Here is a 57,671-nt window from a genome sequence, read left to right on the forward strand (position 1 = left end):
TTTTCTCCTAATCTGCTTGGTAAATAGTATCGATAGCCACTTTGGCTGCTTCATAATTTCCTAGGTAATCCTCAGCTAGATAAACTAGTGGAATGGTGGTTAAATATCGCTCTCTCATCTGATCCAGATGCTGGGAAAAACTATGACGAATATGGTCTTCTGCCATGGTCATATCTCTAAACCCGTCATTGACATAGGATCCGACAGGTTGCACAAAGAGAATCAAGTCCCATTTTTCCTTAGCCAAGATTGAAACAAAGAGATTGTCAAAGGTTTCTCCTGATAAATCCCCTTGGTCCTCAGTCTCCATGTAATAGTCATAGTAGCCCTTGGTTACCAAGGAGTTGGTATCGGCTATCACTAGACCTCGATTGGCATTGCTATCGATTAACTTGGAGGTCTGGTCATACTGCCCTAAAAGGAGATAATAATAATCCTTTGGGGTCAATTCATCGTCGCGGACATTGTTTTTGATCTGGTACTCACGCGCGTATTCCAGACTAACGGGCGCATCGTAATACCTTGCCAAATCCTTGGCTAGAGTGGTCTTCCCATTACTAGCACTTCCCATAATCAACACTTTCTTGGTAAACTGACGACGGAAGGGTTGAGCGATGTATTTCCAATATTTGCTTGGATTTTCTCGAATCATAGTCGCTGAGATACCAAACTTTCTTTCTTGCAAAACGGTCTCAAAGCCATGATTAGATAATTCTTGCTGGTAGTCACGTTCTCCCACAAAAAAGATCAGTTCTTGCTGGGCTTCATCATAGGAAATCTCCGCTAACATCTGGTCCAACCACTCCTGCCAGCCCATAGGGTAACGAGGAAGCTTGGTTTCATCTAACTTGCAGACAGAGATCAACTCATCGTCACAAAAAGCCTCTCTGATATAGCGAAATCTTTTTTGAAGAGTTAAGCCTATCTGCTCACCTCTGTCTCCCTCATAGCCTGAAACGACTACCCAGACCTGGTCACACTGACGCTTCGCTCGCTGGATTAGATCAATATGACCCTGATGAAGAGGGGCAAAGGTTCCAAATACCACTGCTGTTTTCTTTTTCATAAATATTTTACCTTTTTATAGTTTTTGATATTTTTATTTTCTTTGTTTTTATTATATACTATATTTTTGTTTTGTCAATAGTTTTTTATCATTTTTTATAAAAAAGTAGCAAAAAAGAATCAGGATTTCTCCTGATTCTCCATTTTTAAGCAATATCAAATTTCAATTGTCCAGCTTTGACACCAATTTTGAGGGTCTTGCCTGCTACCAGTTCTCCCTTGAGAAGGAGTTCTGCTAGCTTGTCTTCCACTTCTGTTTGCAGGGTTCTGCGAAGTGGACGGGCTCCCATTTCTGGATTGTAACCTTGACTAGCTAGTAACTTCAGTGCCGAAGCTTGCAGTTTCAAGTCGATACCCTTCTCTGCCAGGCTAGCAATCAATGGTTTCACCATGATCTTGACAATTTCCTGCATGTGTTCACTATCCAAGCTATGGAAGACCACCTTTTCATCAATACGGTTGATAAACTCTGGTCGATAAGCTTTTTTCAACTCTTCGAAGATGCGTTTTTCCATATTTTCCTGGTCAAAACGAATGTCCTTGGCCCCAAAGCCGACTGTCTTGTCATCACGAAGGGCTGTCGCACCAAGGTTTGACGTCATGATGATGATGGTATTTGAAAAGTCCACCTTGCGCCCCTTGCTGTCTGTCAAGACACCGTCGTCCAGAACCTGCAAGAGAACATTAAAGATGTCTGGGTGGGCCTTCTCTACCTCGTCAAAGAGGAGAACAGAGTATGGTTTGTTGCGAACCTTCTCTGTCAACTCCCCACCTTCTTCGTAGCCTACATAGCCCGGAGGAGCTCCATTGAGACGGCTAGCTGCGAATTTCTCCATATACTCACTCATATCAAAGCGGATAAGGGCTGATTCGTCATCAAAGAAGACTTCTGCCAAAGCCTTTGCCAATTCGGTCTTTCCGACTCCTGTCGGCCCTAGGAACATAAAGGAACCAATCGGACGCTTGTGACTGCGAATCCCTGACTGATTGCGACGAATAGCACGGCTAATACTTGAAACAGCTTGATCTTGACCGATGACACGTTTGTGTAGTTCAGCTTCCAAGTTCAGATATTTCTTGGCATCCGTTTGCGTCAGTTTTTGGACTGGAATCCCTGACAAGCGACTCAAAGTAGTCAGGATTTCAGTCTCTGTCACCAAGTCTTTATAGACAGGGACTTCCTGCTCTTTTGCGATTAGCTGGCCTGCTTGTTTCCACTTGCCATCCATCAAGGCCTTGTCAGCTGGACTCAAGTCGGATTCGTCCATTCTCACATGCTTGGATTTGTTTTGCACAGTTGCTGCTGCCTCATCCAAGAGGTCGATAGCAGAGTCTGGCAAGTGACGACTGGTCAGGTAACGATGTGCCATCTTAACAGCTGTTTCGACAGCTTCATCTGTGATTTGCACACGGTGGTGTTTCTCATAGGTAGCCTTCAAACCTTGCAAAATGGTCATGCTGTCAGCTAAACTTGGCTCTTCAATCGTCACTTTGGCAAAACGACGAGAAAGGGCAGCATCTTTTTCGATGTGTTTTTGGTATTCTTCCTGAGTAGTTGCACCAACCGTTCTCAAAGTTCCACGTGCCAAGGCTGGCTTCAAGATATTGGCCGCATCTAGAGTCGAATCAATACCGCTACCAGAACCCATGATGGTGTGAAGTTCATCAATAAAGAGGATTACTTTACCATCTTCCTCGATATCCTTGATGATATTGTTCATGCGCTCTTCAAAATCTCCACGGAAACGTGTCCCCGCAACAACATTCATCAAATCAAGCTCCAAAACGCGCATCTTGGCCATTTCCGTAGGTACATCCCCACTAGCAATACGCTGGGCAAGGCCAAGGGCTAGAGCTGTTTTCCCGACACCAGCATCTCCAACCAAGACCGGATTGTTCTTGGTCTTCCGACTCAAAATCTGAATCATACGTGAGATTTCCTTGTCTCGACCTATAACTGGCTCTAACTTGCCAGAACGCGCTTGCTCCGTTAGGTCATGCGTGTAGTCCTCTAGACCACCACTTTGAGCTTGAGGCATGCCCATCATATTGGCCATGGAATTTTGCTTGTCAGTTACTGTGCGATGACGTTGACGCAAAGCCTTGAGATCTTCTCTTGTCCATCCTGCACGTTCTTCTAGATTGCGACGAAGAGCAGCAATTCTGACCTGATCTTTCTGGTCTTCATAAGAAAAGCCCGCTCTCTCCAAGATGCGAGTTGCCAAGGCATTGCCGTCATGCAAGATTGCATAGAGGACATGCTCTGTCCCTAGCACCTTTGCGTGGACCACTGAGGCTACATACTCTGCTTCCGCAAAGAGGACCTCCAAACGATGGGAAAAGGGTAATTCCGTAAAGGTTTCATCTTGGCTATAGTCGGTTTCAGTCAGTTCCAACGCAACCTCTTCTAAACGATCCATTTCATAAGGATAATCGTTTAAAGTCGCACCTGCCACACTGTAACTGTGATTGGACATGGCAATCAATAAATGCCAAGACTCTAGATATCGAGCTCCAAAATGGCTCGCAACCATGTAGGCACTTTCGATACATTCATTCAATGCTTTTGAATAGTTCATCTTACTTCTCTTTTCTATCTACCTCTTGTAATAGCTGTCGGAGCATATTGGCACGGACAACTGGGGATTCTTCCCCTAGGACACGATCCGTTGCTACAGAAGTCAGCAAGGTCATCTCCTGCTTGGTCATTAAGTCCTGCTCCACCAAAAGCTGGAGAATATCCTCATAAATCTCCTGACTAACTCGCTCACCAATCGAGTAAAGCAAATCGCGGAGCATCTCATGATGATTGGAAAACTCAATCCGTCCGATGCGAATGTAGCCTCCGCCACCACGCTTGCTCTCAACCAAGTAACCTCTGCTTTCAGTAAAACGGGTCTTGATGACATAGTTGATCTGACTTGGCACAACCTGAAAGGTATCTGCCAACTGACTCCGCTGCAATTCCACGATACCAGACTGGTCTAAAATCGCCTTGATATAGGCTTCGATATGATCTGATGTATTTTTAAATCTCATAGTAAATCAAACTCCTTCTTTGAACCTTGACTATCTTTGACTATACTATCATTTAACACTCTATAAGTCAAATTTTTAAGGTCAAAGCCTTGAAAATACTGACTTTCTTTAAAAATACTACAACATTAGGACGCCTTAGTTTTTCTTGAAAGTTCCTAAAAAAGTCCACAAAAAAGAGCCCTAAAAAGGGCGTAATATTGACGAGTTCAGCAGGCAAGAAACTAGCACGGTCAAACGTGCTTTTTTATTACCTGGTAATATTATAGCATATCTTCCTCAGCATTTCCATTTCGCACATTTGTGCCGACTGACGCACTGTTGAGGTGTAATTTTTTGTATTGATGTACTAAAAGTCGCTTCTACGTGGTGTTCAAAGCCTAGTCTAGTTTTCTTAATACTTGCAAATTTAATATTTAGAACTTTCGTTTCTTTCTCTACTATTCGCAAAAATAAAGGAGTAACTATCTTTGACAGTTACCCCTTTTTGCTCTAATTATTTTTATTGGATAATTAGGATTATATTTCTACTATATTTCTAACTGATGAAGTTACATAAGTGAAAGTATGTTGTGTACGTCTAATAACTACTTTTACACTTGTCTTAATTTGATATTCTTCATTTGTAGTTAAATGAAGTGATTTTATTTCTGGATCGTTGACCTTTACATTCACAATTCCTTCTTGAGTATCCAAAGTTATCTTTTGAGTAGATAAGTCAACCTTGATTAATTTCCCCTGAACTATGATATTTTCTTGTTTTTCTATATGAGTATCCTTAAATTTTTTGTTAATCTCTACGATCTGTTCTTTAGCAAATAGCTTATTCGAATTATTTAGTTTATCTTGAATCTCTATCCCAAGTTTTTCTTTATTCAATCTAGAGACTAATTGTTTCACAGAATTAAAAGTTCTTGAACTATATGTCTCCACAAATTCTGGAATATCAATTGTTCCTTCAAGCAAATCAGATACATCATTCATTACATTTATTGCTATATTATTTTCACGATCGAAGATTGAAAGTTGATTAGTTTTTAATCCCAAATCAATTATAAATGAACCTGCTCTGGTAGAAGTAATTATAAGCTCATTCCTATTTAGAATATCTTTTGGAATCTGTCCTCGCTTTCCTTCAAATCCAATACACGATGCTATCCCATTTTCTTGAATACTCTCGACTGATTTGAGAGTTTCTGACAGTTGTCTTAACCCAATTTGTCCAGAAGGAAGATTCTCTGAAAGCAATCTGATAGAAAGCATACTCTTAACATTACTTGAATTTATCGCTTCTTCAAATTCTCTCATTGATTCAAGTCCCATATGCAACATAGCTCTTAATTCATCATTAGAAACTTTATTCGCTCTATCTTCAAGTATTTTTAATTCTGTACTCATAAAACCACCTCCTTATCTAATTCGATAATTCCTTTAGGGTTATGATTTCTGTCAAAACCAAATTTCCCTAACCAATAGGTTTCCTGGTAATCTATTTCATACCATTCTTTAGAAAACTGAATAAAGAAATTTTTATCCCAACAAACATAAACATCTAAATATTTATCTAATAAATCACCATGTTTACTCCTTAATAATTGAAAATATTCACAATTATTGGGATCTGGCTCAATAAATACAACACAATCAATATCATTTGGATTCACCTTATTGGAACAAAAACTGCCATCAATCCAGACTCTAGTTACTTTATTTTTATCTAATTCATTCCAAAAACTACAAAATGATTCAAAATTTCTATAACGTGTAGTTGAAGTTCGAAAGCCATTCACCAAAAAATCTTCAATTTCTGATTTTTCTCGTACATCAATTACGCCACCCTCTAGATTCCCATGTACGTTAAATTGCATATTCCCCTCCATACTTTAATCAAACAATGATTTAATCATATCTGCAATTCCTGATTGTATAATGTAGTTTTTCAAGAGATAAATTAATACTTTGAACTAATTATATCCCTTTTTTACTTATTATTCAATATTGTTGATTAAGTATTACCAAAAAAATCAGTCGGTGTTGATTTATTTTTAATTAAGATTCAATTAGTTCATATACAACAAAGTAAGGACTTACTGAAGTTCAACTTGAATTTTAAACACTCAATGTAAATCCTGCATTTTACTCAAAATCGGCCAGTTTTTACCCCCTTTTTGTCTGAAGTGCTCCGACTTGGAAAAAGTTCCCTTCACCGGTACCCTACTGGCCAAAAAGATTTTTTAAAAGGTGGGGGGAGTCAATATCCTTTCAATTCCACAAATCTTTTAGCGATTACCTTTCTACGGCTATTTATATAACGAGTAGTTTTATTTAGTTTCTCTGCCACGTCTTCCCAAGTCGCACCAGCTTCTAAATATCTCATTTTAAAAATGACTAGATCACTTTCAATTAAGTTTTCCATCAAGGTATCTACAACTAGTTTGAAGCCTTCTAAATATCTTAGTGTTTGGTCTTCTTCAATTCTAATGATTGTCGCTTCAGTAGGACTAGATACTGTCTTGCCTTTCCCACCAGTATAATCTTCAGTGCTATGTTTCTTATTATGTATCAGTTCCTGTCTTCTCAAATAAATTCTATTAGCAAGCGTTCTATATCGTCCTAACTCAATATCTATCCCGTCCAGGTCTCTGTTACTCAACTCGTACATAGGCAAGTACCTCCACTTAAATTTAAAAATTTTTTTATCTTTCAATTTGTCAAATTGTAAATTCTGTCAAACTGACAAAAAGCGCTAAAAGCCTTCCAACACTCCACTTACCAGGTATCATTGTTTTAAGTTTGACAACTCTTCAATATGACAAGTTCAAGGGAAATTTCTTTAATTTATCCCCTCAGTTTCTCATATCTTACATTCTGTGAAACTCACTCCATTCTGTAAACCCCTGATATACCTTGCTTTCAAGCTATTACTTCTTTTCAGTTTATGCTTACTTTGTTATGTGAAACTTAGTAAAGCATAAAAGTAGGACTAGCGATATCTCTTCTGTTTCAGCCATATATCACTAGCCTTACTTAATTTGTTCCCTATTTTTCTAAATACTCTTTAATGTCCCGATATTCCTTATAAAAATTCATCCACCCGCTAATATCAGGGTTTAAGAATGGTAAGACAGTACGCGGACTTACTTCCGTTCGATATAGCAATAGAGAATGTTTCTGACTTATTTCCCTGACTACACCTGCATGGATTTCTTCTACATCCTTCTTTAGTTCTTGAATTTCATCATATGCGTCCAGAATTCGTCTAAGTTTCTTTCGGTATTGTTTATAGATCTTCTTAGTTTCCATCCGTTGCTTAGTTTCTTTAAAAATGTATTCAAAGATGACTGCTTTAGCTTCTGAAAAATCACTATTATATTTTTCCTGAAGAGAATTAATAGCTTTTTCCATCTTTTCCAGCTTTTCTAAAGATTCTAAGTTATTTGACAAAAAAGAATCTATATTCTCAAATGAAACTGTTTGATTGCCTAAAAGACTCTTCCTTTTTTCGCTTAACTGTTCTCGTGCTGAATTAATCTTACTTTTTTATTATCTAGATCATCCAGTGTTTCAAATACTTGATTAATATCCATTTCTTTCTCCTAGTTCCATTGAATAAAGTAACCACAATCTTCTTCAACTTTTTTTACATCAAAACGGGTATGTAAAATCAACCGTTTTCCAAAATAGTCATTCGCATTCACCCAGCTAAGTGTATCTTTCTTTCGGTCAAACAAAGTAACAAAATTTTCTAGATCTCCGATAAAGCCTTTTTTGTCACCTTTATTCCCTAAGGTTGTATCATCTACAATTAAAAAGTTATCTACAAAGAATGTTTCACTTGTTCCTGTCTCTTTATCAACTTTAAGAAGATAATTTCCTGAAGTGTCTTTCATTTTTTCTAAGACACTAAATAGTGATTGACTAACAACCATAGATACATTGCGCTCTGGATTGATTAAAGAAACAATAGATTTCAAGTCGTCCATACTTGTAGCAGTCTGCACTTTCGCAGTTTGGAGAATTTTGCCAATCTCTCTATTTCGTGTTCTACGTTTTAATTTAATAATCTTCTTACCAAGAAAATCCGTTAAATTATATTGGCCATCATCTAATTGTTCCTGTGAAAAATCAAGTTTTCCACTGAATAATTTAACTAAGTAATCAACGCTGATAGTTTTCTTTTTATCTGCTTCTGTTCTCTCAACCGAATTTTCGCTAACTTCTTGTAATGAATCAGATTCAAAGTCAGTTACTTCATACTTCCCACCACGGGTACGAGTCTCAATAACATTTACTAGATCAACCAGCTCTTTACGTTGATGTTCATCTTCATAACTATCAAGGATTGGTTTTTCAATGAGTACATGATTATTTTCTACGTTCATCCCTCTAGTGTTATAACCTGTACTTCGGATATAAGCTTCTAAATTTTCTTTTTGTTTAACTAAGTTAGTTGTCATTTTTTGCTCCTTTATCTTTTAATATCTGATTTTTGTTTATAATTTTTTCTAAAATTCTTTGCTCTTAGCTTTTCTTTTATGACTCTCCGAGCCTTTAGAATCATTTTTTCTAGATTTTGATTTGTCTTGTTTGTTAGCATATTTTTCTAGTATTTCTTGTTTCCGTTGTTCTAAGCTATCATCTTCTTTTTTACACTGAGAAAAGATTTTCTGTCTTTTATCTGGGTCCATAGAAAACTTATTGGCTACTACATACCCTAAAGAAGTATCTCCTGACATCTCCCTCACCCCCTTTCTATGCAAACAAAAAGGGACATACCACTAGCATTATATGCTTACGGTATGTCCCTGAGTTGTTCTCAATAGACTTATTTTTTAGTTTCTTTTTTGACTAGATGGGTAAACTTCCCATCTGAATAGAATAAAGTAACTTCTCCAAAACTTGGAACTTTTTCTATCTCTATTATACCACATTTTTCATAGACAACAAAGCCTTTTTCTGTTGCAAATCGCATTTTATCATCATTCATTGATATTCTCCCCTCACTGTGTTTATAGTGTATCTCTTATCTTTGATCGTAAAAGCCTTGAAAGTGTTCCCTTCTAAACCTTTCAAAATTCTACTTGAATTTCTAGCATTGTATACCGTTCGCAGTTCACTACTATCTAGGTTCGTGTTGAAAATCGTAGTTTCTCGATTATTGATAATATCAAACAAGAAATCCTGTTCCCAATCGCTCTTAGGTGTTACCGTCCCATTTTTTGCCCCCAGGTCATCGATGATTAGAAAATCAACATCAACAAGCTTTTTAACCGCCTCATACTCTGTTAAATTTGCATTTCTTCCATAAGCCCAGCCTTCTTTTATCTGCTTGATAATCTCGGTTAAGCTGACAAACAAGACACTCTTAGGCTCGTTCTTCTCTCTGAAGCTCTCATTGATTTCTTTGGCCAGGGCAAGAGATAAATGACTTTTCCCTATTCCTGTGCTACCGCTGATTAAAGTATTTCCTGTCATACCTGCAAGGTACTTCTGGACTTGCCCCTTTACAAACTCTAACATCTGATGCTCTTCTGTCGTCTTAACAAAGAAATTATCAAACGTTGCCCCCTTCAACTCGTTAGGAATCGTACTGTCACGCATTAAGACATCATAAGTTTTAAAGTAAGCCTGTCTATCCTCGAACTGCTGTAATAAGTCTTGCTCTTTTTGTTTAATCTCTCCCTTCACACACTCCGGGCAAAATGCTTGTACTTTCCTTTCTGAACTCCCTAACACTGGTACAGAAATTTCCCAATAATTTACCTGGTGAATATCGCAAACCTTATCCGATATTTTTCTGTTATTAAATTCTTTAAATTGTTCCTTCATCTTTGCAACTCCTAAAATGGTAGATCTGGAAAGTTGTCTTCGGACTTCCCTTTTATGGTTTTAGGCTTTTGATTCAAATAACCGTCAAACTTAGATCCGAAAAGTGTTTCTGGTCTCAGATATTTAGAAAATTCAGGACTATCCTTCCATTCTGCCGTTTTAATATCTATCACCTGTTTAAAATCTTCAAGTGTATAGCCTTCTTTGAATCGTGCTAGTAAAAGCCTTTTTGTCTTATCAACAAACTTATACCTCTTATTAGCTACTTGATTCAGATAAACAATAGGAATCCAAAGTTCTTTATGTTTTGTTTTCTCTAAATCTTTTATAGCTGTTTCTTCAAGCCAAGTAGGAAAAGTGAAAGATGAGCTTTGCTCATTAGGCGAGGTTCCCTCGACTATATATTCTTTATTTATATCTAACTTTAAATCTTGCTCTAACTCTTTCTCTTTATCTATCTCTTTCTCTGTCTTACATGTAGATAACGTTGTAAAATTATTAGATAACAATGTAAGATTATTTTCTTTCTCTTGTTGCTCTTTGCGGTAGCTTCTCATATATGCAGCGTGGTTTGTTTCTTGTTGTACCAAAGCTTTTGCTTGTGTTAACTCGGCATTTTTATCTTCATCAATCTGAATCAGGCCACATTGCGTAAAATAAGCTATAGTCATAGATATATCATCTTCAGAAACATCTAATTTCAAGGCCAGTTCTTCTTTTAAGGTTTCAAAGTACCCTTCGTAATACAGAATACAATCACTTTCAAGACTTTCTAACATCATGCGCATATAGATCACTGTCATGGTATAGCCACCAGGCATACTTTTTAGACGCTTAATAAATAGGTTGTCAAAAAATTTCTTATCAATTTTCAACCAAAAATATACTTTAGTCTTTGCCATCATCTACCCCCAAAAACTTTAAAACATCTGAGATTTTATAATACGCTTTTCTAGTATCTTCAATAGGCGGTATATACTGTGGTAGTCCCGCACCTTCCCATTTTATCAAGGTTTTATCTCCTATGCCCAGTTCTTCCTTTAGTTCCACCTTGCTGATCAAATCTAATCTTTTTTGAGGTACTTTCTCATGGCTTTTTAAATACCGTTCCACTGCCTCCAAAATCTTAGACTTTAAATCTTCAATCATTTTTTCAAACATCTTAGTACCCCCATGGCTTAACCGCTGCAAGCTGAATATATCGCCCATAATCAGGGCTTAAATCCTCGATAGTTGTTTCTATCGTCTGTGTACTTTCTCGCTCGATTTGGGCGCTTTTTTTGTGGTCTCGGTGGTTTAAATACATGAGAAAGCCAATCAATATCACGGTAAAAATAAGCGCCTGTGTATTGCTTAAATCTAGTTCATTCATGCTATGCCCTCGCTTTGTAATTCTTGATATAATTTACTTGATAGCTTCGCTTCATCTTCAGAAAGTCGTACACCTCTTCAGAAGTTACTTTATCATCTAAAAAGTCAATGATGAACTGAAAGAGGTTCGGATGTTTATCCTTGATTTTAGTCATTAGCTTGTCAAATTCTGATCGTGTCATGTTATCTAGATCTAGAGTCATATTTTTCTCCATTAGCCTTTCCTTGTCCTTTTTCTTGCCTGTTTTCTATATGGTATGCTTCACCACTCCAAACGCTGGGCAGTGGCCCCAAGTTGGCGAACGCTTGTAGCGGTGTTTCATGAGTAATTACCCATCTTTCAGCTAAACAAGGCCTTAGAATCACCCTGTCAGCGCTTGATTTCAAAACCTTTTCTAATTGCTTGCCTGCTCTTCGGTTTTTCTTTAGGTATTTGATAGAATAGATATTTTTTGCTATAATCAAAGCATAGAAAAAATTTCTATATCCTTAATCTTGTCGCTTGCTCGCCTCGTCTAAAATTTGAGCAAGTGATTTTTTTATTTTCTTTTTGCATGATTACTACCCGACTGTGGTTTATAAATCAAATCTTTACTATCGATAAGATCCAGAATCCAGCTGAATCCCTGCTTCACCATTTCAAGAAATGCGCCCAGGTCTTCACTTTCTAAGTCCTCATAGTTCATACAAAGATATTCGGCTAGTTGTCTGTCTTTCTCAACTAGCTTTTTAAAATCCTTGAAATACTTGGGAATTTCTAACCCTTTGGCATTTGTAACTGTCTTAAATTCATTTTCCATTTTCCATACTCCTATACTTTAAAAATTAATTCCTTAATTTCTGAATACCCCCTATTCAAGTTAATCATAGCTATTGCCATATCTTCCAAACGTTGGTAGTTTGTCAGCTCTACACTTGTCAAGCCATCAATACCGTTCTTACTTTCTCGCTCCTTCATTAGTTGCGCTTTATTCTTCCCTGTCACTCCCTTTAGCAGTAAGTTTGTCAGGGTGCTATAGGCATGCTTGGGGGCTTTCTCCCATGTTTGAATAGCTTCAGTTAAGCTTTTACGCTTTGGTTTTTCCAGTTCTCTTTGAAGGTAGCGTTTAGAAAGTTCATCACGCATTTCAAAGAAGGCTTTGACAAGATTAGTTTTGAAGTTGGCCACTTGCTCAGTATTTTTTAAGAATGTAACTAACAAGGTCGCTTGTTGCTCATTCAAAATATAATCCTTAGTATTCTGACCGCTTTCCATAGCTTGGATTTTAAATCCAACCTTTCCGAACCGTTCAAACCTTACTTGATGTTTGCGGATTGTCTTGGTTATTGTGTGATGTTGCAATCCAGTGCATTCTGCTACGACACTGCTCAGTGTATACGGCTCTTTCTTGCCGTCCATGTAAACCAGTTCCATTGGTTCGCTCCTTTCTTCTTTTGTCAGTGCTTGCCACCTAAAACAGTACCAAAGTAAATCATTGAGGTAGGGAAAATTTAGGAGAGAATAAACCCCTACAAACCCTTGATACTGCCATAGGTAGCAAGCAAAATATTTCTAGACTCTGTCTTATGCCCCTTTCTAGTAATCTTCAGCAAGCCACTGCATGGCTTTTTGGTAAATGCTAGGCTTTACTTCGCCTCCGTCTCGGATTTTCCTGTAAGTAATTGGATTCACTCCAATTTCCTCGCTGGCTCTTTTAGCAGTCAAATTCTTGTCCGCTTGCTTTCGGCGAATTGCTTTTGCTTGTGTTGAGGTGATAAGCAATACAGTTCCCTCCTTTCTTGTTTGTAAAGTTTATCTTTACTTAGACCAAGTATATAATGTTTTTCTTTACCTGTCAAGAGAAAATAAATAAAAACTTTACAAAAGTTTTTTTAGCGGTTATAATTTAACTGAGGTGATAAAATGTCAACAATAAAAAATAGGCTAAAGATTCTAAGAACCAAAGAGGGAATAACTCAAGATGAATTAGCTCAAATAATAAATAAAGAACTAAAAGAAAACGAAAAACCAATATCCAAAATGGTGATATCTAATTGGGAAAATAATAAACATACTATCAAACCAGATAAAGCCCAGCTACTCGCTAACCACTTTGGGGTAAGCGTTGGCCACTTATTGGGACATGAAGATGAACAAAATATTTTAAAAATAATCCAAAGTAACGAATTTAAAAAATTACTTAATGATATAGATATTGAAAAAATAAATGAACTTAGTTCAGCGTACAAAAACGTTGAAGAACATATAAATAATCCTGTAAAGTATAACAATTTTGGAAAAGGATTGCTTAATCATATCCCATCGTATATGTTTACAATTGAAGAACTAATAAATGCTGATAAAGAGAACAATACAAATTTTGCAGATATTTTAATCAACTATATTTCTTTAAATGACTATGATAAAAAAATAGCTTTTGATTTAGTTCAAAAACTATCTGAGAGAGACAAAGAAAAGGAGTAACCCCATGGGATTTTTTGACACTGTAAAACAAGAAGGTAGTTTTTCTACTGCATCTGGAGCAAATGGACTACACTACGTTGTCCTTCAGGTAACTTTGAAAGAAAAGTTTTTCGGAACTGGATCAGGAAACCTTACAGAGTTAGAAGATGTTATCAATAAGCAAGCATCAAAAGGTTATCGCCTACATACCATCACAACCGCCAATGGTGGAAGCAAAGGACTGGGTGGTGGAGACCGTATCCAGGCCACAATGGTTTTTGAGAAGATTCTATAAAAATCCCCCATATTCGCCAATAGTGCCCATATTTCTAAGGTCTATTGTGCAAAAACAAGGGAAAGTGAAAAATAGAAAGCCAATTTTACAGACTAAAGCGCAAAAAACGGCAAAATTGACAAATAGAGATGACTAATATCTTCTAAACCATCGGCGAAATCGTGGGCATATGTAGAGAGAATTAAAATGAACAAAGAAAATCCATATTTTGAACAAACCAAACAAAACTACATAGAAGTTGAAAAACTCTATAAACTTGGTAAAGCAAAGCATACATCTTCTAAATACAGATTTCTTGCACCAGCAGTTAAAAGACAATCTGAACAATTCTTATTTGAAGCCAAGACTCAAAAAAGAAAATATTGGAAATTCAGTCGTGGTTCTCTGGTATTTGTAGAGTTCGGTGTAAATATAGGCGGAGAATTATCAAATAATCATTGGGCTATTGTCTTAGACAAAGTAGATAGTCCCTATAAAAAAACACTTACAGTAATTCCTCTAACATCTAAAAATCAAATAGATACTGTACTCATAGACGAAGTCATTGCGGAATATCCTTCTATTTTGCTTGATGAATATATTGAAAAATTACACAAAGAATTATTTGCCTACCTAAAATATTTAGATTCCAATAATGCAATTACTGAAGCTGCCTTATCGGATGTCTACCAAGCTTATACAGAACAATTTTCAAACGAAATAATTCAACCTAAGATAATAGACGATGATAACCTTAAACGGACACAATCAGAAATAAATGACGTTATTGAATTAACTCAATACTACAAAAAATACATTAAGCGTTCTTATGCCAAGTGTAATAACCTTCAAACAATCAGCAAAGATAGAATTTTAAAGAAAAATAGATTAGATCCAATCGGAAAAATGAAAGTATCTGATAACACATTGGACAAAATTAACGAAAAGTTAAAAGAATTATACCTTTTCTAATCTCTTGACATTTTTTAATAATTATATTACAATACAGCTATTAGGAGTTTAGCTCCATAAAGTTTACATTTGGATTTTAGATCCATAACGTGATAGTAGCCGTATTTGATACGGCTACTTTTCTTTTTATATTCTAGTAAACATAACTTAAAATAAAAAACTCCCCATATTCGCCTTGTTTTCTATTCTGGTACAATTTACCGTCCGACTGCTTAAAATCGAAAATAGAGGGGTTCTCGTAGCTCCTCGCATGGTATAAATTCAAAACCTTTTCTAATTGCTTGCCTGCTGATGGAAAAGGAGTTAAAACCATGAAAATTACACAACACACGAAAAAAGACGGATCAGCAGTCTACCGCTCCAGTATCTATCTTGGCATTGATTCTATTACTGGTAAGAAGGTCAAGACTACCATATCAGCACGAACAAAGAAAGAACTCAAAAACAAGGTCACCCAGGCTAAGGTAGAATTTGAGAAAAACGGCTCTACACGGAAACAACGCTCGCATATAACAACCTATAGCGAACTTGTGGACTTATTTTGGCAAACCTACCAACATACCATAAAGACTAACACGCAGATAAAGATAAAAGGCTGCTTAAATAATTACCTCTTGCCCTCATTTGGTACTTACAAACTAGATAAACTTACTCCTGTTATTATCCAAACTCAGGTAAATAAATGGGCGGATGAGTACAATCAGGACGGAACGGGATATAAAGAATACAATCACCTTCACGCCTTAAATAAACGTATTCTACAGTATGGAGTTTCTATCCAGGCATTGGATAATAACCCTGCTCGTGATGTTGTCATTCCTAGAAAGATAACAAGAGATAAGCAAGAAATTAAATACTTTCAAGATCAGGAACTTAAAAACTTCCTCTCCTATCTCGATAACCTGGAGAATACCTTTATCAATTTCTATGATACTGTGCTTTATAAAACGCTCCTAGCTACTGGACTGCGCATCCGTGAATGTCTGGCCCTGGAATGGTCTGATATTGACCTGCAGAACGGAACAATCGATATTAACAAAACACTCAATATTTTAAACCAGGTAAACACTCCTAAGACAAAATCAAGCTATAGAGTCCTAGATATCGATCATAAAACAGTACTCATGCTTCGTCTCTACCGAGCAAGACAAGCAGAAAACGGTAGAAACATTGGCCTAACCTATGAGAAGGTATTCTCTGATAGCTTTGACAACTATGTCAATACTCGAAAGGTCGATTATCGCCTACATAAACACTTAAAAAACGCTAACTGTACTGATTTAGGCTTTCATGCTTTCCGACACACTCACGCTAGTATCTTGCTTAATGCCGGTCTACCCTACAAGGAAATACAGACACGACTTGGCCATGCAAAAATATCTGTAACTATGGACACTTACAGCCATTTATCAAAAGAGAACCAAAAAAGAGCAGTCTCATTCTTTGAAACTGCCCTCGAAAAAATAAAAAGTTCTTAAAAAAGTCCACAAAATAAAAAAAGCGACACATAATACCCTTATGTATCAACGATTATAGAATGATTTCGGTATAATTGACTATTATACCGAAATTTTTGATTTTTTTAAAGGAAAAGGGAACAAGTTGCGAAGATTATTATAAACTATCCAAAACAAAAAGATGGGACCGTAAAACGGTCACCATCATTTTGCTTTATTCAAAGTTAAGATTAGTCAAGTTTTTTAGCACGGTATACAAGTCCTGCCAAAGCTGCAAGAACTAGACCAAGAATAGTAGAGAATGCTGTAAAGTCTGCTCCACCAGTGTTCGGCAAATCTTTCTTAGGCTGTTCACCCTTAGGATCTTCCTTAGGTTCTTCTTTTTTCGGTTCAGTATACGTGTTAGTGATTGTTGGGTTGTTACCTGTAACTGTTGTTACAAGTTGACCCGCACCATTGTCAACGACTTCAACTGTCACTTTATGTTCAGTAAGATCGTATTTCACATTTGCTTCCTTACTATCTACTTCAGTAATAGTGTAAGTGTAGACACCTGCTTTGGCGAAATCTTTTGCTTTGAAAGTAACCGTACCGTCTGCAGCGTTTGTAGCTGTCGCAACGACTGTGTCACCTTCTCTAAGTTCAAACTCAAACTGACCTGCTGCAAGTTTATTACCATTCAAAACTTTCTTAGCTGTGAAAGTTACTTGTGTAGAAGATGCAACATAAGTGTTGGTGAAGGTTGGGTTGTTGTCAGTTACAGTCGCAACAAGTTGGCCTGCACCGTTATCAACAACTTTAACTGTTACATTGTGAGTAGATTTATCGTATGTCACACCTGCTTCGCTACCTGCTTTTTCAGAGATAGTGTAAGTGTGGTCGCCTGCTTCTTTGTACTCAATACCTGCGAAAGCAACTGTACCGTCGGCAGCGTTTGTCGCTGTTCCGATTACTTTGTCACCTTCTTTAAGTTCAAACTCATATTTACCTGCTTCAAGAGTTTTACCAGTCAAGACTTTCTTAGCCGTGATGTTAACAGTTGTTGAAGCTGCTTTATAAGTGTTGGTGAAGGTTGGGTTGTTGTCAGTTACAGTCGCAACAAGTTTGCCTTGCCCGTTATCTGTAACTGCTACCTTAACTTCGTGTTTAGCAGTATCGTATGTCACACCTGCTTCGCTACCTGCTTTTTCAGTGATAGTGTAAGTGTGGTTGCCTGCTGCTGCGTATTCGATAGCTTCAAAAGTCACAGTTCCGTCGGCAGCGTTTTTAGCTGTCGCAACGACTTTGTCACCTTCTTTAAGTTCAAACTCATATTTGTCTGCTTCAAGCGCTTTACCGTTCAAGACTTTAGTAGCTGTGATAGTAGCTTTTGTTGTAGCTGCTTTATAAGTGTTGGTAAAAGTTGGGTTGTTCTTAGTTGCAGTTGCAACAAGTTGGCCTGCACCGTTGTCTGTAACTTTTACTGTTACAGTGTGAATAGTTTTATCGTAATCTACACCTTTTTCGCTACCTACTTTTTCTGAGATAGTGTAAGTATAGTCACCTGCTTCATTGAACTCAATTTCTTTGAAAGTAACGGTGCCGTCTGCTGCATTTGTAGCTGTGTCAACGACTTCTTCACCTTTTTTAAGTTCAAACTCGTATTTACCAGCTTCAAGTTTTTTACCATCCAAGACCTTAGTAGCTTTGATAATTTCTTTTGCTGGAGTTGCTTTATAAGTGTTGGTGAAGGTTGGGTTGTTGTCTTGTACATCTGCAACAAGTTCACCTTGTCCATTATCTGTAACGTTTACTGTTACTTTATGAGTAGATTCATCGTATGTCACACCTTTTTCACTACCTGCTTTTTCAGTGATAGTGTAAGTGTGAGGGCCTGCAGCATCATAGCTGATTACTGGGAAAGTAACAGTACCGTCTGCTGCGTTTTTAGCTGTCGCAACGACTTTGTCACCTTCTTTAAGTTCGAATTCGTATTTGTCAGCTTCTAGAGCTTTACCTTCCAAGACTTTAGTAGCTGTGATAGTAGCTGTTGTTGTAGCTGCTTTATAAGTGTTGGTGAAGGTTGGGTTGTTGTCTTTTACATCTGCAACAAGTTGACCTTGGCCGTTATCTGTAACTTTTACCTTAACTTCGTGTTTAGCAGTGTCGTATGTCACACCTTTTTCACTACCTGCTTTTTCAGAGATAGTGTAAGTGTAGTCACCTGCTGTTTTGAACTCAATTTCTTTGAAAGTAACGGTACCGTCTGCAGCGTTTGTAGCTGTGTCAACGACTTCTTCACCTTTTTTAAGTTCGAATTCGTATTTACCAGCTTCAAGGGCTTTACCATTCAAGACTTTAGTAGCTTTGATAATTTTTTTAGCTGGTTCAGCTTTATAAACATTCGTGAAAGTAAGGTTGTCTGCATCTTTTGCTGTTGCAACAAGTTGACCTTGGCCGTTATCTTTAACGACTACTGTTACTTCATAAGCATTTGGATCGTATTCAACTCCGGCTACATCACCTGCTTTTTCAGAGATAGTGAATGTACGAGTTTCTTCTTTTGTGAACGTAAGTTTTGGGAATTGAATCTTACCGTTTGCATCGTTTGAAACAGTGTGGAGAACTGCTCCGTTTTCTTTCAACTCAAATTCAAATTGGCCAGCCTCAAGAGCTTTACCCTCTAAGACTTTCTTAGCTTTAAGTTCAAGTGGTGCTTCTTTAGCAGCGTATGTGTTTGTAAATTCTTTCTTAGAATCTTCAAATTTGACGCTCGCTAATTTTTCACCCAAAACATCTTCTACTGTTACAGTCGCTTTAAGGACGTTCGCATCATAAGTGTATCCAGGTTTGTTATCATTAACTTCTTTAATGGTATATTTAAAAGTTCCTGCTTCTTTGTATTTGATTGCCTCAAACTTCACTTTACCATTTTCATCATTTTTGACAGTTTGTAAAACATTACCCTGATCATCTAGAAGTTGGAAACTAAATGCATCTTTTTCAAGAGTTTTACCATTAAGTTTCTTAGTCACTTCTAGAGCAACCTTATCCGATTTGGCACCTACACCAATACCGTCAGTGGTTGTAATTGGTGCAAAACCTTCAAATTCTATTGGTTGGGCTTCCTCGTTTGTAGTGACAGTTACATTGTTCAATACACGTTTAGTAACTGGATTGACCGGTTTAGTCAAACGAGTACGATACATGATATAAAGCCCTTTATGATCTAAGGTTCCATTACCATTAGGTGTAATTGAAAAATGGTTCTTATCTGTTACTTGAACATGAGCCTTATCAAGTGATGATCGTCCGTAACCATTTTCCCAATCTGGGAAGTAATAACCAGTAATATCACTTGCAAGAACTTGCCCATCAGGAATAGTATCTTGGATATTTACACCAGTGTATGATTTTGCATAACGGTTAACACGGATACGCCAGTTTACATAGTTAGGATCATCTGAGTCTTGAACTCCCCATTTAGTAAATCCAGTTGGGTCAACGTCTGGAACGATACGAGTCAAATGATAAACTCCTGCACCAGGAATGTTGATTTCATATTCCTTATTCTTTTCAACATGGTCTGCCCACACTACAGTAAATGATGCAACAATTTGCTTGTTCTCATTAAACTTCTTAAAGTACTCTTCGTTTGTTACTGTAATCTTAGCAGTATTGGTTGCCTTCTCTGTTGTCAGCGTTGCAATCGTATCACCGTTCGGAGCTTTCAAATCTGTACTAGAATCTACTTCGATTTTGAACTCATTTGGAACGTGATAAACCATGAAATCACCGTTATTCAGAGTTACATTGTCTGGGAATGCGTAAGTTGTTTTAAGATAGAACTTACCTTCACCATATTTGGCATGATCGACTAATCGGTTCGTATTAATCGTCGGCTCTGTAGTCAAAGTGTACTCTGATTCAGTTTTTTCGGCAGCACTAACTACTCCATTAAGTCTTAGTGCAGGCAAAAAGACCGACACAACCAGTAGCAAGGCCATCAAGCCATGAAAGAGTTTGCTAGTTCTCTTTTTCACTACATTATCCTCCTTATTGTCTATAATGGTTCAATTATATTATACATATCTATAACAGTATGTCAACTATAATGTGCTAATTTTTATATTAACTTATCAGATAGATGGATAAGTCAGCCAATCCCGCGTCGCATAAGCTTTGAAACAATTAAATCCAAGCAGGGCTCTTGCTTGGATTTAATATATAATATTGTTCTAAGGATCTAAGTATTCAAGCCCAATTCTGCTAAGATTTGACGTTTGTAGGCAATTTTTTGGACTTCCTTGTCTTCGCTCTGGGACCAATCTAGTTTGACTTCAGAAACAATCTGCCCAGGCCGATTTTTTAGGATATAGATGCGGTCACTGAGATTGAGGGCTTCCTCAATACTATGTGTGATGATCAAGGTTGTCAGTTGCAACTGTTTGTGAATCTCCAGATACCAAGCATGGAGCTCCATCTTAGTCATTTCATCCAAGGCACTAAAGGCCTCATCCAAGAGAAAGAGCTTGTGTCCGAAAAGGTAGGTCCGAAGCAAGGCCACACGCTGACGCATCCCGCCACTGAGCTCATGAGGATACTTATCCCGTACGGCTGTCAGCTGGAAGGTCGCAAGGATATCATCCGCTCGGGCAATAGCTTCTGCCTTATCGACCTTTTGGATCAAGAGGGGCAGGATGATATTGCCAAGCACCGTCTTGTGCTCCAAGAGGAGATCCTTTTGCAACATATAACTCACGCGCCCCTTGGGATTCTCCTCTCCATCAAGGACAATTCTTCCCGACTGGACTTCTAAAATTCCTGCAATCAGGTTAAAGAGGGTAGTCTTGCCTACACCACTGGGACCTAGGATAGAAACCACTTCACCCGAAGTCACCTGTAGGTTAATGTCCTCTAAAATCTTTTCATCGTCGTAGGCATAGCTTACGTGTTCTAGTCTAATTTCTGTCATTATTTTACAAATTCATTAGTGAAGCCTTTGTCTGTCAAGTCTTCTTTAAGGATACCATTTTCTTTGTCCCATTTGTAGAAGGCATTCCAGCGAGCAGCATCAAATTGTCCCCATTTTTCCTTGTCGCTTGCGTATTCTTTCGACAAGTATTTTTGCGATTCGATGACAAAGTCACGTTTTTCCTTAAGTTCGGGAGCATTCTTGATGAGGATATCTGCAGCTTCTTCTGGGTGTTCCATAGCGTATTGGTAGCCTTTTTTGATAGCTTGGATAACTTTACGAGCTTCTTCTTTGTTGTCCTTCAGATAGTCGTTGTTGGCGATGATAACTGGTGAGTAGTAGTCAAACTCTTTAACATAGTCTTTCAAGTACATGAAGTTGGCGTCTACACCTTGAGATTTGGCAAGGATACCGTCCCAACCGTAGTAGATCCAAGCAGTGTCAAAGACACCATTGGCAATCGGTGTGATTGAATTTGAGTCGTTGTTTGGTACTTTTTCGACCTTCTCAAAGTCTCCACCTTGAGATTCCACCAAGGTTTTCAACATAGCAAGCTCCGTTGGGTCATTCCAGGTTCCGTATTTCTTGCCAACCAAGTCCTTTGGACTGCTGACATTGTCCGATTTACGTGAGATGATTCCTGATGTATTGTGCTCAACGATAGCTGCAACGGCAGTAATCCCTGCCCCTTTTTCCAATTTCTTAGCCATGTAGTCTTGGAAATAGATAGCAAATGGTGCCTTGCCATTGATCACCAAGTCAGATGAACTTTCTTCTGGTGGCAATTTCAAGTCAACATCCACTCCAGCTTCTTTGAAATATCCTTTTTCTTTGGCTACATAAAGCCCTGTGTGGTTGGTATTTGGCGTCCAGTCTAGGACAAAGTCAATCTTCTTGAGTTCCGCTTCCTTACTGTCCTTAGAAGCAGTTCCTTGGCCACAAGCCACCAGCACGACAGCTACAAAAGCTGTTACAAGCGTTAAAAACACTTTCCATGTTTTCTTCATTTTCATTTCCTCTTTTCTTTTTCTAAAACGCTCTATTTAAGTACGTTTCCATTTAATCACGTATTTTTCACTAATATCGACCAGCTTCATACCCAAAAGGCTGATAATCGACACCAGAATAATAATGGCAAACATGGTATCATACTGAAACAGTTTCTTGGACTGAATCATGTAGACACCTAGTCCTTCAAAGCCTCCCAACCACTCAGATACCACTGTTGTGATAAAGGCGTAGGAGACACTGACCCTCAGACCTGCATAAAAGTAAGGCAGACTGACCGGGATTTTAAAATGCCACAGGATTTGCCAAGGCTTGGCTCGCATCAGACTAAACAAGGTCAGCATATCCTTGTCACAATGTCTAAAACCGTCCAAGATACTAACAATGATAGGGAAGGTTGTCGTCAGGATAATCAAGACAATCTTGGGTAATATCCCATAGCCTAGCCACAAGACCAAGATAGGTGCTATGGCAATGGTCGGAATGGTCTGGATAACCACCATCATGGGATAAATCAGGTCATTGAGCCAAGAGAGACTATCCATGAGCACAGCCATGAGACAGGCAATCAATACACCTAGAATTAGCCCTAGTAAAGCCACTCTCAAGGTCGCCCAGCTATGGTGCCAGAGAAATTCTCTGTCACGAACAAAGGACTGGAGAATCTCAAGAGGAGTTGGCAGGATAAACTTGGGTAAAAGTTTGAATATTCCCGCTAACTGCCAGACCGACAAGACTCCGAGAAATCCCAAAAGACTAATCTGTCGTCTCATCATACTTTTCAAGTTTCTCATCGATGCTTAAAATCTCTCCTACATTTATTTTGACATTGGCAAAGACATTATCTGCCTCCTGTCCTGCCACTTCTAGCGCTTCTTTGAGAATGCGCATGAGCTCATCAAACTCCCCTTCCAAGACCGTTTCAAATGGTGTCACCACCATGGTCACGGACTGAGATTGCAGATAAGCAATAACCTGATCGATAATACCAATTCGATCAATCCCCTGTGATAGGGGAAAGACTTGCAAGGCAATGCTTGCTTTCATAAAATCCTCCTCTTCTCGGCTTTCCTTTTGAACAAAAAGAAAAACCTTTGCCATATATGGAAAAGGTGCAGAATTCGGCTAAGTATCGTTCCCTACGCTGGTATTACCCAGATCAGGTGCGGTCGAAGTTTAACACTTCCTCTCAGACTGTACACAGACTCCCATATCTTATATGGAAATATAGTAACGCAAATGCAAGGAAAAGTCAAGGAAACTACTTACAGAAAACTATGAAAAAGAGTTTGAAGATAAATGCTTCAAACTCTTTCATAACTTTCTTATTTAGCCTCGTACCAGGTTGCTCCTTCATTCTCATCAGCAATGATTGGAACACTGAGTTGGATGGCTTCTTCCATGGTTTGTTTCACTAGAGCTTTAACGGCTGCTAGTTCTGATTTCGGAACCTCAAGGACGATTTCATCATGCACTTGTAACAGCATCTTAGTTTGATAACCACCTGCTACCAAGGCTTTATCTAGCTGAATCATGGCGATTTTGAGAATATCTGCAGCCGATCCTTGAATAGGTGAGTTGATAGCTGTACGCTCTGCAAAACCACGAATGTTAAAGTTACGCGAATTGATATCTGGTAACTCACGACGACGTTTGAAGAGAGTCTCCACATAACCCTTATCACGCGCCTCACGAACGACTTCATCCATGTAATTTTTGATACCAGGGAAGCGTTCAAAGTAAGTATCGATGTATGCTTTAGCCTCTTTACGGCTGATACCTAGGTTATTGGATAAACCAAAGTCTGAAATTCCGTAAACCACTCCAAAGTTGACAGCCTTGGCATTGCGACGGTCGTTTGGAGTCACATCCTCAGGACGTTCAATTCCAAAGACCCGCATGGCTGTCGAGGTATGGATATCAGCTCCCTCTTGGAAGGCCTTGATTAAGTGCTCATCTTTAGAGATATGCGCCAAAACGCGCAATTCAATCTGTGAGTAGTCAGAGCTGAGAAGGACACTATCCTCCCACTCTGGCACGAAAGCCTTACGAATGAGGCGACCTTGTTCCAAGCGAACAGGAATATTTTGCAAGTTTGGATCCACACTAGACAGACGCCCTGTCTGAGTCAAATCCTGCACATAGCGCGTATGAATCTTGCCATCCGCTAAAATCCAATCCTGCAAGCCAATCACATAGGTTGATTGAATCTTAGCAATCTGACGATAATCTAAAATTTTCTTGACGATTGGGGCAATAGGAGCTAAGCGCTCTAACACATCCACTGCTGTTGAGTAACCTGTCTTGGTTTTCTTGGTGTATTCTATAGGGAGACCTAGCTTTTCAAAAAGTAGTTCCCCCAACTGCTTAGGCGAGTTGATATTAAACTCCTCACCAGCCAATTCATAAATCTCTTGAGTTAGCTTTTCAATGACAAGCTCATTTTCAGCTTGCATCTCGAGTAGAGTTTCTTTTTTAACCTTGATTCCAGCGATTTCCATCTTAGCAAGAACAAGGGCCAGAGGTTGCTCCATATCATAGAGAAGGTCTAATTGTCCGTTTTCACTTAACTTTTCAAGCAATACAGGCTCTGTCTCAACCAGCACAGCAACCTTACGAGCCAAGTACTCCAAGAATTTCTCTCTCTCAGGGATAGCTTTCTTGACCCCCTTACCGTAGAAGGTTTCATCATCGACTAGGTAAGTTTGGCCGTAGAGACTAGCAATAGTTGAAATTTCATTATTCTCTACTGTAGAGAGAAGGTATTTGGCCAAGCGACTGTCAAAAGCAGGAGCCTGCAAGTCCAAACCAAAGCGATTTAAGAGAACTTTAGCTTTCTTAAAGTCATATACTTTCAGAGGTGTTTTTTCTAGAAATTCCTTGAGAATCGGATCCTGCAGAAGTTCCAGCTTATCTGTAGCATAGAGCTTGTCTCCGCATGACCAGGCAAAACCAACCAAATCATCTGTATGGTAATTCTCACCAAAAAGCTCAAAGTGGAAGATAGATTCTGCGCTCAGCATGTCTTGACTGACGTGGTCAACAATAGTGAAATCCAAACTTTCAGGCGCATCTGTCGATGAAACATTTAGAGCTTGTTTGAGCTGTTTGAAGCCCATCTCATCATAGAATTTCCCGAGATTTTCCACATCTGGGCCATTATAGACCAAATCATCAAGGCCAATCTCAATCGGTGCCTGAGTCTCAATGGTCGCTAGTATTTTCGATAAAAAGGCCTGTTCCTTGTCTTTGATGAGATTTTCCTTCATCTTAGAAGCCTTCATCCCATCGATATGTTCATAAATACCCTCAAGCGAACCATGTTCCAGCAAGAGCTTGATACCCGTCTTTTCACCGATTTTCGTGACACCAGGGATATTATCAGACTTATCCCCCATGAGGCCCTTAAGATCAATGAACTGAGCTGGCGTGAGACCCATCTTTTCCATGAGATAGTCCGGCGTAAAGGCCTCAAACTCAGCCACACCTTTCTTGGAAATCTCAACCACCGTATGCTCATCCGTCAACTGGATCAAATCCTTATCTCCGCTGACGATTGTCACATCAAAAGAATCTTTCTCAGCCAAACGGCCTAGAGTCCCGATGATATCATCCGCTTCATACTGTGGCAACTCATAATGGCGAATTCCAAGATGGTCTAGCAACTCACGAATGAAGGGAAATTGCTCACGAAACTCATCTGGAGTTTTCGCGCGACCACCCTTGTAGTCTGCATACATCTCTGTTCGGAAAGTCGTCTTACCTGCATCAAAGGCTACCAAAACATGACTAGGCTCAACCCGCTCTAAGACATGATTCAACATGAGTTGAAAACCGTAAATTGCATTGGTATGAAGACCATTAGCATTTTTAAACCGATCTAGTTGCTGATAAAGCGCAAAAAAAGCTCGAAAGGCAACAGAAGATCCATCAATTAATAATAATTTTTTCTTGTCCATACACCCATTATAAAGGAAAGCGAGGAAAAATACCATCGGAAAGAGCTGAAAAACTTGGACTTGTCCCTATTTCTCCATAAAAAGAAAAGGATCCTACGAATCCTTTTCTTGTATCAATGTTAGGCAATTTATTTGTTCAATCTTCTCTTTGCAAATGGTAGCAAACCAAGAAGGAGACCGATAAATCCGAGCGATCCGACTGCTGAGGTGTCCTGGCTTCCAGTATTTGGAAGGAGCTGCTCATCCGTTGCTGCAGGGGCTTTGTAGGTACGATCTTGTTTCGTACCGAGAGTAGAATTTGTAGCCAAAGGAACCGCACTGCCAGTATATTCTGGAACTTCGTTTACTGCTGGTTCAATCTTTTCAGCATAGGCTGGAATATTGGCTACTGCTGGAGCACCGCTTTCTGCATAAACTGGGACATTCGCTACTGCTGGAGCACCACTTTCTGCATAAACTGGGACATTCGCTACTGCTGGAGCACCGCTTTCTGCATAAACTGGAACATTCGCTACTGCTGGAGCACCGCTTTCTGCATAGACTGGAACATTCGCTACTGCTGGAGCACCGCTTTCTGCATAAACTGGAACATTCGCTACTGCTGGAGCACCGCTTTCTGCATAGACTGGGAGTTCATTTACTGCAGCTTCTACCGCGTTTACACCTTGCTTGTATTCTGGCAATTCTGTAGTCGCAGCTTCAACTGCATTCACTCCACCTTTAAAGTCTTCAATTTCAAGAACAGCCGACATGACACTACTTAGAGTCTTAATGGCATCCTCATAGTCTGCCAATGCTTGTTGCAATTCATTTACTTGATTATTTTCAACACCATTCATTTTTGAAATAGAGATTTGTTCTTTAATTTTAATAACTTTTTTCTCTAATTTCAAAAGTTCTTGTTTCTTGGTATTTGTTTCTGGACGCTTAGCCTCCTCTGCCTTCCTAGCTTCCTCTGCCTTCTTAGCTTCTTCTGCTTTCTTAGCTTCTTCAGCCTTCCTAGCTTCCTCTGCCTTCTTAGCTTCTTCTGCTTTCTTAGCTTCTTCAGCCTTCCTAGCTTCCTCTGCCTTCTTAGCTTCTTCTGCTTTCTTAGCTTCTTCTGCTGCTTCCTTGTCCGCTGCAGCAAGTGTAGCTTGGTCTTGGCTAGAAAGTTGAGAATGAGTCTTCGCTTCAGCTGGGGTGACCTGATCGCTTTCCTCTGCCAAGAAGTCAGCTAACAAGTCTGACGCTTCGATATCGCCATCTTCGATAGCTTTCAAGATAGCGTCCTTGCCAATCAATTCTTTAGCTGCCTTAATCGCAGCTTCTTTGTCAGTAATAGAGGCGTCCTTGTTGATGTCTTCGATTGTTGATTGTTCGATACTCTCAAGGGTTGTCAACAATTCGCTGTGGGCTTTGGCTTCTGCCGCCTTCTTAGCTTCTTCCTCTTTCTTAGCTTCCTCGGCTGCTTCCTTGTCCGCTGCAGCAAGTGTAGCTTGGTCTTGGCTAGAAAGTTGAGAATGAGTCTTCGCTTCAGCTGGGGTGACCTGATCGCTTTCCTCTGCCAAGAAGTCAGCTAACAAGTCTGACGCTTCGATATCGCCATCTTCAATGGCTTTCAAGATAGCGTCCTTGCCAATCAATTCTTTAGCTGCCTTAATCGCAGCTTCTTTGTCAGTAATAGAGGCGTCCTTGTTGATGTCTTCGATTGTTGATTGTTCGATACTCTCAAGGGTTGTCAACAATTCGCTGTGGGCTTTGGCTTCTGCTGCCTTCTTAGCTTCTTCCTCTTTCTTGGTTTCCTCGGCTGCTTCCTTGTCCGCTGCAGCAAGTGTGGCTTGGTCTTGGCTAGAAAGTTGAGAATGAGTCTTCGCTTCAGCTGGGGTGACCTGATCGCTTTCCTCTGCCAAGAAGTCAGCTAACAAGTCTGACGCTTCGATATCGCCATCTTCAATGGCTTTCAAGATAGCGTCCTTGCCAATCAATTCTTTAGCTGCCTTAATCGCAGCTTCTTTGTCAGTAATAGAGGCGTCTTTGTTGATGTCTTCGATTGTTGATTGTTCGATACTCTCAAGGGTTGTCAACAATTCGCTGTGGGCTTTGGCTTCTGCCGCCTTCTTAGCTTCTTCCTCTTTCTTGGTTTTCTCGGCAGCTTCCTTGTCCGCTGCAGCGAGTGTAGCTTGGTCTTGGCTAGAAAGTTGAGAATGAGTCTTCGCTTCAGCTGGGGTGACCTGATCGCTCTCTTCTGCCAAGAAGTCAGCTAACAAGTCTGACGCTTCGATATCGCCATCTTCAATGGCTTTCAAGATAGCGTCCTTGCCAATTACTTCTTTAGCTGCCTTAATCGCAGCTTCTTTGTCAGTAATAGAGGCATCTTTGTTGATGTCTTCGATTGTTGATTGTTCGATACTCTCAAGGGTTGTCAACAATTCGCTGTGGGCTTTGGCTTCTGCCGCCTTCTTAGCTTCTTCCTCTTTCTTGGTTTTCTCGGCAGCTTCCTTGTCCGCTGCAGCGAGTGTAGCTTGGTCTTGGCTAGAAAGTTGAGAATGAGTCTTCGCTTCAGCTGGGGTGACCTGATCGCTCTCTTCTGCCAAGAAGTCAGCTAACAAGTCTGACGCTTCGATATCGCCATCTTCAATGGCTTTCAAGATAGCGTCCTTGCCAATTACTTCTTTAGCTGCCTTAATCGCAGCTTCTTTGTCAGTAATAGAGGCATCTTTGTTGATGTCTTCGATTGTTGATTGTTCGATACTCTCAAGGGTTGTCAACAATTCGCTGTGGGCTTTGGCTTCTGCCGCCTTCTTAGCTTCTTCCTCTTTCTTAGCTTCCTCGGCTGCTTCCTTGTCCGCTGCAGTGAGTTTAGCTTGGTCTTGGCTAGAAAGTTGAGAATGAGTCTTCGCTTCAGCTGGGGTGACCTGATCGCTTTCCTCTGCCAAGAAGTCAGCTAACAAGTCTGACGCTTCGATATCGCCATCTTCGATAGCTTTCAAGATAGCGTCCTTGCCAATCAATTCTTTAGCTGCCTTAATCGCAGCTTCTTTGTCAGTAATAGAGGCGTCTTTGTTGATGTCTTCGATTGTTGATTGTTCGATACTCTCAAGGGTTGTCAACAATTCGCTGTGGGCTTTGGCTTCTGCCGCCTTCTTAGCTTCTTCCTCTTTCTTGGTTTTCTCGGCAGCTTCCTTGTCCGCTGCAGCGAGTGTAGCTTGGTCTTGGCTAGAAAGTTGAGAATGAGTCTTCGCTTCAGCTGGGGTGACCTGATCGCTCTCTTCTGCCAAGAAGTCAGCTAACAAGTCTGACGCTTCGATATCGCCATCTTCAATGGCTTTCAAGATAGCGTCCTTGCCAATCAATTCTTTAGCTGCCTTAATCGCAGCTTCTTTGTCAGTAATAGAGGCGTCCTTGTTGATGTCTTCGATTGTTGATTGTTCGATACTCTCAAGGGTTGTCAACAATTCGCTATGGGCTTTTGTTTCCTCAGCAGCTTCCTTATCTGCTGCAGCGAGTTTGGCTTGAACTTGGTTAGAAAGTTGTGATTGAGTCTTCGCTTCGGCTGGTGTTACCTGATCGCTTTCCCCTGCCAAGAGGTCAGCTAACAAGTCTGACGCGTCAAGGTCACCTTCTTCGATAGCTTTCAAGACGGCGTCCTTACCAATTACTTCTTTAGCTGCCTTAATGGCCGCTTCTTTATCAGTGATAGAAGCATCCTTGTTCAGGTCATCAATTGTCTCTTGTTCAATTTTTTCTAAGGTAGCGAGTAAATCTGAACGAACTTTAGCGGCCTCAACCTGGGCCTCTTTATCAGCTTCATCTAACTTAGCTTGGTCTTCATCTGTGAATTCTGAGACAGGCTCAGCTTCCGTCTTATGCTCGCTCGTATCTGCTGGCCAATCTACAATAACATCACCAATCTCCAAATCCTCATCTGCAATAGCCTTCAGAAGATCTTCTTTACCAATCTCTTCCTTAGCTGCCTTAATTGCTGCTTCCTTGTCTATAATAGAGGTGTCTTTCTTAATCTCTTCAATTACAGAATTTTCAAGATCTTCTATAGCTTGCAATAAAGCTCCAATAGCTTGAGAAACTTGCTCTCTCGCATCTTTTTCTGCTTGATCTAGCAGTGCCACCTCCTCAGCAGACAACTGTTTATTTGTTTTCGCTTCAGGACCTGTTACCACTGGTTTATCTTCTGCACCTTCTGGTAATTCAGCGATAATATTGTCTAAACTGAGCTCTCCAGACTCAAGGGTATCTGAAATATACAGCTTACCGATATATTCCTTCACAGCCTTAACTGCAGCTTCTTTGTCCTCAATCGCTTCCTTATACTCGATATCACTGATAGCCTGCTCTTCTAACTCATCCAAAGCCTGCATCAATTCTTCTTTGGTCATCTTGGCTAGACTTGTTGCTTCAGGATTAGCTGGACTAGCGTTTTCTAATCCCTTTTCAGTTTGATCACCGCTCTCACCTTCTGGCGCAGTTTGTGGTTGTGTGGGAGTCGCTGCCTGCTCCTCTACTTTTCCTCCATCTGCCTTAACTACTGAAGGTTGTGAAACGAATACACCTGCTCCCAGAACAGCTGCACTTGCTAAACTCGTTAAAATAACTTTCTTCTTGCCCATTAGACAACGCCCCTCTTTTTACTTTTTGTAATTATTATATTATATTGTACATTCTTCGTCAACTCCTTTCCTAAACAACTCAAACTTCCATGATTAAATTGAGCAAATCAGATTCTCGCCCCATTACTATCGAGTTTGTAGCCATCAACTACTCTATTAACAGCTAAGGCTCCCGAAGAATCAACATAGTAATGTTTACCAGAGACTTGGAACCATTGACTGGCTTTCATCCGACCAGATTCCTCTAAATAATACCAAGTTCCCTTGTCTTTAAGCCATCCCGTCCGCATCTGACCCGTTGGCTTCAGATAATACCAATGAGAGCCGTCTTTAACCCAGCCACTTGACATGACACCATTTTCCTTAAAATGATACCAATCACCCTTGATTTTCTTCCATCCTGTCGCTTGCTTACCGTCCTCTTGGTAATACCAAATACTACCTTCTTTCTTCCAACCATTTTCTGAAGCACTTAACTCTTCATACTGAACGTATCGTCTAGAACCACTGTAAGATAGATAGCTGAGCCATTTATGCCCATCTTTTTCAAGGATCTGATCGTAATGCACACTTTCCCCAGAGTAGTAATAATCAATGACTTGTCCTTCGCTTGATGGTTGATTCCTAATTGGCATTTTTCTTGTGAAGACCATGGTCCCACTTGACGAAAATTCTAACCCGCGAGCCCCCTCGCTAACTCCACGACTTGAGGACAAATCCCTGAAATGAATAAACCCTGTCATAGTGCTAGCTTTAACTATTCGACGGTTATACCTTTCTCGAACTCCATAGTTATACTCTTCAATCTCAATTGTATCCCCTGATACATTAGATACCCAGGCCACATGCCCATAGTAGCCTTCCGTAGACCAGGCAATAGATCCAACTTCTGGCTTAGTATCCACACGGTAGCCTTCTCGCCTTGCCCGATGTCCCCATTCATTCGCATTTCCGTAGGCAGGAGGAATCTCAAAGCCATTTACACTACTCAAACGAAAGGCCGCAAAAGATGTACACTGGCGAGAATACATCCGCCACTGATCAATTTCAACACTACCATTTTTGTAGTGAAGCGGATAGTCATCTCCACGCGCTACACTATCAGCCTGAACCGATTCTCCACCAAACAAAAAGGTACTTGTAACAAACAAAGTAGCCAGTCCAACACTCAACTGAGTACATCTACTCTTCTTAACTCCTGATTTTAAAAACGTCATTCATTCTCCTTAATAATATAAATTTCCGAGGTTCCCCTCCTTTATACTATTCGGGAGAAAAAGAAAAAAGTGAGCTCAGCTCACTTCGTTTTATTCTTGGTCTAGGTAATGAATCAAATTCTTCTCTGTTAAGATATCTGAATAAGTGAAGGATTCAACATAGACATTGGCTTGTTTGTCTCCCTCAACATCCCCAAATTCAACGATAAATAAAGATGGATAAACCTCAATTAACTTACCCAGTCTGTTTTTTTGGCGCTTACGGCCATTTTCCAAAGTCATTTCAACGACTTGTCCCTCATGCGCCTTGATCTCTTCTTTGATTTTTTTCATCTTGGCTACATCTGTAAATGCATCTGACATCTTATGCCTCCCTCTTTGAGATACTTGAAAATTTATTGTATTCTTTTTGGAAAATCAATTCCACCGTTCCACGAGCTCCACTACGGTTTTTCTCGATGATAACCTCTACCTTGTTATTTGGAATTCCTTCCTCTTCTTCACCCGCACGATCATAGTAGTCTTCACGGTATAGAAAGGCTACGATATCCGCATCCTGCTCAATAGAACCCGATTCACGAATATCAGACAAGACTGGTCTCTTATCTTGACGCTGTTCCACACCACGAGATAACTGACTGAGAGCAATGACTGGAACCTTTAGCTCCTTGGCTAAGATTTTTAACTGACGAGAAATTTCAGAGACTTCTTGTTGGCGATTCTCACGACCAGTCCCTGTGATAAGCTGTAGGTAGTCGATCAAAATCAAGCCTAGATTGCCTGTTTCTTGAGCCAATTTACGTGAGCGCGAACGAATTTCCGTGATTCGAATCCCTGGCGTATCATCAATATAGATACTCGCGTTGGCTAGATTCCCTTGAGCAATGGTATATTTTTGCCACTCCTCATCGGTCAATTGACCAGTACGGATAGAATGAGACTCCACCAAACCTTCTGCCGCCAACATACGGTCTACTAGGCTTTCTGCACCCATTTCCAGCGAAAAGATAGCAACCGTCTTGTCCAACTTAGTCCCGATGTTCTGCGCAATGTTCAAAGCAAAGGCCGTCTTACCAACCGCTGGTCGCGCCGCTAGGATAATCAGCTCCTCCTCGTGGAGACCTGTCGTCATATGGTCCAAATCACGATAGCCTGTAGCAATACCTGTGATATCCGTAGTTTGTTGTGACCGAACTTCTAGGTTCCCAAAGTTGATATTCAGAATATCTCGAATATTCTTGAAACCACTACGATTGGCGTTTTCACTGACATCAATGAGTCCCTTTTCTGCTTGAGCGATGATTTCATCTGCAGGCTTAGAAGCTTCATAGGCTTGGTTGATAGACTCTGTCAACTTGGAAATCAAGCGACGTAGCATAGCCTTTTCTGCAACAATTTTAGCATAATACTCCGCATTAGCTGAAGTTGGTACAGAGTTGACAATTTCAACAAGATAGGACAAGCCACCAATGTTTTGCAAATCGCCTTGGCTATCCAAAATCGTCCGAACTGTTGTCGCATCTATCGCTTCTCCACGATCCGACAAGTCTACCATCGCTTGGAAAATCAACCGATGAGCATACTTAAAGAAGTCACGAGAATCAATGTATTCTCGGACAAAAACGAGCTTACTCTCATCTATAAAAATAGCCCCCAGAACAGATTGTTCTGCTAAAATATCCTGAGGTTGAACTCGCAGTTCCTCTACTTCTGCCATCCGACTTTCCTTCCTTTTACAATCTTGTCAAGAAGTTGTAAACTTAACCTTCTTTTACACGAAGATTGATGACACTTGTAACATCTTGATAGATCTTCACTGGTACATCAATCAAACCTACTGCTCGAATTGGTGCTTGCACTTGAATATTGCGTTTGTCAATCTTGATACCAAATTGCTTTTGCAATTCTTCTGCAATCTTCTTGTTGGTGATGGACCCAAATGTACGGCCATCTGGTCCAACCTTTTCAACAAACTCTACAACTGTTTCTTCTGCCTCAAGCTTAGCCTTGATGGCTTTTGCTTCAGCAATCATTTCAGCATGAGCCTTTTCTTCTGATTTTTGTTTTCCACGCAACTCACCCACTGCTTGAGCAGTTGCTTCCTTGGCCAAATTCTTTTTAATCAGGAAGTTTTGAGCGTAGCCAGTTGGTACTTCCTTAATTTCGCCTTTCTTCCCTTTTCCTTTAACATCTGCTAAAAAGATTACTTTCATTCTTCTTTCTCCTTTTCCTTTAGTTCTTCCAAGATTAGTTGAGTCAATTTTTCTCCTGCTTCCGACAAACTCATATCCTCGATTTGCGCGGCAGCTAGATTAAAGTGACCTCCACCACCCAACTCTTCCATAATGCGTTGCACATTGATTTTACTACGACTTCGAGCCGAGATAGAGATAAATCCTTGTGTATTTTTTGCTAGAACGAAGCTGGCTTCAATACCAGACATAGCCAACATAGCATCGGCAGCTTTACTGATAACAACTGTGTCATAAGACATTGAGTCCTTAGCTTGGGCAATCAAGATATCTGAACCTAACTTACGACCTTGTAAAATGAGTTCATTTACCTCACGGTACTCTTCAAAATCTGTCGCAGCAATCTCCTGGATAGCAATACTGTCACTTCCCCGTGTTCTCAGATAGCTAGCCACATCAAAGGTTCGGCTCGTCACGCGAGATGTGAAATTCTTGGTATCCAGCATCATACCAGCCATCAAAACACTGGCCTGCATACGACTCAAACGATTTTTCTTAGAATTTTGGAACTGAATCAATTCTGTGACCAACTCACTGGCACTACTTGCCCCACTTTCAATATAGGTGATGACTGCATTCTCAGGGAAATCCTGATCACGTCGATGATGGTCAATGACAATGGTTTGCGTGAATAGATCATAAAAACCTTTGGACAAGGTCAAAGCTGTCTTCGAATGATCTACTAGAATCAACAAAGAGCGCTTTGTAACTAGCCTCATCGCATCAGACAGAGGCAAGAGCTTGGTGACACCCTCTTTTTCCAAGAAGTTGATAGCCCGCTCGATATCTGGCGACATTTGATCTGCATCGTAGACTGCATAACTGTCTTCTGTAATATTGCTCGCAAACAATTGCATACCAACCGCTGAGCCCAAAGCATCCATATCTAGATTCTTGTGACCAACTACAAAGACTTGATCTACACTTCGAATTTTATCTGAAATAGCTGTCATCATGGCTCTAGTACGTGTTCTTGTTCTCTTAACAGAGGCTGCGGAACCACCACCAAAATAGACTGGGTTCTTGGTTTCATCATTTTCCTTGACAACTACCTGGTCACCACCACGAACCTCGGCTAGGTTCAAGTTTAGGAGAGCAACTTTTCCTATCTCATCATGATTTCCATCACCATAAGAAAATCCCATACTTAAAGTCAAGGGCAATTGTCTCTGTTTCGACTCTTCGCGGAAAACATCAATGACAGAGAACTTATCATTCATCAATTCCTCAAGCACGGTATAATCAGTAAATAGATAAAACCGATCCATCCCCACTCGCCGAGAAAACATGGCATACTTCTCCGCAAACTCCGATACAAAGTTGGCCACAAAACTATTGATATGACTGATATCCGAATCCGAAGTTGCATCTTCTAGATCATCGTAGTTATCGACCGAGATGACCCCAATCACTGGTCGACTCGTTACCAATTCAACAGTTGCTTCATATTCCCCTGAAACGTCAAAGAAATACAGGACACCCGAAGCCTTGTCCATATGAACGGCATAGCGTGTTTCCCCCAAGGTAGCGTAAGAACCTGGGTTCCCCACCGAAGCTTTGATGATGGTTTGAATCAATTCAACATCAATTTCGCCTTCTTCAGTAGTCAAAATCAACTCAGCATAAGGATTAAACCATTCCACTTCGCCAGTAGATAGGTCTAATTTCAGAACACCAACCGGCATTTGTTCGAGCAGCGTGTTTAAACTATCTTCGGCTTGGTGATTTACATATTGGATTTGTTCAATTTCGCTCTTTTCATACTGTTTTTTTTGCCAGACAAATAAAAGCAGATAAAGAAGTACAAATAAAAACAAGACACTGATTGTTACAACATTATTTTGTGAAAAAATAATCAGCATTGTTAAGGTTCCGAAAGTTGCAAGCCCTAGTAGAATCGCAGAATTCGGAGTTAAATTATTTTTTTTCATTCTAAACCTCTTGCGCATTATTATATCACAAATGCCCTTAAAAAGCGACCTTTAAAGAGAAAGCACTGCTTTTATTATAGTAAGATGCTCTTAAAGAAACCATACATAAAAAAGGAGAGCAAATGCCTCGCTCTCCTTTTTCCACATCAGTGCAGAATCTTCCGCCTAGATTACATTATTCACCTAATTCTAGTCGAATATCTTGTAGGCGCTCTTGCGCCTGTTTCACAATTGATTCTAAAATAGCCTTACATGGTTTGATGTCTTTCACCAAACCCGCAATTTGTCCGCTCATCATTGAACCATGAACTGTATCACCTTCATAGACAGCCTTAGATAGAGAACCGATCGTAATTTCTTCCAGTTCCTCTCGATTTGTACCTTTCTGCTCTAATTCAATGTAATGATCCGTCATCTCATTGCGAATACAACGAACTGGCGCTCCCGCGATGCGACCTGTAACCGCAGTCGCTGTATCACTTGCCGCCAAAATAGCTTCTTTATAGGCAGGAGAAATTGGACATTCTTCTGAAGCAAGAAAAACTGTTCCCATTTGAACTCCTTGTGCACCTAGGGCAATCGCAGCAGCAAGTCCACGACCATCTGCCACACCTCCTGCAGCAATGACTGGAATCGTTACCGCATCAACGATTTGTGGGATAAGAGCCATTGTATTGGTCTCTCCAATATGGCCACCAGCTTCTGAACCTTCAGCGATTACAGCATCAACTCCCAATTCTTGCATCTTTTGAGCATGCTTGACACTGGCAATAACTGGAATAACCTTGATTCCTGCTTCTTTCAAGTAAGGCATAATATGCTTAGGAGTTCCTGCACCTGTAGTTACCACTGGAACCTTTTCTTCGATGATAACAGTCACAATATCCTTGATATTTTTCATCATCAACATGATGTTGACACCAAAAGGCTTATCTGTCAACTTTCTCAGTTCACGAATTTCTTCACGCAACTGTTCTCCGGTCATACCACCCGAAGCGATAATTCCCAGACCTCCAGCCTCAGAAACAGCTGCTGCTAGTTGATAGTGCGAGATTTGAGCCATAGCCCCTTGGAAAATTGGATATTGAATCTGTAAAAGTTTTGTAATTGACATATGAGTCCTCCTTTTATTTTCTGTTGATTCTTGTTGGCAAATGGATGCATGATTCACCAATATCCCCGTCAACAAGAAAATGTTACATTTGTCTCCTCATATTCTGCTATCCTAAAAAGTCTGGCTTACGATCCTGCTGATCTGTAAAAGGAATAAGTGGGGGGCGAGAACGTAGAACATAATCTACAAATTCCTTCCCATCCTTGTCAAACTCTACCACCGCGAAAAATTGATCATGGTAAAAGAAAAACTTATAATGATTCTCAAAAGCCTGACGCAACCACTTCTCTTTGGCTAAAATTGATTTCATAGGATAATCATCAACTGCTGGAACCCAGAGAGGATTTCGATGAACATGTGATAACATCAAGTCCCCCATATGGATCATCGTATCTTTCCCCTGTTTGAGCAAGATAATACTGTGGCCATTGCTGTGACCACTTGTATGAATCATTTGGATTTCTGGAATGACATTGATATACTCTGAGAAAGTCGTCACCTGATCTTGAATCGGTTCCCAATTTTCTCTTAAATAAGTTCCCCGCGTTCGATTATTAGGGTTTCTCATCTCATACCATTCGACATCATTCACAATAATCTTGGCGTTTGGATACTTGGAAACCAGCTTCCCTTGATCATTCACATACGTCAAGCCACCAGAATGGTCATGGTGCATATGTGTCATCAGAACGACGTCAATGTCTTCAGGCGATAGTCCTAAAAGAGCTAAACTTTCTTCTACCCGACTTTCAGACAAGATTCCTAAGTTGCGCCTTTGTTTATCGGATAATTTTGCTGTATCAAAACTTGCATCTATCAAGTAATTTTTACCCTTGTACTGGATCAAAATAGGATCCGTCAACTCCGCCATCATATTAGCATCATTTGTTGGGTAGTAACGAGACCACACAACTTTCGGAACCGGACCAAAAAGAGTCCCTGCATCCGTCAATTTATCGGCTCCACGTAGCCATGTCAGTTTCATATCATGAAATTGATATTCCTGTAAGGTGAGTTCTGCCATGCTTTACTCCTTTATCCATTGGGCTGCTATTCTTTTACGAATCGAATCCCCAGATTTTCCATAGATTTCAATCGTTTTGGCATCCTTTAGATAACGGTCTATGGGGATGTCATCCAAGGTTTGAAGAGGTCCAATTAATCTAATAATTTCCTCAGAAATCTCAATTGCTACTTTTGTCGTATAAAGTTTTATCTGAGATACAAAGAGAGAATCCGCCTTCATCCTGTCCTTGTAGGAAGCAAAGTAAGATTCAGCCGCACACAGCTTAGTATACAAGTCTACAAATTGATTCTGATAGACTGTCGCATCGATTAATCGTTTCCCAAATCCTCTTTTGACCTTTACAAAAGCCAGACCTTTTTCAAAAGCTCCCTCAGAGATACCAATAGAGATTGCGCTTAATCCTAGCTGTAATTTTTTGATAATATCATTTAACTGAGTTTCCCCATTTAAGGTCAATCCAAGCAGACTATCTTCTGGCAATATGACCCGATCAAAAGTTACCGAATTCACAGGTAAACCCTGTAAACCAGGTTTTGCTATATCATCTCCAAAAGCAACCCCCGGTCGAGTCGTATCAACAATGAAAAATCCATATCCATCTTCTCCGTTAGTTTCCTCAACCTTGGCTAAGATTAACAAAATATCTGTATAGCGGCAATTTGATACAATTGACTTCTTCCCAGTTAAAGACCAACCTGCCTCTGTTTTCCTTGCGGTTGTTGCAATAACCTCCAAGCTTTCCATCAATTTCCCTTCAGAAAATCCCAAGCCAGCTAAGATTTCTCCCCTCACTAATGGTTCTACATAACGCGATTTTTGTTCCTGACTCCCATATTGTAAAATAGGATAGATACCATAACATGCCTGAGTTAGTAGAACAGCAGAAAAAGCAGGAAAATCTTTTGAAATCAAGCGAATAAAGGTCAAAAACTCGGTTCTCAAAACAGAATCTTGACTATCTAAAAGCAAGGAAAAGATATCAAATTGCTCAATAAACTGATAAAGCAATTCTCTAGGGAACTGTTGTTCATCCTCACGAGACTTAAAATAGTCCCGAATCAACACTTTCACGTCTGCCTTCAATTCTCGCGCCAGCACGTCATTATAGGTCATCGCATTCACCTCATCTTAGTTGTCAGAAAACGGTTGGTAATAATCTTTCAACAATTCTTCATACACATAAGACTCTACTTCATTGTAGGAGTTTTTATAGGGTCTACAAAACCAAATATTAAATGGAATCGGATCCTTGAATCTAACCGCCTTAAAACGACTCTTATCCACAAAATATTCAACCGGCCTTGGCAAAAGGGCAATCAAATCTGTCTGATGAGTTGATTCAACTAGGAAGTCCCAAGTAGAGGAAAGATAAGCAAATTTAGCCTCTATTCGTTGTGAACGAAGTTTTTCTGTCACTAAATCATAAGTCGTAAATGTTTTGTTGAAGGTTGCCAATTCATAACTAGCAATATCAGACCATTCCAACAAGCTTTTCTGAGCCAGCGGATGATCCTTATCCATATAAGCAACGTATTCATCCAATTGAATGATATGTTGTTCATATTTTTTAGCATCCAGGCTCGTAGGCTCTATCAGAATAGAGAGATTCAAATCTCCATCAACCATTTTTTGACGAATTTCCTTCCCTCCACCTTCCGTAACCTGGATATGGATATGAGGATTATTTTTCAGAAAATGAGGCAAAGCACTAGCAAAGTAAACTCGTAAAATCAAGGACGGAATACCAAGATTAATGGTGCCTTTTTGCTTTTGAGCTTCTATATGGATCATGGAAAGCATTTCTTCATGTCGATTCACAATCTCGGTCGCATAACGATAAATTTTGCGTCCCGCCTCTGTTAAACTTTCTAACCTTCCATTCTTGCGATTGAATAATTGAACCCCTTCAGCTGCTTCAAAATTTGTCACGAACTGACTCAAGGCTGATTGACTAATGTGAATCTTCTTTGCAGCAATGGAAAGGTTGCATCCGCATTCTATGATATTGATGAAATAGTTCATTTGGATAATATCCACTTACCCATCACCTAGCTTTCCTTCACTATTTTAGCAAGTCAATTAGACAACTATTCTAGTGTTTGATAGTTGTCTACTGACTTTTTATCGAAATAACATTTCGAATACTTCATTTTAACGTTGTATATAAAGCGCTTACAATATTATCTAGTTTATATCATAACACACTAAGTAGAAAATAGCTCTTTTTTTGCTTAAATCGGCATTGTTTTTAGGTCTTCTGAGACAATGACTTCCCCAGCTGTTTTTTCAAGAACTTCTTCTAATGTCACACCAGGAGCCAGCTCTTTCAACAGGAATTTACCATCTTTGAATCCAAAAACAGCTAATTCTGTGATGACAAGATCCAATACTCCTTTAGCTGATAGCGGTAATGTGCACTCTTTCAATAATTTAGATTCACCACCTGTAGTATGTTGGATCGCTGCAATTACACGCTTAGCACCTACCAATAAGTCCATTGCACCACCCATACCAGGAGCAAATTTCCCTGGGATAATCCAGTTGGCAATGCTTCCATCTTGACTTACTTCAAGAGCTCCAAGAACAGTTGCATCCACGTGTCCACCACGAATAATGGCAAAGGAAGTTTGTAGATCAAACAAGGCTGCTCCGGGCAACAATGTGATAGGAGCTCCACCTGAGTTCGCTAAATTGGCATTATAGTTGTCCTTGGTTGGTGTTTCTCCAAATCGAAGGGCGCCATTTTCTGCCTGCAAAATAACATTTACACCTTCAGGGATGTAATCAGCAGAGGCGTTTGGAATCCCAAATCCAAGATTGACCACATCTCCATCTTTAAATTCAAGCGCTACACGTCTTGCGATAATTTCTTTTGCTTTCATCTTATTTCACCCCCGCCAGTTTGTTTGTCTCTGTCCACAAGTCTCCCATCATCTGATGATGTTCTTGTGGTGTCAATCCTTGAACGACATAGTCAACTAGGATACCAGGGATGTAAATATCATTTGGATCAATTTCTCCGGCTTCAACCAACTCGTTTGTCTCAACAATGACTGTGTCAGCCGCTAGAGCGAGTTGAAGAGAGATATTTTTAGTAGTCCCATCTAGATAAAGGTTGCCATACTTATCCGCCTTAGTAGCTTTAATCAAGGCAACATCGATTTTCAATGGATCATAAATCAAATATTCTTTTCCATTTCGAGTCACTTTTTCGTGCTCATCTTCAAGAATTGTTCCTACACCTGTTGGTGTTAAGACTGCTCCAAGACCCGCACCCGCAGCATGCAAACGTTCTACGACAGTTCCCATCGGAGTGAACTCCACTTTCATGGCTCCTGAGAAATAATCATGCTGAGCAGCAGCAGATGTCCCTACATGGGCTGCAATGTATTTTGTAACCTGATGGTTTTCACAAAGACGACCAACTCCAACTTCCTTACCGGGTTGAGAGGTTACAACAGACACCAAGGTCAAATCTTGCTGGTTTTGACGAACCAGTTCCTCAATTAACTCAAGTGGTTCTCCTACTCCGAGAAATCCAGAAATACCAACTTTATCTCCTGAATGAATCAAGGAAATAGCTTCAGACAATGTTACAACTTTCATAACCTATCTCCTCTCTTATTTACGTTGAAAGACAGCTTTGCGTTTTTCAACAAAAGCGCGCATTCCTTCTACCTTATCTTCTGTTGAGAAGAGTAGAGCTTCCGCTTCTGTTTCCAAACGAATAGCATTTTTCAGAGGGAGTTCTGAGCCAACTTGGATAATATGTTTAGCTTTTTCAACTGCTAGCGGTGCATTTTTCATAATCGCTGCTGCTAGCTCTTCTGCCGCAGGCAATAGTTCTTCTGCTGCTACCAACTTGTTAAGAATTCCAAGATCATATGCTTCTTGTCCTTTAACCATTCTAGCAGTGAAGATTAATTCCTTTGTTTTACTAGTACCAATCAAACGAGACATTCTTTGAGTACCTGCAAAACCAGGAATGATTCCCAAGCCGACTTCAGGGAAGCCAACCATTGTCTTGTCATAGCCAATTCGGATATCAGTTGAAAGAGCTAATTCTAAACCGCCTCCCAAAGCATAACCATTCAATACTGAAATAGTTGGCTGAGTCAATTCAGATAAGCGGGTAAAGGTGTCGTTCGCATAGGTCATGTATTCATGAGCCTGAATTGGAGACATTTGGTCCATCTCTTTAATGTCTGCTCCCGCGACAAATGCTTTCTCTCCTTGACCGGTCACAATGACAACACGAATGTCCTCGCTTGCTTCAATTTGGTCTAAAGCGAGATTCAAATCCTTTAAGACTTCTGAACTTAAAGCGTTCAAAGCCGATGGACGGTTAATTGTTAGATAGCCAAGACCATTCTTAACCTCTAATAAAACAGTTTTACTCATTGTTCTGCTCCTACTTGATTTATTTTGAGTACAGAGTACAGCGTCAACAAATACCAACACAAAATGTAAGAGCTTACATTTTCATCATAAACCTTTTTTCCCCATCCGTCTACTTAATCTTTATTTATAGACCTATAAGTTCAGCTTATAGGACATGGTCGTCCAATCCATCCTTAAAGTCTTAGAAAAAAATAAAAATACCTTATCAAGCCCTTTTAGAGAAAGACACTTGATAAGGTATGTAACTATGAGATCGGATCAAAATCTCATTTTGTAATCGTAATATTGAAAAAGAGGAAATGACATTCAGTTTTCTAATAACTAACGTTCAACGATGAGGGCTGTTCCCATCCCTCCTCCGATACAGAGAGTAGCTAAACCAGTTTTAGCATCACGTTTCATCATCTCATGTACCAGAGTCACTAGGATACGGCAACCTGAAGCCCCAATTGGGTGACCAAGAGCAATCGCACCACCATTGACATTGACAATATCGGTATTGAAGCCAAGTGTTTTTCCAACCGCACAAGCCTGAGCAGCAAAGGCTTCATTTGACTCGATCAAGTCAAGATCATCAACTGTCAAATTACCTTTTTCAAGAGCTTTACGGGTCGCATAAATCGGTCCACATCCCATAATCTTAGGATCCAAACCTGCACTTGCATACGAACGAATGCGCGCAATGACTGGAAGTCCTAATTCTTCAGCTTTTTCAGCACTCATGACCAAGACAGCCGCCGCCCCGTCATTGATACCTGAGGCATTTCCCGCTGTAACAGAACCGTCTTTTTTAAAAACAGGACGCAGCTTAGACAGACTCTCCAAGCTAGCATCTTTTCTAGGAAATTCATCTGTATCAAAGACGATAGGATCGCCTTTACGTTGAGGAATGACCACCGGAACAATCTCTTCCTTAAAGCGTCCAGATTCTATAGCCGCCACTGCTCGTTTTTGTGATTCCAAAGCAAGCGCATCTTGATCAGCCCGGCTAATACCATATTCTTCTGCCACATTCTCAGCTGTAATCCCCATATGGTATTCGTTAAAGGCATCAGACAAACCATCCTTAATCATGGTATCTACCACTTTCGAATCTCCCATACGGCCACCCCAACGGAAGTTTGGCAAAACATATGGAGCCTGGCTCATGTTTTCTGCACCACCAGCCACGACAATATCTGCATCTCCGCACTGAATCGCTTGAGCAGCTAACTGCACTGCCTTCAAACCGGAGCCACAAACCTTATTAATGGTAAAGGCTGGTGTAAATTCAGGAAGCCCAGCATGAATACTCATTTGGCGAGCCACGTTTTGGCCTAAACCTGCGCCTAGGACATTCCCCATAATCACTTCATCTACCTGCTCTGGTTTAATATTCGCTTTTTCCAAAGCACTCTTAATTACCAAAGATCCCAAATCAACAGCAGAAACATTCTTCAAGCTCCCACCAAAGGAACCTAAAGGTGTTCGCACTGCCGAAACAATAACTACGTCTTTCATGACTACCTCCATCAGTGTCTAGTAAGTAAAGAAGCCTTCTTTTGTCTTCCGTCCCAATTTTCCTGCTTCGACCATTTTCTTAAGAAGAGGAGCAGGACGGTATTTTTGATCACCAAACCCTTGGTTTAGGACGCCCATAATAGCCAAACAAACATCCAATCCAATCAAATCAGCAAGAGCCAAAGGTCCAATAGGATGATTTGCACCAAGTTTCATCGCTTCATCGATTTCCCCGGCACTAGCCACTCCTTCACCTAGAATGTAAATGGCTTCATTGATCATAGGAATCAAAATTCTGTTCACAACAAAACCATAAGAATCTTTAACATTAACTGGTGTTTTACCAATTTTCACTGTCAGTTCACGAACCGCCTGAACCACTTCTTCTGAAGTCTGCAAGGCCTTAATAACCTCTACAAGTTTCATGATTGGGGCAGGATTAAAGAAGTGCATTCCAATCACGCGCTCCTGATGTTTAGTAGCAGCAGCTATATCCGTGATTGACAAAGAGGATGTGTTTGATGCTAAGATAGTTTTAGGATCTGTCAATTCATCCAATTGTTTGAAAATATTCAACTTAATCTCACGATTCTCAGTTGCAGCTTCAATCACCAATTGGACTTGTTTCGCATCTTCATATGAAACAGATGGAAGCAAATTGGCCAATACCTGATCCTTCTCATCCGCAGACATCCGTCCTTTTTCAACTGAACGTTCCAATTGTTTTGTGATATTATTCAAGCCTCTTTGAACAAATTCTTCTTTAATATCGTTTAAGTAAACTGTAAAACCAGCCTGAGCAAATACTTGAGCAATTCCGCTTCCCATTTGACCAGAACCAATAATCATCACCTTAGATATCATTATTTTCTCCTTCTTATTTTACAAAAATCCAGTGCATGAAGCAAGGACGATTGAACAGAAATCCTTCAATCGCCCTTCTGACATTAAACAAAGGCACCTAGTCCAGTAATCTCACGACCAACAATCAAGGCATTCACTTCGTGTGAACCTTCATAGGTATAGATTGATTCAGCATCTGCAAAGAAACGAGCAACATCTGTCTCAAGTGTAATACCATTACCTCCGCAAGTTTCACGAGCAAGGGCAACTGTTTCGCGCATCACCAAGGAATTGTGCATCTTAGCAAGAGCAGAGTTAAGCATCAATTCATTCCCTTTCTCTTGCATTTCAGCAATACGAGTTGAATAAGCAATAACTGCTACAGCATTTGCTTGCATACGAGCCAATTTTTCTTGAACAATTTGGAATTTGGCAATTGGACGTTTGAACTGTTCACGATCTTTAGCATATTTAAGAGCTGCTACATAAGATCCACAAGTCACTCCCATAGCAATGTGAGCAACGTCCGCACGAGTGAAGGTCAAGATACGGGCTACATCACCAAAACCATTGATATTTACCAAACGATCTGAATCTGGAACCTCTACATTCTTCATAGTAATATGGCCATTGCGGACACAACGAAGAGCAATCTTATGTGGGATTGGTTCTGCATGATATCCAGGAGCTCCCTTACGAACGATAAAGCATTTCACCTTGCCATCCGCAACATCACGAGCAAATACAGGAACGACATCCGCAGTATCTGAACCACCAATCCAGCGTTTTTCACCATTTAGAATCCACTTGTCTCCAACACGTTCTGCAGTAGTTGCAAGTCCTCCAGCAATATCAGAACCTGAAAGAGGTTCAGTTAAAGCGAAGCAACCTTGCCAATCAAATGCAGCTAGTTTTGGAAGAAATTCTTTTTGTTGACGCTCATCACCACCCAAGAGAATTGTGTTGTAGCAAAGTCCGCCATGAACGGTATAGAATGTTGCCATAGAAGCATCGAAGCGAGCAAGTTCAAGATACAAGAAAGCAATATAAAGTTCAGATGGTTTCCAGCTACCTTCACGTCCCTCAAACAATTTTGGATTGTTCATAATTTGAGCGCCCTTAGCCACAGCATAGAATTCTTCAAAAGGAAAATCAGGTTTTTCCCAGTATTCATTAATAACCGGACGGAGATGTTTCTCAATCAAACGGCGAGTTTCTTGTAAAACCTCTGCTTCTCCCAAAGTTAGACCATCCGCATAGTGAAAAAGGTCCTCAGGATATAGTTCGCGTAAAATTTCTTCTTTTGTTGCCATAGTCATGACTCCTTTATTTGTTATAAGAGCGCTTACATTTTTGTATTCGCTATTTGTTGACAACCCCATTCTATCCCTTAGGGTATTATTTTGTCTACTTAATAAATATAAACACCCCTATAAGTTCAGGTTATAGGGTCCGATTCTGACTGTTTAATCAAGGATTTCCTCGTTTTTCTACTTACTTAGGCACAAGAAAAAGTGGTTTACAAATCAGTAAACCACTCTTATTAGTTATTTCAATTTTATGATTCTTTTACTTCGAGCAAACCAACTTCACCATCTTCACGACGATACAAAACATTTGTTGTTTGATCTTCTACGTCTACATAGATAAAGAAATCATGTCCCAACAAATCCATTTGAAGAAGCGCTTCTTCTAAATCCATTGGTTTTAAATCAATTTGTTTTGAACGAACTACTTTTGGTTGCACAACATTTGCCTCTTCAACTAGGGCATCTGTAAAGAGTTGGCTTGTCGCAACTTTATTTTTATTTTTACGTTCGATTTTTGTTTTATTTTTACGAATCTGACGTTCAATTTTATCAGTTACAAGATCGATAGATCCATACATATCTTGAGAAATATCTTCTGCACGGAGAGTAATAGATCCAAGTGGAATCGTTACTTCAACTTTTGCTGTTTTTTCACGGTAAACTTTCAAATTCACACGTGCATCCAACTCTTGCTCAGGTTGAAAATACTTTTCGATCTTTTCGAGTTTAGAAACTACATAATCACGAATCGCTTCTGTTACTTCTAGGTTTTCACCACGGATACTATATTTAATCATATAAGTACCTTCTTTCTAAACATTTTTGTTTTTCTAACTATATTATAGCGCTTTCATTTTCATTTTGCAAATTTTTTCCTCATCTTACAAGGGAAAAAGTTTTAACATCCAAAGCTCCTGCTTCTTCAAAAAGACGCTTCACACGATTGACAGTCGCACCTGTTGTATAGATGTCATCAACAACCAAAATTTTCTTAGGAAGAGGGGCTTCAGTTTTTATAAAAAATGGAATTTCGGTAGCTAATCGTTCCGAGCGATTTTTAGAAGAACTAGCCGTCTCTTCTCTTTTCCCTAGTAAATCTTGAAAAGAAAACCCTGCTGCCTCAACCAAACCTTCAACCTGGTTAAATCCCCTCTCAAGCAATCTTTCAGGACTTAGGGGAATGACAACAAATTGATAGTCTCCATACTTTTTCAATTCATTAGCTAGAACAGGAGCAAAAACCTTTCTAAGTAGAAAATCCCCATCAAACTTATATCGACTAAAGAAGTCTTTCATAGCTTGATTATAGGTGAAGATTGCATTATGATCGACTCGAATCTTTTCTTTACACCAAAATTTACAATCTTGACACATAGTTGACAGGCCTGTTTTCATACAGTTCGGGCAATAGTCCTCACCAATTTTCTCAAAAGTAGACTCACAATCTGAACAAAGATAGTTGTTCTCATTCTTAAACAGCAAAAGGTGACAAAATATCAAGTCACTCTTTATTGTCTGTCCACATAATAAACAGTTCATAAACCTGCCTCCTTGTTCATCTGCTTAATTTCCTTGATTGCTTTTTTAATGGAAACATTTAATCCATCATAAAAGAAGAGCAGTTCACCAGTCGGTCTATCCATACTGCGCCCAACTCGCCCTCCAATCTGAATCAAGCTAGACTTGGTAAAGAGACGATGATTAGCTTCTACAACAAAAACATCCACACAAGGAAAGGTGACCCCACGCTCCAAAATTGTTGTACTAATAAGGATTGTCAACTCTCCATCTCGAAAAGCTTGTACCTGCTCTAATCGATTTTCTGTGATAGAGGACACAAAGCCGATGTTTTCATTTGGAAACTGTTCCTGCAAGAGTTCTTTTAGTTTCTCGCCTTTCTTAATCTCAGATGCAAAGATTAACAACGGATAACTTGTTCTTCTCTGCTTCTTAATGTAGGACTTTAACTTTGGAGACAACTGACTCTTTTCTATATAGCGATTAAAATCTGATAACCAAACTAGCTTTGGAATAATCAATGGATTTCCATGAAATCGTCTTGGCAAGCTCAATCGTTTTAATTCTCCAGTGCGAACCTTCTTATCTAACTCATCTGTAGAGGTCGCTGTAAGAAATATCTTTAGCCCCTCCTCCTTTACACATTGGTTTACAGCATAGTAAAGAACAGAGTTGTCAACATAAGGAAAGGCATCTACTTCATCCACTATCAGCAAGTCAAAAGCATGATAAAATTTTAACAGCTGATGAGTCGTTGCAACAACTAGTGGTGTTCGAAAATAAGGTTCTGACTCACCATGAAGTAGTGCTATCTCACAAGCAAAGTCATTCTGCAGTCGTTTATACAGCTCCAAACACACATCAATTCGAGGGCTGGCTAAACAAACTGCACCACCTTCATCAATCACCTTAGCCACAACCTGGTAAATCATCTCTGTCTTTCCAGCTCCTGTTACAGCGTGAACCAAGATTGGCTCTTGCTTGTCCACCGCTTGAAGCAGTCCCTCTGACACTTTTTCTTGAAAAGGTGTTAACTGACCACGCCATTTGAGGACGTCTTGCTTAGGAAAATCCTCCTGCGGAAAATAGTATAAAGCTTGATCACTCCTGACCCTCTTCATCAATAAACACTCCCTACAATAGTAAGCACCTATAGGTAAATGCCATTCTTCTAGAATACTACTATTACAACGTTGACAAAACAGTTTCCCTTTCTCTTTTCTAATTGCCGGCAGTTTCTCAGCCATCTGACGTTCTTCTTTCGTTAATTCTTTCTCAGTAAACAAGCGACCGAGATAGTTTGGATTTACTTTCATACTTCTTTATTCGTAAAAATATAGCGCTTTAGGAAATTTTTTAGTACAATTAAATCATGGAATTTAGAACAATTAAAGAGGACGGGCAAGTCCAAGAAGAAATCAAAAAATCACGCTTTATCTGTCACGTAAAGCGTGTCTATAGTGAAGAAGAAGCTCGTGACTTTATCACTGCTATCAAAAAAGAACACTACAAAGCCACCCATAACTGCTCTGCTTTTATTGTAGGGGAACGCAGTGAAATCAAGCGTACGAATGATGATGGTGAGCCTAGTGGTACTGCTGGAGTCCCTATGCTTGGCGTCTTAGAAAATCATAATCTTACGAATGTCTGCGTAGTAGTTACTCGTTACTTTGGTGGAATTAAGTTAGGCGCTGGCGGTTTGATTCGCGCTTACGCAGGAAGTGTAGCCTTGGCTGTCAAAGAAATAGGCATTATTGAAATCAAAGAGCAAGCTGGCATAGCCATTCAGATGTCTTACGCTCAGTATCAAGAATATAGCAATTTTCTTAGAGAACATAAACTCACGGAAATCGAGACAAACTTTACAGATCAAATCGATACCATAATTTATGTTGATAAGGAAGAGAAAGAAAATATTAAGTCTGCTCTTGTAGAGTTTTTTAATGGAAAGGTTACTTTAACAGATCAAGGTTTACGAGAAGTTGAAGTTCCTGTAAACTTAGTGTAAATAAAGGAGAAATACATGGCGTTTGGAAAATTTATTCAAGGACTTGCTGGTAACTTCAGCGAGCAAAACAAAGAAACTCTTATCAAAGAATATGGTCAATACCTACTAGAGAATGAAGAAATCCAAAGTGGATATAAGCTCATTCGTGACGCAATCATCTTTACAAATATTCGTATCATCTTTACAGATAAGCAAGGCGCTACTGGTCGCAAGATGTCTGTTAAGTCACTCTTTTTGATGAACATTGTCAACGTTGAAATGGAAACTGCAGGAGCAGGTATAGACGATAGTGAGATTACGATCACTTATTTAGAGAATGTCTTTCTAAAAGCACATAATGAGCATTTTAGTTACCACAAATTTGAATTTCCTAAGAAAACGGATATTCTTCCCCTTTACTCCTATTTACTAGAACTTGCTTATCACAATCGATTGAAAATTAATGGCTTAGACCTTTGATATAAAAAAATCCTATCGCTTCGATAGGATTTCTATATTTTACAAATAGCCTAGAGCACGTTATACTAGAATCATCTTATACAAAGAGGTATATCTATGACTATCTACAATAATATTACTGAACTAATCGGACAAACACCAATTGTTAAACTTAACAACATTGTTCCAGAGGGTGCTGCAGACGTCTATGTTAAACTAGAGGCCTTTAACCCAGGATCTTCAGTCAAAGATCGTATTGCCCTTAGCATGATTGAAAAAGCTGAGCAGGATGGCATTCTAAAACCCGGTGCTACTATTGTTGAAGCAACAAGTGGAAATACTGGAATCGGTCTTTCATGGGTTGGTGCTGCTAAAGGATATAAAGTTGTTATCGTCATGCCAGAAACGATGAGTGTGGAACGACGTAAGATTATCCAAGCCTATGGCGCTGAACTCGTCCTTACACCTGGTAGCGAAGGTATGAAAGGTGCGATTGCCAAAGCCCAAGAAATCGCAGCTGAGCGCGGTGGTTTCCTTCCTCTACAATTTAACAATCCAGCTAATCCTGAAGTACACGAAAGAACAACAGGAGCTGAAATACTAGCTGCTTTCGGTTCTGATGGACTAGATGCCTTTGTGGGTGGTGTTGGTACTGGTGGAACGATTTCGGGCGTTTCTCATGCACTTAAAGCTGCAAATTCAAACATTCAAGTTTATGCAGTTGAGGCAGACGAGTCAGCTATCTTGTCTGGTGAAAAACCAGGGCCTCACAAAATTCAAGGCATCTCAGCTGGATTTATTCCTGAAACACTTGATACAAAGGCCTATGATGGTATCGTCCGTGTAACATCAGATGATGCTCTTGCACTTGGTCGTGAGATTGGCGGAAAAGAAGGCTTCCTTGTTGGGATTTCTTCAGCTGCAGCGATTTACGGTGCAATTGAAGTTGCTAAGAAATTAGGTGCAGGTAAGAAAGTCCTTGCTTTAGCACCAGATAACGGCGAACGTTATCTGTCTACAGCACTCTATGAATTTGAAGTGTAGTCTCCTAAATGCACTTAGCCCTTATTAAAGGGCTTTTTGTTTACTCACTCTAAAATAAAAAAAGGAAGCAAATTGCTTCCTTTTCATTATTAGTTATTTAAGGCTGCTGCCATTGTAGCTGCAACTTCTGCTTCGAAGTCGTTCGCAGCTTTCTCAATTCCTTCACCAACTTCAAAGCGAGCGAACTCAACTACTGAAGCATTAACTGATTCAAGGTATGCTTCAACTGTCTTGCTGTCATCCATGATGTAGACTTGTGCAAGAAGTGTGTATGCTTGGTCAACCTTAGTGTTGTCAAGCATGAAGCGATCCATTTTACCTGGGATGATTTTGTCCCAAATTTTTTCTGGTTTACCTTCTGCAGCCAACTCAGCTTTGATGTCAGCTTCAGCTTGAGCAATCACTTCATCAGACAATTGTGCTTTTGATCCATACTTCAAGTGTGGAAGAGCTGGTTTACCAACCATTGCACGGCTTTCGTTGTCTTGATCAATTACGTGGTTCAATTGTGCCAACTCATCTTTAACGAATTGCTCATCCAATTCTTTGTAAGAAAGAACTGTTGGTTTCATCGCAGCAATGTGCATTGAGATTTGTTTAGCAAGCGCTTCGTCTCCACCTTCGATTACAGAGATAACACCGATACGTCCACCATTGTGTTGGTATGCTCCGAAGTGTTGTGAATCTGTTTTTTCAAGCAAAGCAAAACGACGGAATGAGATTTTTTCTCCGATAGTTGCTGTTGCAGACACATACGCTGCTTCAAGAGTTTCACCTGAAGGCATTGTCAAAGCAAGAGCTTCTTCATTGTTAGCTGGTTTTCCTTCAGCAATTACTTTAGCTGTAGCATTTACCAAGTCAACGAATTGAGCGTTTTTCGCAACGAAGTCAGTTTCAGCGTTTACTTCAACTACTGCTGCAACGTTACCGTTAACATAAACACCAGTCAAACCTTCTGCAGCAACGCGGTCAGCTTTCTTAGCTGCTTTCGCCATACCTTTTTCACGAAGCAATTCAATCGCTTTTTCGATGTCACCGTCTGTTTCTACAAGCGCTTTTTTAGCGTCCATAACACCGGCACCAGATTTTTCACGCAACTCTTTTACAAGTTTAGCTGTAATTTCTGCCATTTTGATTCTCCTATATTTTTTAAAAAATAGGAGAGCTGGGCTACGCCCCGCCCTCCTAGGTAATTACTATTTATATGAATTAAGCGTTGTCGCCTTCTACAACTTCAACGATTTCTTCGATTGAATCTGCTTGAGCTTCTGAAGCTGCAAATTCTGCTTCAACTGCTGCTGCATCTTCACCTTGACGTCCTTCGATGATAGCGTCAGCCAATTTAGCTGTGATCAATTTAACTGCGCGGATAGCGTCATCGTTAGCTGGGATGATTACATCGATATCGTCTGGATCAGTGTTTGTGTCAACCATGGCTACAACTGGGATACCTAGTTTTTTAGCTTCTTTAACAGCGATTTGCTCTTTATGTGGGTCAACTACGTACATTACATCTGGGATACGAGGCATGTCTTCGATACCACCCAAGAATTTTTCAAGACGTGCACGTTGTTTGTTAAGAAGGGCAACTTCTTTCTTAGGAAGAACGTCGAAGATTCCTTCTTCTTCCATACGTTTGATTTCTTTCAAACGAGCAATACGTTTTTGGATAGTTCCCCAGTTAGTAAGAGTTCCACCCAACCAACGATGGTTGATGTAGTATTGACCTGAACGTTCTGCTTCTTCTTTAACAGCGTCCGCAGCTTGTTTCTTAGTACCAACGAACAATACAACTGCATCGTTAGCTGCTGCATCACGCATAAAGTCGTAAGCTTGGTCAGCGTATTTTACAGTTTGTTGCAAGTCGATAACGTGGATTCCGTTACGCTCAGTAAAGATGTACTTAGCCATCTTAGGGTTCCAGCGACGAGTTTGGTGACCAAAGTGTACACCAGCCTCAAGAAGTTGTTTCATTGAAATTACTGCCATGAGTATTTCTCCTTTTTGTTTTTTCCTCTCCTCGATTTCAACTTGCAAAACGACCCGAGGGCAACAGTTTCACAATTCATCAAGAATGAGTATTATCGTTTACACGACAAGTTTCATTCTACCACATTTTATCAATATTTTCAAGTGTTTTTGCTAGTTTTTGGTCTAACTAAAAACTAAAAAAAGAAAAGAGACTCAAATCGAGCCTCTTTATTTGGTTCATTAGTTTGGATAGATGTATGTTACGTAACCTTCAGAAGTTGTAGTTGGGTTGAACCATCCACGTTTGTTTCCGATTGTACGATCTCCACCGTAGTTTGATTCTGATACTTGGATACGAGATGATGATGAAACTGCTGTAACAACCGCTACATGTCCATAACCACCATCATTCCAACATGCAATCGCACCAACTTGTGGAGTTGATCCTGTACGGAATCCTGCTGCAGCTGCACTTGTTGCCCACTGAGCTCCGTTTCCCCAGTAGTCTCCAGCCCAAGGTGCCAATGTTTTAGCTCCCCAAGTACATTCACCAGTTGGGTAACTTGATGCATTTGAGCTATATGTTGGACGTTGTCTAGCAGGAGTTGGAGCAGGTGCTGGAGTGTAGCTTGAATCCTCATCATCAGATGTTGATGTTGATGTCGCTTGTACTTGAGCAGAGAAGCTTGTATTTCCTGAAGCAACTACTGATTGTTGTTGGCTTGCTTGACGAGCTTTGTAAGCTGCTTCTGCTTCAGCCGCTGCTTTCGCTTCTGCTTCTGCAGTTGCTTTTTGTTCTAGCAAAGTAGCTTTTTCGCCTTCTGCAGTTGCTTTCTCAGCAGCAAGGTTCAACTCAGCAACTTTCAACTCAGCTTGCTTTGTTGTCAATGTTTGTGCATCGTCAGCAAGAGTTTGTTGGTTGGCAATTACGGTATTGATAGCTTCGTTATTCACAACTTGTTTTTCAGCAATTGATTTTTTATCAGCCTTTTGTTGTTCCAACATTTTGTTGTTAGCTGATACAATCTCGCTCATAGCTGCAACACGTGAAATAGCTTCAGTAATTGATTTTGAGTTTACAATTGTGTTGATGTAGCTAGTTGCAGCACCATTTGTTTGTGCGCTACGTGCTTGTTTTTCCAATGAGTCATTACGAGCAACAATATTCTTAGAAAGCTCTGTAATTTCTCCTTCAAGCTTTTTAGACTCAGCTTGTAGTGTTTCATTTTCAGCTTGCAAGCTTGCTTGTTGTGTTTGAATAGCTGTAACTTGCGTTTGGATTTCATCTACTTCTTTTTGAGCTTCTTTTTGTTTAGCTGACAAGTCACTAATTTTACTATCTTGAGCAGCAATTTTTTCATCAGTTGTTTCAGCACGAACAGTTGTTAATACCGCCGCTTGTGAAACCAATACTGTACTTAACAAAAGTGACGCTAAGATTTTTTTCTTCATATTATGTAGATACTCCTTCTATTTAAGACATTACTAGTATACCAAAAAAAGACATAATAAATATTACGCCTTTGTTACATTTATATTTCTTTCTCATAGATAATATTTTTCAAAAATGTATTGGAAAATCACCATCCATAAGAAGTTCAGAATCATTGATGGGACAAGACTATAGACAATGAAGACTGGCATAGAATCTACCGTCAATCCTACAGTTAAAGCCAGAAGATAACTCCCCATATCAAACAGAAAACTGATTACAATAATGGTCAACATCCTTGTCCAACGATTCGTCAGAATCACGCTGTTAAACTTGTGGAGCGAAGCACCAATCACGATAAACAAAAGCGTGGCAATTCCAATCAAGTGGAAAAAATAAATATCGTAAACCAAACCCACTATACAACAATAGGCTAGATAGAGATACTCAGACACCTCGATTGTCTCAAATAAGAGAAACAAGAATAGAAAATGACTGGCTAAATGAAAGTGGGGGAAGAAGGACCCCACCAATTGACCAATATGAGCATCAATTAGAACGACAACAGGGAGTAAAAAGAAAATACCAACTTGTTTAAACAGTCTCATTACGAATTCCCCACTAACTCTACCACATGAAGATCTTTGGTGTCAGCAGTCAACTTTACTGTTACCTCTCGTGTTAGATAATCACTGCTGTGTGTTGTGGCAACAACCTCGCCAACAGGAATATCCTTAACATTGAAGTTTCCGAGCCCCCCTGTCGTCACCTTGTCTCCCGCGCTAATGTCGCTATTACTATTTAATTGACTAATTTTAAGCAGTTCTGTTTCCTTGTCATAACCAACGATGATTCCATAAATTTCAGTAGAACCATGCAGGATTTTAACGGAAATTTTGTCGGAATTTTCAGTGTTTGTCAATAAGTTGACCGTTGTTGAATGCTCCTCTACTTTTGAAACACTACCAATCAAGCCACCATTTGCAATGGCCAACATGTTTTCAGAAACTCCTTTTGAACTTCCCGCATCAATTGTTAACTCTTGTTTCCAAGACACAGGAGCTCGCATAATCACATCTGCTGCTAGGGTTTTTGTAGCCTGTAATTTTGACTTCATCTCTAGAAGCTGACGTAGTTGTTCATTCTCAGATTTTAAACGTTCTGATTGATTAGAATCCACCTCTAATTGATAGAGTTGTTTTTTTAGACTTTCGTTTTCATTGTAAGCCTGCGTCAAATGACCCAAATCCGATTTGAAAGCATCAAACCACTGAAATGGTTTTTGAACAATTCTATCCACTAAGGAAATGCCATCTCCTAGTTTTGTCACAATAGCACTTGAATAGGTTGTCACTAATAGTACAGAAACTGCCAGAACTGTGACAAAAACGATGATTAGATATTTTGATTTTTTAAAACGGTTCATATTCCTACCTTTTTACTAAAGATCTACTACTGTGATTTTTTATCAATCTTACAAATCCACTAAGATTTTAAGAAAAATAAGAGACATCCCAGCACCAGAATCACAAGAATCGCCAGTGTATCCTTTTGACTCCATCTCAACTGTCTATACTGACTTCTACCCTTTCCTCCCTGATAACCACGCGCTTCCATGGCTATTGCCAATGAATCTGCACGCTTTAAGCTAGTCGCAAAAAGAGGAATTAAAATCGGAATCATAGCCTTTACTTTTTGAACGATACTACCTTCGCCAAAGTCAACTCCACGAGCCTTCTGAGCATTCATAATTCTCGTCGTGTCATCCATCAAGGTTGGAACAAAACGCAAACTCATTGATAACATGAGACCAATTTCATGAACGGGAACTTTCACGCGTTTCAGAGGCGCTAAGAGAGATTCAACTGCAGCTGCCAGACTCAAAGGCATGGTCGTTAACGTTAGCAAAGTTGAAAAGAAAATAATCAAGACAAAACGACAGAAAATAATCCCAGCTTGTTGCAAAGCATAATCCGTTATTCTTATAAAAGAAAACTCAAATAAGACATTACCACTTGAAATGAAAAAGAGTTGAAATAGAGTCGTAAAAGCAATCAAGAAAAACATGGATTTTAATCCCTGCACAAAAAACGAGAGGGAAACGCCCGACAAAGCGATAAATATACCTGTTGCTACAAAAAGAATGAGATTGGCGAGGGGATTATTGGCCCAAAATACAATCAAAATCAACAGGATCATAGCCAGCAATTTACTACGGGGATCCAAGCGATGAATGATGGAATCTCCTGGTATATAACGCCCTAAAATCATACTATCCATTTAGCGACTCCTTAAACTCCTCTATCTTGATTGGCAGTTTTTTAAAAGCTACACCCCTATCTGCCAAGCGTTTACAAAAGGCTGTTATTTTAGGCACACCTAACTGCACCTTTTCCATAGAGGCTACATCTTGGAAAACATCACTCGGTTTGCCACTTTTGACTAAACACCCCTTTTCCATAACATAGACCTGATCAGCATACGTAGCTACATCATCCATCAAATGCGTTACCAGGACGATTGTCATTCCAGCAAGGTGAAGTTTTTTAAACAGAGTCATCAATTCTTTTCTGCCCAAAGGATCTAATCCAGCTGTTGGCTCATCCAAAACCAAGACAGTAGGCTCCATGGCTAGGATACCTGCTATGGCCACACGTCTCATCTGACCACCCGAAAGTTCAAAAGGACTGCGC

Annotated in this window: 58 protein-coding genes (1 of these 58 cut by a window edge); 7 read left to right on the forward strand and 51 right to left on the reverse strand. The window is 39.8% G+C overall.

Features of this window, described 5'->3' with window-relative positions; all coding sequences use genetic code 11:
• Window positions 1-7: 7 nt before the first annotated feature.
• From SNAG_RS09325 to SNAG_RS09410, 19 genes are all read right to left on the reverse strand, one after another.
• The gene (locus SNAG_RS09325) at window positions 8-1,066 is read right to left on the reverse strand and encodes an AAA family ATPase (protein ID WP_096408678.1); all 1,059 of its coding nucleotides are present in this window, start codon (window positions 1,064-1,066) and stop codon (window positions 8-10) included.
• Between the two features lie 145 nt (window positions 1,067-1,211).
• Window positions 1,212-3,644, reverse strand: a complete 2,433-nt coding sequence (locus SNAG_RS09330; protein ID WP_096408680.1) for an ATP-dependent Clp protease ATP-binding subunit — start codon at window positions 3,642-3,644, stop codon at window positions 1,212-1,214.
• Between the two features lies 1 nt (window position 3,645).
• Window positions 3,646-4,104 carry a CtsR family transcriptional regulator gene (locus tag SNAG_RS09335; protein ID WP_001211257.1) on the reverse strand — a complete coding sequence of 153 codons (459 nt, stop codon included), beginning with the start codon at window positions 4,102-4,104 and terminating at the stop codon, window positions 3,646-3,648.
• A gap of 276 nt (window positions 4,105-4,380) precedes the next feature.
• The gene (locus SNAG_RS10070; RefSeq protein WP_422664248.1) at window positions 4,381-4,551 is read right to left on the reverse strand and encodes a DUF7720 family protein; all 171 of its coding nucleotides are present in this window, start codon (window positions 4,549-4,551) and stop codon (window positions 4,381-4,383) included.
• 69 nt (window positions 4,552-4,620) lie between these two features.
• Window positions 4,621-5,499, reverse strand: coding sequence for a hypothetical protein (locus SNAG_RS09340; RefSeq protein WP_049537994.1), 879 nt, complete (start codon window positions 5,497-5,499; stop codon window positions 4,621-4,623).
• Complete coding sequence (locus SNAG_RS09345; RefSeq protein WP_049537991.1) at window positions 5,496-5,969, reverse strand: DUF6932 family protein; 474 nt, start codon at window positions 5,967-5,969, stop codon at window positions 5,496-5,498. The genes SNAG_RS09340 and SNAG_RS09345 overlap by 4 nt, the downstream gene beginning before the upstream one ends.
• A gap of 383 nt (window positions 5,970-6,352) precedes the next feature.
• The gene (locus SNAG_RS09350) at window positions 6,353-6,763 is read right to left on the reverse strand and encodes a DUF722 domain-containing protein (protein WP_049537989.1); all 411 of its coding nucleotides are present in this window, start codon (window positions 6,761-6,763) and stop codon (window positions 6,353-6,355) included.
• Window positions 6,764-7,140: 377 nt separating this feature from the next.
• Window positions 7,141-7,506, reverse strand: a complete 366-nt coding sequence (locus tag SNAG_RS09355; RefSeq protein WP_231906667.1) for a hypothetical protein — start codon at window positions 7,504-7,506, stop codon at window positions 7,141-7,143.
• Between the two features lie 191 nt (window positions 7,507-7,697).
• Complete coding sequence (locus SNAG_RS09360; RefSeq protein WP_049509664.1) at window positions 7,698-8,558, reverse strand: phage major capsid protein; 861 nt, start codon at window positions 8,556-8,558, stop codon at window positions 7,698-7,700.
• A gap of 48 nt (window positions 8,559-8,606) precedes the next feature.
• Window positions 8,607-8,837 (reverse strand): hypothetical protein, encoded by a 231-nt coding sequence (locus tag SNAG_RS09365; protein ID WP_004261935.1) that lies wholly within the window; start codon window positions 8,835-8,837, stop codon window positions 8,607-8,609.
• 89 nt (window positions 8,838-8,926) lie between these two features.
• Window positions 8,927-9,088: a hypothetical protein gene (locus SNAG_RS09840; protein ID WP_000997172.1), complete on the reverse strand. Its 162-nt coding sequence runs from the start codon at window positions 9,086-9,088 to the stop codon at window positions 8,927-8,929.
• Window positions 9,085-9,930: an ATP-binding protein gene (locus SNAG_RS09370; protein ID WP_049537987.1), complete on the reverse strand. Its 846-nt coding sequence runs from the start codon at window positions 9,928-9,930 to the stop codon at window positions 9,085-9,087. The genes SNAG_RS09840 and SNAG_RS09370 overlap by 4 nt, the downstream gene beginning before the upstream one ends.
• Before the next feature lie 11 nt (window positions 9,931-9,941).
• Complete coding sequence (locus tag SNAG_RS09375; RefSeq protein WP_049537985.1) at window positions 9,942-10,832, reverse strand: conserved phage C-terminal domain-containing protein; 891 nt, start codon at window positions 10,830-10,832, stop codon at window positions 9,942-9,944.
• The gene (locus SNAG_RS09380) at window positions 10,819-11,091 is read right to left on the reverse strand and encodes a hypothetical protein (RefSeq protein WP_049490554.1); all 273 of its coding nucleotides are present in this window, start codon (window positions 11,089-11,091) and stop codon (window positions 10,819-10,821) included. Before SNAG_RS09380 ends, SNAG_RS09375 begins: the two co-directional genes overlap by 14 nt.
• Window position 11,092: 1 nt before the next feature.
• A complete protein-coding gene (locus SNAG_RS09385) occupies window positions 11,093-11,302 on the reverse strand; it encodes a hypothetical protein (protein WP_061853314.1) in 210 nt (69 codons plus the stop codon).
• Between the two features lies 1 nt (window position 11,303).
• On the reverse strand, window positions 11,304-11,504 hold the full coding sequence (locus SNAG_RS09390; protein ID WP_049537981.1) for a hypothetical protein: 201 nt from the start codon (window positions 11,502-11,504) through the stop codon (window positions 11,304-11,306).
• A gap of 336 nt (window positions 11,505-11,840) precedes the next feature.
• On the reverse strand, window positions 11,841-12,101 hold the full coding sequence (locus SNAG_RS09400; protein WP_049537979.1) for a hypothetical protein: 261 nt from the start codon (window positions 12,099-12,101) through the stop codon (window positions 11,841-11,843).
• A gap of 11 nt (window positions 12,102-12,112) precedes the next feature.
• On the reverse strand, window positions 12,113-12,715 hold the full coding sequence (locus tag SNAG_RS09405; protein WP_049537977.1) for a Rha family transcriptional regulator: 603 nt from the start codon (window positions 12,713-12,715) through the stop codon (window positions 12,113-12,115).
• Between the two features lie 162 nt (window positions 12,716-12,877).
• Complete coding sequence (locus SNAG_RS09410; RefSeq protein ID WP_000909284.1) at window positions 12,878-13,063, reverse strand: hypothetical protein; 186 nt, start codon at window positions 13,061-13,063, stop codon at window positions 12,878-12,880.
• Window positions 13,064-13,204: 141 nt separating this feature from the next.
• Here SNAG_RS09410 and SNAG_RS09415 point away from each other — a divergent pair, with 141 nt between their 5' ends.
• The 4 genes from SNAG_RS09415 to SNAG_RS09435 all read left to right on the forward strand — a co-directional run bounded on the left by SNAG_RS09415 (window position 13,205) and on the right by SNAG_RS09435 (window position 16,468).
• A complete protein-coding gene (locus tag SNAG_RS09415) occupies window positions 13,205-13,765 on the forward strand; it encodes a helix-turn-helix domain-containing protein (RefSeq protein ID WP_049487577.1) in 561 nt (186 codons plus the stop codon).
• A gap of 4 nt (window positions 13,766-13,769) precedes the next feature.
• Entirely contained in the window at window positions 13,770-14,039 is a 270-nt protein-coding gene (locus SNAG_RS09420; RefSeq protein ID WP_096408682.1) for a DUF4177 domain-containing protein, read from the forward strand.
• Between the two features lie 186 nt (window positions 14,040-14,225).
• Complete coding sequence (locus tag SNAG_RS09425) at window positions 14,226-14,990, forward strand: type II toxin-antitoxin system PemK/MazF family toxin (RefSeq protein ID WP_042900397.1); 765 nt, start codon at window positions 14,226-14,228, stop codon at window positions 14,988-14,990.
• 311 nt (window positions 14,991-15,301) lie between these two features.
• A complete protein-coding gene (locus SNAG_RS09435) occupies window positions 15,302-16,468 on the forward strand; it encodes a tyrosine-type recombinase/integrase (RefSeq protein ID WP_096408685.1) in 1,167 nt (388 codons plus the stop codon).
• Between the two features lie 209 nt (window positions 16,469-16,677).
• On the opposite strand, the gene SNAG_RS09440 is transcribed toward SNAG_RS09435, so the two are convergent.
• From SNAG_RS09440 to SNAG_RS09560, 25 genes are all read right to left on the reverse strand, one after another.
• Window positions 16,678-20,469, reverse strand: a complete 3,792-nt coding sequence (locus SNAG_RS09440) for a Spy0128 family protein (protein WP_231906668.1) — start codon at window positions 20,467-20,469, stop codon at window positions 16,678-16,680.
• 203 nt (window positions 20,470-20,672) lie between these two features.
• The gene (locus SNAG_RS09445; protein WP_096408687.1) at window positions 20,673-21,401 is read right to left on the reverse strand and encodes an ABC transporter ATP-binding protein; all 729 of its coding nucleotides are present in this window, start codon (window positions 21,399-21,401) and stop codon (window positions 20,673-20,675) included.
• Window positions 21,401-22,408: an ABC transporter substrate-binding protein gene (locus SNAG_RS09450; RefSeq protein WP_096408690.1), complete on the reverse strand. Its 1,008-nt coding sequence runs from the start codon at window positions 22,406-22,408 to the stop codon at window positions 21,401-21,403. Before SNAG_RS09450 ends, SNAG_RS09445 begins: the two co-directional genes overlap by 1 nt.
• A 36-nt stretch (window positions 22,409-22,444) precedes the next feature.
• Entirely contained in the window at window positions 22,445-23,203 is a 759-nt protein-coding gene (locus SNAG_RS09455) for an ABC transporter permease (protein ID WP_096408692.1), read from the reverse strand.
• A complete protein-coding gene (locus SNAG_RS09460) occupies window positions 23,166-23,456 on the reverse strand; it encodes a thiamine-binding protein (RefSeq protein ID WP_096408916.1) in 291 nt (96 codons plus the stop codon). The genes SNAG_RS09455 and SNAG_RS09460 overlap by 38 nt, the downstream gene beginning before the upstream one ends.
• Before the next feature lie 278 nt (window positions 23,457-23,734).
• A complete protein-coding gene (gene polA / locus SNAG_RS09465; protein ID WP_096408695.1) occupies window positions 23,735-26,368 on the reverse strand; it encodes a DNA polymerase I in 2,634 nt (877 codons plus the stop codon).
• Between the two features lie 128 nt (window positions 26,369-26,496).
• Entirely contained in the window at window positions 26,497-30,972 is a 4,476-nt protein-coding gene (locus SNAG_RS09470) for an SIALI-17 repeat-containing surface protein (RefSeq protein ID WP_096408698.1), read from the reverse strand.
• A gap of 107 nt (window positions 30,973-31,079) precedes the next feature.
• A complete protein-coding gene (locus tag SNAG_RS09475; protein WP_096408700.1) occupies window positions 31,080-32,189 on the reverse strand; it encodes an N-acetylmuramoyl-L-alanine amidase family protein in 1,110 nt (369 codons plus the stop codon).
• A gap of 90 nt (window positions 32,190-32,279) precedes the next feature.
• Entirely contained in the window at window positions 32,280-32,552 is a 273-nt protein-coding gene (locus SNAG_RS09480; protein WP_001278164.1) for a Veg family protein, read from the reverse strand.
• A gap of 1 nt (window position 32,553) precedes the next feature.
• Entirely contained in the window at window positions 32,554-33,906 is a 1,353-nt protein-coding gene (gene dnaB, locus SNAG_RS09485; RefSeq protein ID WP_096408703.1) for a replicative DNA helicase, read from the reverse strand.
• Between the two features lie 43 nt (window positions 33,907-33,949).
• Window positions 33,950-34,402, reverse strand: coding sequence for a 50S ribosomal protein L9 (gene rplI / locus SNAG_RS09490; protein ID WP_000864211.1), 453 nt, complete (start codon window positions 34,400-34,402; stop codon window positions 33,950-33,952).
• Window positions 34,399-36,372 carry a DHH family phosphoesterase gene (locus SNAG_RS09495; protein ID WP_096408705.1) on the reverse strand — a complete coding sequence of 658 codons (1,974 nt, stop codon included), beginning with the start codon at window positions 36,370-36,372 and terminating at the stop codon, window positions 34,399-34,401. The genes rplI and SNAG_RS09495 overlap by 4 nt, the downstream gene beginning before the upstream one ends.
• 175 nt (window positions 36,373-36,547) lie before the next feature.
• Complete coding sequence (locus tag SNAG_RS09500; RefSeq protein WP_255261433.1) at window positions 36,548-37,528, reverse strand: nitronate monooxygenase; 981 nt, start codon at window positions 37,526-37,528, stop codon at window positions 36,548-36,550.
• 64 nt (window positions 37,529-37,592) lie between these two features.
• A complete protein-coding gene (locus tag SNAG_RS09505) occupies window positions 37,593-38,510 on the reverse strand; it encodes an MBL fold metallo-hydrolase (protein WP_000829421.1) in 918 nt (305 codons plus the stop codon).
• Between the two features lie 3 nt (window positions 38,511-38,513).
• Complete coding sequence (locus tag SNAG_RS09510) at window positions 38,514-39,626, reverse strand: acyl-CoA dehydrogenase family protein (protein ID WP_096408708.1); 1,113 nt, start codon at window positions 39,624-39,626, stop codon at window positions 38,514-38,516.
• 15 nt (window positions 39,627-39,641) lie between these two features.
• Window positions 39,642-40,550 carry a LysR family transcriptional regulator gene (locus SNAG_RS09515; protein WP_160312967.1) on the reverse strand — a complete coding sequence of 303 codons (909 nt, stop codon included), beginning with the start codon at window positions 40,548-40,550 and terminating at the stop codon, window positions 39,642-39,644.
• Window positions 40,551-40,744: 194 nt separating this feature from the next.
• Window positions 40,745-41,395, reverse strand: coding sequence for a 3-oxoacid CoA-transferase subunit B (locus SNAG_RS09520; RefSeq protein WP_000644729.1), 651 nt, complete (start codon window positions 41,393-41,395; stop codon window positions 40,745-40,747).
• 1 nt (window position 41,396) lies between these two features.
• Window positions 41,397-42,119, reverse strand: a complete 723-nt coding sequence (locus SNAG_RS09525) for a CoA transferase subunit A (RefSeq protein WP_000869892.1) — start codon at window positions 42,117-42,119, stop codon at window positions 41,397-41,399.
• Window positions 42,120-42,134: 15 nt separating this feature from the next.
• On the reverse strand, window positions 42,135-42,914 hold the full coding sequence (locus tag SNAG_RS09530; protein ID WP_000048041.1) for an enoyl-CoA hydratase-related protein: 780 nt from the start codon (window positions 42,912-42,914) through the stop codon (window positions 42,135-42,137).
• Window positions 42,915-43,235: 321 nt separating this feature from the next.
• Window positions 43,236-44,414, reverse strand: coding sequence for an acetyl-CoA C-acetyltransferase (locus tag SNAG_RS09535; protein WP_096408710.1), 1,179 nt, complete (start codon window positions 44,412-44,414; stop codon window positions 43,236-43,238).
• An 18-nt stretch (window positions 44,415-44,432) separates the two neighbouring features.
• Complete coding sequence (locus SNAG_RS09540) at window positions 44,433-45,281, reverse strand: 3-hydroxybutyryl-CoA dehydrogenase (protein WP_096408713.1); 849 nt, start codon at window positions 45,279-45,281, stop codon at window positions 44,433-44,435.
• A gap of 80 nt (window positions 45,282-45,361) precedes the next feature.
• On the reverse strand, window positions 45,362-46,570 hold the full coding sequence (fadE, locus tag SNAG_RS09545; RefSeq protein ID WP_000201480.1) for an acyl-CoA dehydrogenase FadE: 1,209 nt from the start codon (window positions 46,568-46,570) through the stop codon (window positions 45,362-45,364).
• Between the two features lie 245 nt (window positions 46,571-46,815).
• Window positions 46,816-47,364 (reverse strand): ribosome hibernation-promoting factor, HPF/YfiA family, encoded by a 549-nt coding sequence (gene hpf / locus SNAG_RS09550; protein WP_000599113.1) that lies wholly within the window; start codon window positions 47,362-47,364, stop codon window positions 46,816-46,818.
• 79 nt (window positions 47,365-47,443) lie between these two features.
• Complete coding sequence (locus tag SNAG_RS09555; RefSeq protein WP_096408716.1) at window positions 47,444-48,106, reverse strand: ComF family protein; 663 nt, start codon at window positions 48,104-48,106, stop codon at window positions 47,444-47,446.
• The gene (locus tag SNAG_RS09560) at window positions 48,103-49,401 is read right to left on the reverse strand and encodes a DEAD/DEAH box helicase (protein WP_096408718.1); all 1,299 of its coding nucleotides are present in this window, start codon (window positions 49,399-49,401) and stop codon (window positions 48,103-48,105) included. Before SNAG_RS09560 ends, SNAG_RS09555 begins: the two co-directional genes overlap by 4 nt.
• A 56-nt stretch (window positions 49,402-49,457) precedes the next feature.
• Between SNAG_RS09560 and SNAG_RS09565 the strand changes: the two genes are divergently transcribed.
• From SNAG_RS09565 to cysK, 3 genes are all read left to right on the forward strand, one after another.
• Complete coding sequence (locus SNAG_RS09565) at window positions 49,458-50,093, forward strand: YigZ family protein (RefSeq protein WP_096408721.1); 636 nt, start codon at window positions 49,458-49,460, stop codon at window positions 50,091-50,093.
• A 15-nt stretch (window positions 50,094-50,108) separates the two neighbouring features.
• Window positions 50,109-50,552, forward strand: coding sequence for a PH domain-containing protein (locus SNAG_RS09570; protein ID WP_096408724.1), 444 nt, complete (start codon window positions 50,109-50,111; stop codon window positions 50,550-50,552).
• Between the two features lie 96 nt (window positions 50,553-50,648).
• Window positions 50,649-51,575, forward strand: a complete 927-nt coding sequence (cysK, locus tag SNAG_RS09575; RefSeq protein ID WP_096408726.1) for a cysteine synthase A — start codon at window positions 50,649-50,651, stop codon at window positions 51,573-51,575.
• Window positions 51,576-51,664: 89 nt separating this feature from the next.
• Here cysK and tsf read toward each other — a convergent pair whose 3' ends face one another.
• From tsf to SNAG_RS09610, 7 genes are all read right to left on the reverse strand, one after another.
• Window positions 51,665-52,705 carry a translation elongation factor Ts gene (tsf, locus tag SNAG_RS09580; protein ID WP_096408729.1) on the reverse strand — a complete coding sequence of 347 codons (1,041 nt, stop codon included), beginning with the start codon at window positions 52,703-52,705 and terminating at the stop codon, window positions 51,665-51,667.
• A gap of 79 nt (window positions 52,706-52,784) precedes the next feature.
• On the reverse strand, window positions 52,785-53,564 hold the full coding sequence (gene rpsB, locus SNAG_RS09585; protein WP_000268475.1) for a 30S ribosomal protein S2: 780 nt from the start codon (window positions 53,562-53,564) through the stop codon (window positions 52,785-52,787).
• A gap of 222 nt (window positions 53,565-53,786) precedes the next feature.
• On the reverse strand, window positions 53,787-54,998 hold the full coding sequence (pcsB, locus tag SNAG_RS09590; RefSeq protein ID WP_096408731.1) for a peptidoglycan hydrolase PcsB: 1,212 nt from the start codon (window positions 54,996-54,998) through the stop codon (window positions 53,787-53,789).
• Between the two features lie 93 nt (window positions 54,999-55,091).
• A complete protein-coding gene (gene mreD / locus SNAG_RS09595) occupies window positions 55,092-55,586 on the reverse strand; it encodes a rod shape-determining protein MreD (RefSeq protein ID WP_096408734.1) in 495 nt (164 codons plus the stop codon).
• A complete protein-coding gene (mreC, locus tag SNAG_RS09600) occupies window positions 55,586-56,404 on the reverse strand; it encodes a rod shape-determining protein MreC (protein WP_096408736.1) in 819 nt (272 codons plus the stop codon). Before mreC ends, mreD begins: the two co-directional genes overlap by 1 nt.
• 59 nt (window positions 56,405-56,463) lie before the next feature.
• Window positions 56,464-57,258: an energy-coupling factor transporter transmembrane component T family protein gene (locus SNAG_RS09605; protein ID WP_000377879.1), complete on the reverse strand. Its 795-nt coding sequence runs from the start codon at window positions 57,256-57,258 to the stop codon at window positions 56,464-56,466.
• Window positions 57,251-57,671 carry the 3' portion of an energy-coupling factor transporter ATPase gene (locus SNAG_RS09610; protein ID WP_096408739.1) on the reverse strand. 419 nt of this gene lie beyond the right edge of the window, so only the last 421 of its 840 coding nucleotides appear in the window; its start codon lies off the right edge, out of view — the gene reads right to left on this strand; the stop codon is at window positions 57,251-57,253. Before SNAG_RS09610 ends, SNAG_RS09605 begins: the two co-directional genes overlap by 8 nt.

This window comes from Streptococcus sp. NPS 308, from assembly GCF_002355895.1.
GTDB lineage: Bacteria > Bacillota > Bacilli > Lactobacillales > Streptococcaceae > Streptococcus.

What these genes read in the sequence shown, in the direction of transcription:
- SNAG_RS09325 (WP_096408678.1), bottom strand. Translation starts at nt 1,066, where the DNA reads ATGAAAAAGAAAACAGCAGTGGTATTTGGAACCTTTGCCCCTCTTCAT.
- SNAG_RS09330 (WP_096408680.1), bottom strand. Translation starts at nt 3,644, where the DNA reads ATGAACTATTCAAAAGCATTGAATGAATGTATCGAAAGTGCCTACATG.
- SNAG_RS09335 (WP_001211257.1), bottom strand. Translation starts at nt 4,104, where the DNA reads ATGAGATTTAAAAATACATCAGATCATATCGAAGCCTATATCAAGGCG.
- SNAG_RS09340 (WP_049537994.1), bottom strand. Translation starts at nt 5,499, where the DNA reads ATGAGTACAGAATTAAAAATACTTGAAGATAGAGCGAATAAAGTTTCT.
- SNAG_RS09345 (WP_049537991.1), bottom strand. Translation starts at nt 5,969, where the DNA reads ATGCAATTTAACGTACATGGGAATCTAGAGGGTGGCGTAATTGATGTA.
- SNAG_RS09350 (WP_049537989.1), bottom strand. Translation starts at nt 6,763, where the DNA reads ATGTACGAGTTGAGTAACAGAGACCTGGACGGGATAGATATTGAGTTA.
- SNAG_RS09355 (WP_231906667.1), bottom strand. Translation starts at nt 7,506, where the DNA reads ATGGAAAAAGCTATTAATTCTCTTCAGGAAAAATATAATAGTGATTTT.
- SNAG_RS09360 (WP_049509664.1), bottom strand. Translation starts at nt 8,558, where the DNA reads ATGACAACTAACTTAGTTAAACAAAAAGAAAATTTAGAAGCTTATATC.
- SNAG_RS09365 (WP_004261935.1), bottom strand. Translation starts at nt 8,837, where the DNA reads ATGTCAGGAGATACTTCTTTAGGGTATGTAGTAGCCAATAAGTTTTCT.
- SNAG_RS09840 (WP_000997172.1), bottom strand. Translation starts at nt 9,088, where the DNA reads ATGAATGATGATAAAATGCGATTTGCAACAGAAAAAGGCTTTGTTGTC.
- SNAG_RS09370 (WP_049537987.1), bottom strand. Translation starts at nt 9,930, where the DNA reads ATGAAGGAACAATTTAAAGAATTTAATAACAGAAAAATATCGGATAAG.
- SNAG_RS09375 (WP_049537985.1), bottom strand. Translation starts at nt 10,832, where the DNA reads ATGGCAAAGACTAAAGTATATTTTTGGTTGAAAATTGATAAGAAATTT.
- SNAG_RS09380 (WP_049490554.1), bottom strand. Translation starts at nt 11,091, where the DNA reads ATGTTTGAAAAAATGATTGAAGATTTAAAGTCTAAGATTTTGGAGGCA.
- SNAG_RS09385 (WP_061853314.1), bottom strand. Translation starts at nt 11,302, where the DNA reads ATGAATGAACTAGATTTAAGCAATACACAGGCGCTTATTTTTACCGTG.
- SNAG_RS09390 (WP_049537981.1), bottom strand. Translation starts at nt 11,504, where the DNA reads ATGACTCTAGATCTAGATAACATGACACGATCAGAATTTGACAAGCTA.
- SNAG_RS09400 (WP_049537979.1), bottom strand. Translation starts at nt 12,101, where the DNA reads ATGGAAAATGAATTTAAGACAGTTACAAATGCCAAAGGGTTAGAAATT.
- SNAG_RS09405 (WP_049537977.1), bottom strand. Translation starts at nt 12,715, where the DNA reads ATGGAACTGGTTTACATGGACGGCAAGAAAGAGCCGTATACACTGAGC.
- SNAG_RS09415 (WP_049487577.1), top strand. Translation starts at nt 13,205, where the DNA reads ATGTCAACAATAAAAAATAGGCTAAAGATTCTAAGAACCAAAGAGGGA.
- SNAG_RS09420 (WP_096408682.1), top strand. Translation starts at nt 13,770, where the DNA reads ATGGGATTTTTTGACACTGTAAAACAAGAAGGTAGTTTTTCTACTGCA.
- SNAG_RS09425 (WP_042900397.1), top strand. Translation starts at nt 14,226, where the DNA reads ATGAACAAAGAAAATCCATATTTTGAACAAACCAAACAAAACTACATA.
- SNAG_RS09435 (WP_096408685.1), top strand. Translation starts at nt 15,302, where the DNA reads ATGAAAATTACACAACACACGAAAAAAGACGGATCAGCAGTCTACCGC.
- SNAG_RS09445 (WP_096408687.1), bottom strand. Translation starts at nt 21,401, where the DNA reads ATGACAGAAATTAGACTAGAACACGTAAGCTATGCCTACGACGATGAA.
- SNAG_RS09450 (WP_096408690.1), bottom strand. Translation starts at nt 22,408, where the DNA reads ATGAAGAAAACATGGAAAGTGTTTTTAACGCTTGTAACAGCTTTTGTA.
- SNAG_RS09455 (WP_096408692.1), bottom strand. Translation starts at nt 23,203, where the DNA reads ATGAGAAACTTGAAAAGTATGATGAGACGACAGATTAGTCTTTTGGGA.
- SNAG_RS09460 (WP_096408916.1), bottom strand. Translation starts at nt 23,456, where the DNA reads ATGAAAGCAAGCATTGCCTTGCAAGTCTTTCCCCTATCACAGGGGATT.
- polA (WP_096408695.1), bottom strand. Translation starts at nt 26,368, where the DNA reads ATGGACAAGAAAAAATTATTATTAATTGATGGATCTTCTGTTGCCTTT.
- SNAG_RS09470 (WP_096408698.1), bottom strand. Translation starts at nt 30,972, where the DNA reads ATGGGCAAGAAGAAAGTTATTTTAACGAGTTTAGCAAGTGCAGCTGTT.
- SNAG_RS09475 (WP_096408700.1), bottom strand. Translation starts at nt 32,189, where the DNA reads ATGACGTTTTTAAAATCAGGAGTTAAGAAGAGTAGATGTACTCAGTTG.
- SNAG_RS09480 (WP_001278164.1), bottom strand. Translation starts at nt 32,552, where the DNA reads ATGTCAGATGCATTTACAGATGTAGCCAAGATGAAAAAAATCAAAGAA.
- dnaB (WP_096408703.1), bottom strand. Translation starts at nt 33,906, where the DNA reads ATGGCAGAAGTAGAGGAACTGCGAGTTCAACCTCAGGATATTTTAGCA.
- rplI (WP_000864211.1), bottom strand. Translation starts at nt 34,402, where the DNA reads ATGAAAGTAATCTTTTTAGCAGATGTTAAAGGAAAAGGGAAGAAAGGC.
- SNAG_RS09495 (WP_096408705.1), bottom strand. Translation starts at nt 36,372, where the DNA reads ATGAAAAAAAATAATTTAACTCCGAATTCTGCGATTCTACTAGGGCTT.
- SNAG_RS09505 (WP_000829421.1), bottom strand. Translation starts at nt 38,510, where the DNA reads ATGGCAGAACTCACCTTACAGGAATATCAATTTCATGATATGAAACTG.
- SNAG_RS09510 (WP_096408708.1), bottom strand. Translation starts at nt 39,626, where the DNA reads ATGACCTATAATGACGTGCTGGCGCGAGAATTGAAGGCAGACGTGAAA.
- SNAG_RS09520 (WP_000644729.1), bottom strand. Translation starts at nt 41,395, where the DNA reads ATGAAAGCAAAAGAAATTATCGCAAGACGTGTAGCGCTTGAATTTAAA.
- SNAG_RS09525 (WP_000869892.1), bottom strand. Translation starts at nt 42,119, where the DNA reads ATGAAAGTTGTAACATTGTCTGAAGCTATTTCCTTGATTCATTCAGGA.
- SNAG_RS09530 (WP_000048041.1), bottom strand. Translation starts at nt 42,914, where the DNA reads ATGAGTAAAACTGTTTTATTAGAGGTTAAGAATGGTCTTGGCTATCTA.
- SNAG_RS09535 (WP_096408710.1), bottom strand. Translation starts at nt 44,414, where the DNA reads ATGAAAGACGTAGTTATTGTTTCGGCAGTGCGAACACCTTTAGGTTCC.
- fadE (WP_000201480.1), bottom strand. Translation starts at nt 46,570, where the DNA reads ATGGCAACAAAAGAAGAAATTTTACGCGAACTATATCCTGAGGACCTT.
- hpf (WP_000599113.1), bottom strand. Translation starts at nt 47,364, where the DNA reads ATGATTAAATATAGTATCCGTGGTGAAAACCTAGAAGTAACAGAAGCG.
- SNAG_RS09555 (WP_096408716.1), bottom strand. Translation starts at nt 48,106, where the DNA reads ATGAACTGTTTATTATGTGGACAGACAATAAAGAGTGACTTGATATTT.
- SNAG_RS09560 (WP_096408718.1), bottom strand. Translation starts at nt 49,401, where the DNA reads ATGAAAGTAAATCCAAACTATCTCGGTCGCTTGTTTACTGAGAAAGAA.
- SNAG_RS09565 (WP_096408721.1), top strand. Translation starts at nt 49,458, where the DNA reads ATGGAATTTAGAACAATTAAAGAGGACGGGCAAGTCCAAGAAGAAATC.
- SNAG_RS09570 (WP_096408724.1), top strand. Translation starts at nt 50,109, where the DNA reads ATGGCGTTTGGAAAATTTATTCAAGGACTTGCTGGTAACTTCAGCGAG.
- cysK (WP_096408726.1), top strand. Translation starts at nt 50,649, where the DNA reads ATGACTATCTACAATAATATTACTGAACTAATCGGACAAACACCAATT.
- tsf (WP_096408729.1), bottom strand. Translation starts at nt 52,705, where the DNA reads ATGGCAGAAATTACAGCTAAACTTGTAAAAGAGTTGCGTGAAAAATCT.
- rpsB (WP_000268475.1), bottom strand. Translation starts at nt 53,564, where the DNA reads ATGGCAGTAATTTCAATGAAACAACTTCTTGAGGCTGGTGTACACTTT.
- pcsB (WP_096408731.1), bottom strand. Translation starts at nt 54,998, where the DNA reads ATGAAGAAAAAAATCTTAGCGTCACTTTTGTTAAGTACAGTATTGGTT.
- mreD (WP_096408734.1), bottom strand. Translation starts at nt 55,586, where the DNA reads ATGAGACTGTTTAAACAAGTTGGTATTTTCTTTTTACTCCCTGTTGTC.
- mreC (WP_096408736.1), bottom strand. Translation starts at nt 56,404, where the DNA reads ATGAACCGTTTTAAAAAATCAAAATATCTAATCATCGTTTTTGTCACA.
- SNAG_RS09605 (WP_000377879.1), bottom strand. Translation starts at nt 57,258, where the DNA reads ATGGATAGTATGATTTTAGGGCGTTATATACCAGGAGATTCCATCATT.